This window comes from Pantoea sp. A4 (genome assembly GCF_000295955.2).
Taxonomy (GTDB): domain Bacteria; phylum Pseudomonadota; class Gammaproteobacteria; order Enterobacterales; family Enterobacteriaceae; genus Pantoea; species Pantoea multigeneris.
The window spans coordinates 56,958-114,628 of sequence record NZ_ALXE01000027.1 but is presented as its reverse complement, the minus strand read 5'-3'; the positions used below and the strand labels follow the sequence as shown (position 1 = coordinate 114,628).

Annotated in this window: 50 protein-coding genes (2 of these 50 cut by a window edge); 26 read left to right on the top strand and 24 right to left on the bottom strand. The window is 54.6% G+C overall.

Translation table 11 applies throughout. From position 1 onward, the window contains the following. A protein-coding gene (eat, locus tag B880_RS0113365; protein ID WP_017347931.1) for an ethanolamine permease crosses the window boundary here: on the bottom strand, nt 1-78 show its beginning. The gene continues 1,287 nt to the left of window position 1, outside the view; 78 of the gene's 1,365 nt are visible here — the first part of the coding sequence; it begins with the start codon at nt 76-78; the stop codon falls past the left edge of the window. A 250-nt stretch (nt 79-328) separates the two neighbouring features. On the opposite strand from eat, the gene B880_RS0113355 reads away from it, so the two are divergent. Together B880_RS0113355 and qhpR are read left to right on the top strand one after the other, a co-directional pair. Beyond that, entirely contained in the window at nt 329-1,330 is a 1,002-nt protein-coding gene (locus B880_RS0113355) for a phosphotransferase enzyme family protein (RefSeq protein ID WP_036645976.1), read from the top strand. Between the two features lie 140 nt (nt 1,331-1,470). Beyond that, a complete protein-coding gene (qhpR, locus tag B880_RS0113350) occupies nt 1,471-2,532 on the top strand; it encodes an AraC-like transcriptional regulator QhpR (protein ID WP_017347928.1) in 1,062 nt (353 codons plus the stop codon). On the opposite strand, the gene B880_RS25035 is transcribed toward qhpR, so the two are convergent. The 3 genes from B880_RS25035 to sbcD all read right to left on the bottom strand — a co-directional run bounded on the left by B880_RS25035 (nt 2,492) and on the right by sbcD (nt 7,908). Further along, nucleotides 2,492-2,851 carry a cell envelope integrity TolA C-terminal domain-containing protein gene (locus B880_RS25035; protein ID WP_017347927.1) on the bottom strand — a complete coding sequence of 120 codons (360 nt, stop codon included), beginning with the start codon at nt 2,849-2,851 and terminating at the stop codon, nt 2,492-2,494. The two genes, qhpR and B880_RS25035, sit on opposite strands and share 41 nt — an antisense overlap. Before the next feature lie 183 nt (nt 2,852-3,034). Then, on the bottom strand, nt 3,035-6,706 hold the full coding sequence (locus tag B880_RS0113340; RefSeq protein ID WP_017347926.1) for an AAA family ATPase: 3,672 nt from the start codon (nt 6,704-6,706) through the stop codon (nt 3,035-3,037). Then, the gene (gene sbcD / locus B880_RS0113335; protein ID WP_017347925.1) at nt 6,703-7,908 is read right to left on the bottom strand and encodes an exonuclease subunit SbcD; all 1,206 of its coding nucleotides are present in this window, start codon (nt 7,906-7,908) and stop codon (nt 6,703-6,705) included. Before sbcD ends, B880_RS0113340 begins: the two co-directional genes overlap by 4 nt. A 193-nt stretch (nt 7,909-8,101) precedes the next feature. Between sbcD and phoB the strand changes: the two genes are divergently transcribed. The 7 genes from phoB (at nt 8,102) to B880_RS0113300 (ending at nt 16,336) form a co-directional block, all read left to right on the top strand. Further along, nucleotides 8,102-8,791, top strand: a complete 690-nt coding sequence (gene phoB, locus B880_RS0113330; RefSeq protein WP_017347924.1) for a phosphate response regulator transcription factor PhoB — start codon at nt 8,102-8,104, stop codon at nt 8,789-8,791. A gap of 14 nt (nt 8,792-8,805) precedes the next feature. Next, a complete protein-coding gene (gene phoR, locus B880_RS0113325) occupies nt 8,806-10,119 on the top strand; it encodes a phosphate regulon sensor histidine kinase PhoR (RefSeq protein WP_026042631.1) in 1,314 nt (437 codons plus the stop codon). Between the two features lie 19 nt (nt 10,120-10,138). Further along, complete coding sequence (locus B880_RS0113320; protein WP_017347922.1) at nt 10,139-11,065, top strand: PstS family phosphate ABC transporter substrate-binding protein; 927 nt, start codon at nt 10,139-10,141, stop codon at nt 11,063-11,065. Nucleotides 11,066-11,231: 166 nt separating this feature from the next. Beyond that, nucleotides 11,232-12,338, top strand: a complete 1,107-nt coding sequence (locus B880_RS0113315) for a cobalamin-independent methionine synthase II family protein (protein WP_017347921.1) — start codon at nt 11,232-11,234, stop codon at nt 12,336-12,338. Nucleotides 12,339-12,736: 398 nt separating this feature from the next. Next, nucleotides 12,737-14,056 carry a branched-chain amino acid transporter carrier protein BrnQ gene (brnQ, locus tag B880_RS0113310; protein ID WP_017347920.1) on the top strand — a complete coding sequence of 440 codons (1,320 nt, stop codon included), beginning with the start codon at nt 12,737-12,739 and terminating at the stop codon, nt 14,054-14,056. A 70-nt stretch (nt 14,057-14,126) separates the two neighbouring features. Continuing rightward, a complete protein-coding gene (gene proY / locus B880_RS0113305) occupies nt 14,127-15,479 on the top strand; it encodes a proline-specific permease ProY (protein ID WP_017347919.1) in 1,353 nt (450 codons plus the stop codon). Between the two features lie 392 nt (nt 15,480-15,871). Beyond that, nucleotides 15,872-16,336 (top strand): GNAT family N-acetyltransferase, encoded by a 465-nt coding sequence (locus B880_RS0113300; protein ID WP_017347918.1) that lies wholly within the window; start codon nt 15,872-15,874, stop codon nt 16,334-16,336. A gap of 100 nt (nt 16,337-16,436) precedes the next feature. Here the strand turns inward: B880_RS0113300 and B880_RS0113295 are convergent, their stop codons facing one another. Together B880_RS0113295 and B880_RS0113290 are read right to left on the bottom strand one after the other, a co-directional pair. Further along, complete coding sequence (locus B880_RS0113295; RefSeq protein ID WP_017347917.1) at nt 16,437-17,249, bottom strand: inositol monophosphatase family protein; 813 nt, start codon at nt 17,247-17,249, stop codon at nt 16,437-16,439. A 128-nt stretch (nt 17,250-17,377) separates the two neighbouring features. Beyond that, nucleotides 17,378-17,959, bottom strand: coding sequence for an ACP phosphodiesterase (locus tag B880_RS0113290; protein WP_017347916.1), 582 nt, complete (start codon nt 17,957-17,959; stop codon nt 17,378-17,380). A gap of 164 nt (nt 17,960-18,123) precedes the next feature. On the opposite strand from B880_RS0113290, the gene queA reads away from it, so the two are divergent. The 8 genes from queA (at nt 18,124) to secF (ending at nt 30,044) form a co-directional block, all read left to right on the top strand. Further along, a complete protein-coding gene (gene queA, locus B880_RS0113285) occupies nt 18,124-19,194 on the top strand; it encodes a tRNA preQ1(34) S-adenosylmethionine ribosyltransferase-isomerase QueA (protein WP_017347915.1) in 1,071 nt (356 codons plus the stop codon). A gap of 442 nt (nt 19,195-19,636) precedes the next feature. Beyond that, nucleotides 19,637-24,142 (top strand): RHS repeat-associated core domain-containing protein, encoded by a 4,506-nt coding sequence (locus B880_RS25030; RefSeq protein WP_017347914.1) that lies wholly within the window; start codon nt 19,637-19,639, stop codon nt 24,140-24,142. A 14-nt stretch (nt 24,143-24,156) separates the two neighbouring features. Next, nucleotides 24,157-24,369, top strand: coding sequence for a hypothetical protein (locus tag B880_RS0113275; protein WP_026042629.1), 213 nt, complete (start codon nt 24,157-24,159; stop codon nt 24,367-24,369). Nucleotides 24,370-25,058: 689 nt separating this feature from the next. Further along, the gene (locus tag B880_RS0113265) at nt 25,059-25,397 is read left to right on the top strand and encodes a hypothetical protein (RefSeq protein WP_017347911.1); all 339 of its coding nucleotides are present in this window, start codon (nt 25,059-25,061) and stop codon (nt 25,395-25,397) included. A 313-nt stretch (nt 25,398-25,710) separates the two neighbouring features. Continuing rightward, nucleotides 25,711-26,835: a tRNA guanosine(34) transglycosylase Tgt gene (tgt, locus tag B880_RS0113260; RefSeq protein WP_017347910.1), complete on the top strand. Its 1,125-nt coding sequence runs from the start codon at nt 25,711-25,713 to the stop codon at nt 26,833-26,835. 24 nt (nt 26,836-26,859) lie between these two features. Next, entirely contained in the window at nt 26,860-27,192 is a 333-nt protein-coding gene (gene yajC, locus B880_RS0113255) for a preprotein translocase subunit YajC (RefSeq protein WP_017347909.1), read from the top strand. 25 nt (nt 27,193-27,217) lie between these two features. Beyond that, complete coding sequence (gene secD, locus B880_RS0113250; RefSeq protein WP_026042628.1) at nt 27,218-29,065, top strand: protein translocase subunit SecD; 1,848 nt, start codon at nt 27,218-27,220, stop codon at nt 29,063-29,065. Between the two features lie 10 nt (nt 29,066-29,075). Then, nucleotides 29,076-30,044, top strand: coding sequence for a protein translocase subunit SecF (secF, locus tag B880_RS0113245; protein ID WP_017347907.1), 969 nt, complete (start codon nt 29,076-29,078; stop codon nt 30,042-30,044). A gap of 87 nt (nt 30,045-30,131) precedes the next feature. Here secF and B880_RS0113240 read toward each other — a convergent pair whose 3' ends face one another. The 4 genes from B880_RS0113240 to B880_RS0113225 form a co-directional block, all read right to left on the bottom strand. Continuing rightward, complete coding sequence (locus B880_RS0113240) at nt 30,132-30,830, bottom strand: glycosyltransferase family 2 protein (RefSeq protein WP_017347906.1); 699 nt, start codon at nt 30,828-30,830, stop codon at nt 30,132-30,134. A gap of 94 nt (nt 30,831-30,924) precedes the next feature. Then, the gene (locus tag B880_RS0113235) at nt 30,925-32,058 is read right to left on the bottom strand and encodes a ceramide glucosyltransferase (protein ID WP_017347905.1); all 1,134 of its coding nucleotides are present in this window, start codon (nt 32,056-32,058) and stop codon (nt 30,925-30,927) included. After that, nucleotides 32,055-32,873 carry a UDP-2,3-diacylglucosamine diphosphatase gene (locus B880_RS25025; protein ID WP_017347904.1) on the bottom strand — a complete coding sequence of 273 codons (819 nt, stop codon included), beginning with the start codon at nt 32,871-32,873 and terminating at the stop codon, nt 32,055-32,057. The genes B880_RS0113235 and B880_RS25025 overlap by 4 nt, the downstream gene beginning before the upstream one ends. 167 nt (nt 32,874-33,040) lie before the next feature. Next, nucleotides 33,041-33,601: a DUF3251 domain-containing protein gene (locus tag B880_RS0113225; RefSeq protein WP_017347903.1), complete on the bottom strand. Its 561-nt coding sequence runs from the start codon at nt 33,599-33,601 to the stop codon at nt 33,041-33,043. Nucleotides 33,602-33,770: 169 nt separating this feature from the next. On the opposite strand from B880_RS0113225, the gene nrdR reads away from it, so the two are divergent. The 5 genes from nrdR (at nt 33,771) to thiL (ending at nt 37,347) form a co-directional block, all read left to right on the top strand. Then, nucleotides 33,771-34,220, top strand: a complete 450-nt coding sequence (gene nrdR, locus B880_RS0113220) for a transcriptional regulator NrdR (RefSeq protein ID WP_017347902.1) — start codon at nt 33,771-33,773, stop codon at nt 34,218-34,220. Nucleotides 34,221-34,223: 3 nt separating this feature from the next. Continuing rightward, the gene (gene ribD / locus B880_RS0113215; protein ID WP_017347901.1) at nt 34,224-35,324 is read left to right on the top strand and encodes a bifunctional diaminohydroxyphosphoribosylaminopyrimidine deaminase/5-amino-6-(5-phosphoribosylamino)uracil reductase RibD; all 1,101 of its coding nucleotides are present in this window, start codon (nt 34,224-34,226) and stop codon (nt 35,322-35,324) included. A 90-nt stretch (nt 35,325-35,414) separates the two neighbouring features. Then, nucleotides 35,415-35,885, top strand: a complete 471-nt coding sequence (gene ribH, locus B880_RS0113210) for a 6,7-dimethyl-8-ribityllumazine synthase (protein ID WP_017347900.1) — start codon at nt 35,415-35,417, stop codon at nt 35,883-35,885. Between the two features lie 19 nt (nt 35,886-35,904). Further along, a complete protein-coding gene (gene nusB / locus B880_RS0113205) occupies nt 35,905-36,324 on the top strand; it encodes a transcription antitermination factor NusB (protein ID WP_017347899.1) in 420 nt (139 codons plus the stop codon). Nucleotides 36,325-36,369: 45 nt separating this feature from the next. Further along, nucleotides 36,370-37,347, top strand: coding sequence for a thiamine-phosphate kinase (thiL, locus tag B880_RS0113200; RefSeq protein WP_017347898.1), 978 nt, complete (start codon nt 36,370-36,372; stop codon nt 37,345-37,347). A 142-nt stretch (nt 37,348-37,489) separates the two neighbouring features. Here thiL and B880_RS0113195 read toward each other — a convergent pair whose 3' ends face one another. From B880_RS0113195 to xseB, 4 genes are all read right to left on the bottom strand, one after another. Beyond that, a complete protein-coding gene (locus B880_RS0113195) occupies nt 37,490-38,464 on the bottom strand; it encodes an aldo/keto reductase (protein ID WP_017347897.1) in 975 nt (324 codons plus the stop codon). Nucleotides 38,465-38,549: 85 nt separating this feature from the next. Further along, a complete protein-coding gene (dxs, locus tag B880_RS0113190; protein ID WP_017347896.1) occupies nt 38,550-40,415 on the bottom strand; it encodes a 1-deoxy-D-xylulose-5-phosphate synthase in 1,866 nt (621 codons plus the stop codon). Nucleotides 40,416-40,434: 19 nt separating this feature from the next. Then, a complete protein-coding gene (gene ispA / locus B880_RS0113185; protein WP_017347895.1) occupies nt 40,435-41,334 on the bottom strand; it encodes a (2E,6E)-farnesyl diphosphate synthase in 900 nt (299 codons plus the stop codon). Further along, complete coding sequence (gene xseB, locus B880_RS0113180; protein ID WP_017347894.1) at nt 41,334-41,576, bottom strand: exodeoxyribonuclease VII small subunit; 243 nt, start codon at nt 41,574-41,576, stop codon at nt 41,334-41,336. Before xseB ends, ispA begins: the two co-directional genes overlap by 1 nt. Before the next feature lie 233 nt (nt 41,577-41,809). Between xseB and thiI the strand changes: the two genes are divergently transcribed. Then, nucleotides 41,810-43,258 (top strand): tRNA uracil 4-sulfurtransferase ThiI, encoded by a 1,449-nt coding sequence (gene thiI / locus B880_RS0113175; protein ID WP_017347893.1) that lies wholly within the window; start codon nt 41,810-41,812, stop codon nt 43,256-43,258. A gap of 40 nt (nt 43,259-43,298) precedes the next feature. Here the strand turns inward: thiI and yajL are convergent, their stop codons facing one another. Next, nucleotides 43,299-43,904: a protein deglycase YajL gene (gene yajL / locus B880_RS0113170; protein WP_017347892.1), complete on the bottom strand. Its 606-nt coding sequence runs from the start codon at nt 43,902-43,904 to the stop codon at nt 43,299-43,301. Continuing rightward, on the bottom strand, nt 43,858-44,778 hold the full coding sequence (gene panE, locus B880_RS0113165) for a 2-dehydropantoate 2-reductase (protein ID WP_017347891.1): 921 nt from the start codon (nt 44,776-44,778) through the stop codon (nt 43,858-43,860). Before panE ends, yajL begins: the two co-directional genes overlap by 47 nt. A gap of 130 nt (nt 44,779-44,908) precedes the next feature. Here panE and B880_RS0113160 point away from each other — a divergent pair, with 130 nt between their 5' ends. Next, nucleotides 44,909-45,400: a YajQ family cyclic di-GMP-binding protein gene (locus B880_RS0113160; protein WP_017347890.1), complete on the top strand. Its 492-nt coding sequence runs from the start codon at nt 44,909-44,911 to the stop codon at nt 45,398-45,400. On the opposite strand, the gene B880_RS0113155 is transcribed toward B880_RS0113160, so the two are convergent. Then, complete coding sequence (locus B880_RS0113155) at nt 45,397-47,169, bottom strand: sigma-54-dependent Fis family transcriptional regulator (protein WP_017347889.1); 1,773 nt, start codon at nt 47,167-47,169, stop codon at nt 45,397-45,399. The two genes, B880_RS0113160 and B880_RS0113155, sit on opposite strands and share 4 nt — an antisense overlap. A gap of 266 nt (nt 47,170-47,435) precedes the next feature. Between B880_RS0113155 and exaC the strand changes: the two genes are divergently transcribed. After that, complete coding sequence (gene exaC, locus B880_RS0113150) at nt 47,436-48,956, top strand: acetaldehyde dehydrogenase ExaC (RefSeq protein WP_017347888.1); 1,521 nt, start codon at nt 47,436-47,438, stop codon at nt 48,954-48,956. A gap of 30 nt (nt 48,957-48,986) precedes the next feature. Beyond that, entirely contained in the window at nt 48,987-50,012 is a 1,026-nt protein-coding gene (gene adhP / locus B880_RS0113145) for an alcohol dehydrogenase AdhP (protein ID WP_017347887.1), read from the top strand. 46 nt (nt 50,013-50,058) lie between these two features. Here the strand turns inward: adhP and B880_RS0113140 are convergent, their stop codons facing one another. The 7 genes from B880_RS0113140 to ampG form a co-directional block, all read right to left on the bottom strand. After that, entirely contained in the window at nt 50,059-51,423 is a 1,365-nt protein-coding gene (locus B880_RS0113140) for an MFS transporter (protein WP_017347886.1), read from the bottom strand. 130 nt (nt 51,424-51,553) lie between these two features. Continuing rightward, on the bottom strand, nt 51,554-52,441 hold the full coding sequence (cyoE, locus tag B880_RS0113135) for a heme o synthase (protein ID WP_017347885.1): 888 nt from the start codon (nt 52,439-52,441) through the stop codon (nt 51,554-51,556). A 13-nt stretch (nt 52,442-52,454) separates the two neighbouring features. Further along, a complete protein-coding gene (locus B880_RS0113130) occupies nt 52,455-52,784 on the bottom strand; it encodes a cytochrome o ubiquinol oxidase subunit IV (RefSeq protein ID WP_017347884.1) in 330 nt (109 codons plus the stop codon). After that, nucleotides 52,784-53,398, bottom strand: a complete 615-nt coding sequence (locus tag B880_RS0113125; RefSeq protein ID WP_017347883.1) for a cytochrome o ubiquinol oxidase subunit III — start codon at nt 53,396-53,398, stop codon at nt 52,784-52,786. Before B880_RS0113125 ends, B880_RS0113130 begins: the two co-directional genes overlap by 1 nt. Next, entirely contained in the window at nt 53,398-55,380 is a 1,983-nt protein-coding gene (gene cyoB, locus B880_RS0113120) for a cytochrome o ubiquinol oxidase subunit I (RefSeq protein ID WP_017347882.1), read from the bottom strand. The genes B880_RS0113125 and cyoB overlap by 1 nt, the downstream gene beginning before the upstream one ends. Before the next feature lie 4 nt (nt 55,381-55,384). Continuing rightward, the gene (gene cyoA / locus B880_RS0113115) at nt 55,385-56,305 is read right to left on the bottom strand and encodes a cytochrome o ubiquinol oxidase subunit II (RefSeq protein WP_026042627.1); all 921 of its coding nucleotides are present in this window, start codon (nt 56,303-56,305) and stop codon (nt 55,385-55,387) included. Nucleotides 56,306-56,769: 464 nt separating this feature from the next. After that, a protein-coding gene (gene ampG / locus B880_RS0113110) for a muropeptide MFS transporter AmpG (protein ID WP_017347880.1) crosses the window boundary here: on the bottom strand, nt 56,770-57,671 show its 3' portion. It continues 568 nt past the right edge of the window; only the last 902 of its 1,470 coding nucleotides appear in the window; its start codon lies beyond the right edge, outside the window — the gene reads right to left on this strand; it ends in the stop codon at nt 56,770-56,772.

Sequence of the window (57,671 nt, the reverse complement as noted above, 5' to 3'; positions counted from 1 at the left end):
CTCACCAGAGATCACTAGCCCAACTGCGATCCCCCACAAATGCAGGGTGCCCAACGTAGGTTTTAGTGTGCTTGTCATCGTATCTTCCCCGTCGTTATGTCATGGCGGCAAAATCACCGCGAAAGAAAAACTGGCTGTGGAGGAATAATGCCGCCGCCCAGGTGGGGAAACTTGACGCTGGCGTACAGAGTGTTGTCTTCCACAGTCAAATAACAGGCAAGAACAGTGCCAGTACTACGCTGATGTCAACTTTTACTGCTTTACGGTCAAGCGGGAGCGCTTCTTGCATCTCATGCTGATAACACGCAACGAGCTGGAGCCAGACAATATGAGCGAACAATACGATACCCTGAGCAACCAACAACTCACTATGCTGGCGCAACAGGCGCTGCAGTGTTATCCCACCGCCTTGCAGGGTGAACTTCGCCTGCTATGCCGTTCAGAAAATGCCACCTTCCTGCTGCTGGCAGGGGGAAAACGTTATGCGCTGCGCCTGCATCGCGGTAACTATCATGCGAAGGCCGATATCATCAGTGAACTGCAATGGCTGGATGCGCTGCGTGAAACCGGCATTATGGTGCCCGAAGCCGTTCCCGACCTGCAGGGCGAGCCTGTGCTGACGCTGGCTCTGCCGGATGGCGGCGTGCGCTACGCGGTGTTGTTCCACTGGATTGACGGGGAAATGCCCACCACGGATGTGGACCCCAAAGCTTTCCGTCAGCTGGGTAACATCACCGCACGGCTCCATCAGCACAGTAAAACCTGGCACAAACCGGCGGGCTTCCAGCGCATCATCTGGGATCACCACACCATGGTCAGCGCCCAGAGCCACTGGGGCCGCTGGCAGGATGCACCTAACCTGAAGATCGCCGATCATGCCGTGGTAGAAGAAGCGATCGCCCGTATTGGTCATGAACTGGCGGACTTCGGTAAAAACAGCGATCGTTATGGGCTGATCCACGCCGATCTGCGCCTGACAAACCTGCTGCTGCACAAAGGCGAAACCCGCGTTATTGATTTTGATGACTGCGGTTTCAGCTGGTATATGCACGATCTGGCCGCAGCCATCAGCTTTGTTGAGCACCACCCGCGTGCAGAAGAGTGGGTTGAAAACTGGATCCACGGCTACGAACAGGTCGCACATATCAGCGATCAAGAGATGGCGATCGTACCGACGCTGCTGATCCAGCGTCGCATTCAGCTCACCGCGTGGGTGGGATCCCATGCAGAAACTGAAATGGCCCTCAGCCTCGGGCCGCAGTGGGCGGATCACTCTGTGCGTCTGGCACGTCGCTACCTGGAAAACAGCATGCTCCCGGTCGGTGCCTGATGCACCACTAAGAGGCAGAGGTGCGCACTCGCAGTGCTGCACCCCGGCTGAAACGGATCAGCCGCCTGAGATGGCGGCGATCAACCCTGGTACGAAAATTGCTTTATTCCCCACAGGCCCTTTATTGCTGTGAGGCAACCATGAATACGCTCATCACCACACCCGATGCTTTTAGTGCACTCTCCGCTGGCGCGGCTAACCGCGGTGTGCTCGCCGCAGCGGCAACCGGGCTAGGGGACTTTATTCACAGCAAAGGGGGCGATGCCGATCGTATTTTCGGCCTCAGTGGCATCAATCCTGAACAGCTCAGCAGTCCAACGTTGAGTTTAGGCCTGGTCAACTACTGTCGGGTGATGGAAGAGGCGGCGCGCGTCTCAGGTTTTGATAACTTCGGTTTACACTACGGCAAGCAGTTTAAACCGCAGTCATTAGGGCTGATTGGCTACATCGGCCTTTGCTCCTCGACGCTGGAGCAAGCATTGCAGAACGTTGTTACGGCATTTCCCTGGCATCAGCACGACACGCTGACACGCTTAGTCGATAAGGGTGACAGCTGGCGGCTCGATTATCAGGTACGCCACGGTGCGATTCTTGCTCGTCGTCAGGATGCGGAACTCACGCTGGGTATGTTCCTGAATATCATTCGCCACGTGGCGGGCAAAAACTGGGCTCCCCGCGAAGTGCATTTCGAACATCCGCGTCCGGAACAGTGGCATGAACACTGCAAAATCTTTGATGCGCCAGTCTGGTTCGATCAGCCGTTTAACTCCCTGGTGATTGCCAAACGGGATCTGCAACGCAGCATGCCGGAGAGCGACCCCATGTTGCTGATGGTGATGCAGGATGCCATTCGTCGCCTCAACAGTTCTGCCTCACAGCAGAGCCTGGTTGAACAGGTTCGCGCACAAATTAGCTTGTCACTGCTGCAGGGTGAACCGGTACTGGAAGAGGTGGCAGATAAGATGGGACTCTCGAGCTGGTCACTGCAACGTCGCTTGCGTGAAGAAGGGGGGAGTTTCACCACGCTGGTGGATAAGGTGCGTTGCGAAATGGCGACCCACTATCTGCAACAGAAACAGCTGCCGATCTCGGAGATGGCGCTGCTGCTGGGGTATTCAGAAGTCAGCGCTTTCTCACGTGCGTTTCGCCGCTGGTTTGGCGTTAGCCCGCGCCAGTGGCGGCAGCATGAGGCGCTGGTTTAAGCGGGGCAAACAGGAAAATGGCGGTTTTAGCTGCCTGCTGTGGCGGCAACGGCAAACGTTGGGCACTGCTGACGCTGTGCCATGCGGCCAGGCATAGTGGCTCATCACCTTCGGTTCTCATTACGTTATAGCCGCCATCGGCACGGCGCTCCGCGGTGACCGTGCAGTGCTGGCCTGCATACTTCTCTCCAGATCCAAACTGCTTCATCACGGCCTGTTGTACCGCCTGGTTATACTGTGCGACAGCGTGTTTTTCCGGTGATGTCCCGGAACAGGCAGTCAAAACCAGCGCGACTACTACGGTGAAAACGCTTTTCATTATTCCTGCCTCATTCATTTCGCCATTCAAGCCTGGTCGGGTGACGTTGCATAAAGTCTACGCATTAACCGGATTTGGTTATACCCCTATCTTCACGGGAAACAGGTGATAACTTCCCAACGCGGATGGGCATAACGGCAGAAGGCGCGGTAAAAATAACGGGTGCCTGCGCACCCGTTAGTCTCAGGCTTCGGGCAGCAGAAGTTTGCTGTAACCGAGGCCGTTCTGTTTTTGTACCTTGATCTGCACCGGAATGCGTTCTTTCATCGCTTCAATATGGCTGATCACCCCAATGGTTTTCCCGCTGGCATTGAGCGTATCCAGCGCATCAAGCGCGATATCCAGTGTTTCCGCGTCAAGTGTGCCAAACCCTTCATCCAGGAACAGCGATTCAATGCGCGTTTTATGGCTCACCAGATCAGACAGGGCGAGGGCAAGGGCGAGACTGACGAGGAAGCTTTCACCTCCGGAAAGGGTTCGCGTATCTCGTCTTGCATCGGCTTGCCAGGTATCCACCACGTCTAAATCCAGCGCGTCTTCACTGCGCCGCTGCAGCTGATAGCGGCCATGCAGGCGATCGAGCTGACGGTTGGCGAGCATCACCAGATGATCCAGCGTCAGCCCTTGAGCAAACAGGCGGAATTTGTCGCCACTGGCGGAGCCAATTAACTCTTTTAAAACACTCAGATGGCTCAACGCGCGATCGTCCTCGCGGATTTGTGCCAGCAGGCTCTGCTGCTCAGCACGTAACTGCGCATCACGCTGAAGTTGTTGCTGAATTTCCCCCTGCTGGCTGGCATTGTCATGTAACGCCTGCCGCAGCCGATCCAGCGCCTGTAGTGGCGTTTCGTCGCTGTCATTCCACGCTGGCTGTTGCTGCTGATGCTGTTCCTGCTGCTGTTGCAGATGGGCCAGCCTGGTGAGCTGGGTACTGCGTAGCTGCTCCGTTTGCTGAATCTGCTCACGCAGGCGTAACGCTTCGGTCTCATCCAGTAATGCTGCCCGTAATGCGTCTTCACTGCTAAATCCTGCCGCTTGCCAGCCTTGCAGTAACTGCTCGCTGGCGCTGATGGCACGCGTTGTCATCTCCTGTTGCTGCTGTTGAGCAGCGGCTAACTGGCCCTCCAGCGCACTCAAACCTGACTGCGCCTGCTGCCACTGTTGCAGCTGTTGGCTCAAGCGCTGTTCCAGCAGGTGCTGCTGTGCCTGCAACTGCTGGCGGGTGGTACTGACATTGCCATCGCCGAACAGCGCAAAGCGTTGCGCCCGTTTTTCCTGCAACTCCTGGTTGAGGTTTGTGACGACCTGCTGCTGTTGCTCGACACGCCGTGCGAATTCAGTGACCTGCTGTTGCAGATTATTGACCTGCATCTCAGCGCGTACTAACTGCGGTTGCAGCGTGGCAAGTAACTGCTCACTCTTTTGCCACTGTTGCCAGCTATCCTGACGAGCTGCGAGCCAACTGTGGCGTTCCGTGGCGGTTGGGAGGGACAAGTCACAGGCGGCGACTTTACCGGCTAAATCCTGTTCAACTTGCAGGCATTGCTGCTGCAGTGTCACAACCTGTTGCTGCTGCTTTTGCAACTGGCTGTGCAGCGAGCTCAGCGTCTGATCGGCCAACTGCTGCGCTTGCTGATGTTGCTGCCAGGCGTTTTGATGCTGCTGATGTTGGGTTTTCAGCTGTTGTAGCTGACGCTGCGCCTCGTCTTGCTGCTGCCACTGCTGTTGCAGGTTGGCCTCAAGGGTATGCTGCTCCTGTTGCCAGGCGGTTAATTCATCGACCTGATCAGGCGTAAAAGTAAGTGCCAGCTCACCACCAACGGCCTGCCACTGCTGCATCAGAGCTTGTTGTCGCTGCTCCAGCGTGACCAGTTCTTCCTGCAGTGTCTGCACCTGTTGCTGTAACAGTAAGAACTGCTCGCGTTTTTCCGTGCCGTCACTTTTGGCTTTTTCCACCACCTGCTGAAGTTGCAGACGGCGCTGCTGGTTCTGGCTCACCTCCAGCTGGCTGTAGGCTTCGATAGCGGGATGCTGACATGAGCCACACAGCGGGCAGGGCTGATCGGGCTGAAGCTGAGCACGCTGCTGCGCCAGGTCGGCAATTTGCCGTTCCAGCTCGCAGATGCGCTCCACATCCTGTAGCTGCTGGAGCTGCTGTTTGTACTGCTCGCGCAGTTGCAGCAGCTCATGCTCCGCCTGCTGCTGCTGTTTTTCCAGTGCCGTAAGACGCAACTGCTGTGCCGTGCGCTGCTGTTGCAGAGGTTGCCACTGCGAACTGATAACCGCTAAGCGTTGGCGGGCATCCCGGCTGTTTTGAAACTGCCCGAGCATCGCGCGCAGGTTTTCCGGTGGTGTCGCTTGCCACAGGCGAGTGAGCGCCTGCTCCGCTTCTACCACTTGCTGTGACGACTGTTGTTCTGCTTGCGCCAGCGGTATTGCCTGCTGTTGTAAGCGGGCTACATCGGCTTGCTGTTGGTTGAGGACTTGTTCGGCCTGCGTCGCCTGTTGGTGGGCTGCCTGTAACCCGACTTCGCTCTCGGTCAACTGGCTGAAATGTACCTGCCACACGGGCAACTCTGGACCCCATGTAGAGACACCAGGCTGCTCTGCCTGCCATTCCTGCTGCTGTTTCAGCGTTTGCTGCAACTGTTGCTGCTCGTGCTGTGCCTGCTGTAATTGCTTAACCAACATCGCATGCTGCTGTTGTAGCTGCTGGGCTGACTGTTGGTCTGTCTGCTGCTGTTTCTCCAGCGTGGCAATGTGCTGGTCGCGGGGGATCACCTCATCGGTTAACAGGGTTTCCTGCTGTCGTTGATGGTGCTGATGAGCGTCACGTTGTGCCAGCGCGGTTTGATACTCTCGCTCGGCCTGTTGCTGGTGCGTCTGAGAGGCCTGTCGCTGCTGCTGGAGCTGTGCATACAGCGTGGCTGACTGGGTGGCAGCGGCTTGGTGCTCATCCCGTTGTTGCAGCTTGTGGCGTAGCTTTTCTGCTGGTTCACTCTGTGCCAGGCGTTGGCGTCCGGTTTCCGTTTGCGCCCAGGCCTGCTCTGCTTCATGTAGCGCGGCCTGGACTTGCTGTTGTTGCTGTTGCAACTGCGCGGCCTGGGTTTGCCAGTGTTGGCTTTTTAAGGCGATATCTTGCTGTTGGGTCAGTACCTGGCTGCCGCTTTGTAACCCTTCAAGCTGTTGCTGAAGTCCGCTTCTCGTTTCATCTTCCAGCAAGGCGAGGCCGGTGGCACGGCTGCGCAGCAGATCGAGTGCGGTTTTGGCATTTTTATGCTGTTCGTAGACCGCAATCGACAGGGTGCCGTAGATTTCGGTGCCGGTCAGTTCTTCCAGCAGCTCGGCCCGGTCGCCTGCTTTTGCATTGAGGAAAGCGGCAAACTGTCCCTGAGACAGCATCATGGAACGGGTAAAGCGATCAAAATCGAGGCCGGAGAGCGTTTCGATCAGCTTTAGCTTGTCATTCACTTTGTCAGCGACAATCTGGTTATCTGCACAGCGAGCCAGTTCAACGCGTGGAGCCTGTAATTTACCGTCTGCGCTGCCGCGTGCCCGGTTTTGGCCCCAGAAAGCGCGCCAGGCTTCACCTTTAATCTCAAACTCGACTTCCGCCAGGCACTCTGCGGTATCGCGCGTCATCAGGGCATTTTGGCTTTGCGAGATCCCCCCTAAACGCGGGGTTTGATGATAGAGCGCGAGGCAAATCGCATCCAGCAGGGTGGTTTTACCCGCCCCGGTTGCGCCGGTAATGGCAAACAGGCCGTTGCTGGCAAAAGGCTCGCGACGAAAATCAATAAACCACTCGCCGCGCAGCGCATTGAGGTTTTTAAACCGCAGCGTCAGAATTTTCATGGCTGCTCCTCAATGCGGGCCAGGGTGCGACGAAACAGATCGCGTAACGGTGCTTTTTGCTCCGGCTCTAGCTCGGTTTCCAGCGCCAGGCGGCGTTCAAACACCTCTTCCACGTTGAGTTCACTCAGCGTTTCATTCTCCATCCGACTCAAACTACGCTGGCGCTGTTCACGACTGCGCCGCAGCAATAAGATCTCTACCGGCAGCCCTTCGGCTAACTGCTCAATGCGCTGCTGTAGATCGCTCAGGTACTCCTGGGTTGTCACTTCGATATCCAGCCAAACCGGCAGTTCGTGGGTGTGATCGGCAAACTGGCCGAGCTGGGTTTCAATCTGTGCCAGAGAACCCTTCAGCGTCTGCATCGGCTGGAAGAGCGGGATTTCCAGCGTGGTCACCTGGGTTAACCCGCTGGCAGCGAAATCGAGTAAAAACACACTTTTATTGCGCCCCAGCTCATCAAAACTCAGTGGCAACGGTGAGCCGCTGTAGCGAATGTGATCGCTATCGGCTACGCGCTGAGCACGGTGAATATGGCCGAGGGCGATGTAATCTGCCGGGGGAAAGGCATAGGCCGGGAAAGCATCCAGCGTGCCGATATAGATGTCGCGTACCGCATCGCTTTTGCTCACGCCCACCGTGGTGAGGTGGCCGGTTGCAATGATCGGCAGCGCCTTATCGCCCCGTAGCGTCAGCGCGGCGTCATAACAGCGCTGATAGTGGTTGGCGATGGCCTCCTGCAGGCTCAGGAGTTTATCGCGGCCCGACTGACCGGCCTGAGATCGCATGATATCCCGTGGACGTAAAAACGGCACCGGACAGAGCAGGGCAGCCACTTCACCCGCGTGATTTTTCAATGGCAGTACATCGGGCACATCCTGCGGTGCAGCCACCACCAGGGTATTCAGGCAAGCGAGTAATTCGCGAGATTCGTTAAGCGTGGCTACTGAATCATGGTTACCCGCCAACACAATCAACTGGCAACCTGTGGGCTGTAACGCGACCACAAAACGGTTAAACATCTCACGGGCGTAACTCGGGGGAGCACCGGTATCAAACAGGTCCCCTGCGATGAGCAGCACTTCCACTGCGTGAGTGCGAATTTCAGCCAGCAGCCAGTCGAGAAAGGCCTGGTGCTCCGCAGCGCGGCTTTTGCTGTAGAAGAACTGACCCAAATGCCAGTCGGCGGTGTGAATGATGCGCATAACTCTCCCTGCTGTCATTTTTGCCGGGGTGATTATAACGATTCTGCTGCAAAAGCCGAAACGTCGCGGCACTGTCATAAAAGCCGGGCTAAACTGTCACGCAGGGGGTGCGTTTTTCATAAAAATGTCATAAAACTGACGCATAATGACGCCGAAAATCCCAGTGACATCAGTCACATCTGCAGGAGTAATAATGGCAAAGCGCATTTTGGTTGTGGAAGATGAAGCTCCCATCCGTGAGATGTTATGTTTCGTGCTGGAACAAAATGATTACCAGCCGATTGAAGCGGAAGATTATGACAGTGCAATCGGGAAGCTGATCGAACCCTGGCCTGACCTGATCCTGCTGGACTGGATGTTACCCGGCGGTAGCGGCATTCAGTTTATTAAGCATTTAAAACGTGAAGCGATGACGCGTGATATTCCGGTCATGATGTTGACTGCGCGCGGCGAAGAGGAAGACCGCGTACGGGGTCTCGAAGTGGGCGCGGATGATTACATCACCAAGCCATTCTCGCCGAAAGAGCTGATGGCGCGTATTAAAGCCGTGATGCGTCGCATCTCACCGATGGCAGTAGAAGAAGTGATTGAAATGCAGGGCCTCAGCCTTGATCCTTCATCTCACCGCGTGATGGCAGAAACCACCCCGCTGGAAATGGGGCCCACCGAATACAAGCTGCTGCATTTCTTTATGACTCACCCGGAACGTGTTTACAGCCGTGAACAGCTGCTAAACAACGTCTGGGGCACCAACGTCTACGTTGAAGATCGTACCGTAGATGTGCATATCCGCCGCTTGCGTAAAGCACTTGAGGTTTCCGGCCACGATCGCATGGTGCAGACCGTGCGTGGCACTGGCTACCGTTTCTCGGGTCGCTACTAAACGGAGCCTTCACCGTGCTGGAACGACTCTCCTGGAAGAGATTAGTGTCGGAACTGGCGCTGGCTTGTTTGCCCGCGCTGTTGTTAGGGCTGCTATTTGGATATTTGCCCTGGTTCCTGTTTGCAAGTGTGCTGATCATGCTGGTCTGGCACTTCCGCAATCTGATGCGCTTGTCGCACTGGTTGTGGATTGATCGCACCATGACGCCCCCCACCGGCCGTGCCAGTTGGGAGCCGTTGTTTTATGGCCTTTATCAGATGCAGATGCGCAACCGACGTCGTCGGCGTGAGCTGGGCAATCTGATCAAGCGCTTTCGCAGTGGTGCTGAATCTCTGCCGGATGCGGTGATCCTCACCACGGAAGAGGGCACGATTTTCTGGTGCAACGGCCTGGCGCAGCAGCATTTAGGGCTGCGCTGGCCGGAAGATAATGGCCAAAATATCCTCAACCTGCTGCGTTATCCTGAATTTTCGCGCTATATCCGCCAGCGAGATTTCAATAAACCGTTGACGCTGGTGTTGAATAATCAACGCCATATGGAGTTTCGCGTCATGCCCTACAGTGAAGGGCAGTGGCTGATGGTGGCGCGTGATGTCACCCAGATGCACCAACTGGAAGGCGCACGGCGTAACTTCTTTGCCAACGTCAGTCATGAGCTGCGCACCCCGTTGACCGTGTTGCAGGGCTACCTTGAAATGATGAATGACGAGGTGCTGAACGAGAAATCACGCGTTAAAGCGTTGCAGACCATGCAAGAGCAAACGCGGCGCATGGATAGTTTGGTCAAGCAACTGCTCACCTTGTCCCGCATTGAGGCCGCACCGGTTATTGACCTGAAAGAGAAAGTCGATGTTCCCATGATGCTACGCATGTTGCAGCCGGAAGCGGAGACGCTGAGCGGGGGACGGCATGAGATCCACTTCCATACCGATCCGCACCTCAAAGTGTTTGGCGATGATGAACAGCTTCGTAGCGCCATCTCTAACCTGGTGTACAACGCGGTGAATCATACGCCCGAGGGAACGCGCATTAATATCAGTTGGTTACATACCCGGCACGGCGCAGAATTTAAAGTGTGTGACAACGGTCCTGGCATTTCCCCGGAGCATTTACCGCGTCTGACCGAACGTTTTTATCGGGTAGATAAAGCCCGTTCCCGTGCAACAGGCGGCAGTGGCCTTGGGTTGGCGATTGTTAAACACGCGCTCAGCCACCACAATGCGCGGTTAGATATCACCAGCGAGCCAGACGTGGAGACCTGTTTTACCTTTACGTTACCGGCACGGTTGATTGTCAACAGCGAGATACGGGAGAATGTGACGCATTGACTCTTTGTAATGTGAACTTATGCGCCCACTCCTGCTGATTGTTGCTCTTCTTCTTCCCGCACTGACGCAGGCCCAGATGCCGCTGCTGATTGGTAATCTCAGCAGCGTAGGATCGGACACGCTGGGGTATTTGATGACGCTGTGGGGCGAGGATTTTAGCCGGCAATCACCGGGCGTGAACGTTCAGGTTCAGGCTTCCGGTTCCTCCACGGCCCCTACCGCACTGGCGGCGGGGGCCGCTCAACTCGGCCCCATGAGCCGCCCGATGCAGGCGGAAGAGCGGCAGCGCTTTATCGATCGCTATGGCTATCCACCGCTGGCAGTACCGGTGGCGATGGATGCTCTGGTGGTGGTGGTTAATCAGCGCAATCCCATGCAGGAAATTTCACCGACGCAACTCGATGCACTCTATTCCATCACCCGTTTGTGTGGCGGTGAAAGCGTGCCGAAACACTGGGGAGAGCTGGGGATTACACAAACGGGATGGGCACAACGCAGCATCCAGCGCTTTGGGCGAAATTCTGCCTCCGGTACCTGGGGTTTCTTTAAGCAGCAGGCGTTGTGTCGCGGTGATTTCCGCGCGGATGTGGCTGAATTCCCGGGATCGGCCGCCGTGGTGCAGGCTGTGGCGGCATCTCCTTACAGCATTGGTTATGCCAGCTTTGGTTTTCACCTCAGCGGGGTGAAAATGCTGGCAATTAAACGCCCCGGCCATGAGGCCGTGTTGCCAGACAGCGCCTCCATCCGCAGTGGGCGCTATCCGTGGTCGCGGCCGCTCTATATCTATCTGAACAAAGCCCCGGACAAACCGTTACCCCCGCTGGTTGCGGCGTTTATGCGCCAGGTCTTGTCCCCTGCAGGTCAGGCCCGTGTGGAAGAAGCCGGATATTTACCGCTCTCCGATGCACAAATGGCACAGGCACGCGCGGCGATTGGCGCGCCGTAGCAGGCATGATGAATTTTATTCATGTGGCCTGAATTTTCTTCCGTTGCACCCGGCGCTGCGTCATGTCACTCTTGTTTTAGACATATAGCCATCCAGATGGCTATAAATAACCTGAGGTAATTATTTCCTGCCGTGACTAGCGCGCGGGAAGACGCGAGGAGTTCCAATGCCAAACAATAGCGCCCCTTTCCGTGCCGATACCGTCGGCAGTTTCCTGCGTCCGGCAGCCATCAAAACCGCACGTGAGCAGTATGCCGCAGGCGCGTTGAGCGCTGAAAAACTGCGTCAGGTGGAAGATGAGCAGATTCGCCACGTGGTTGAACAGCAGCGTGCGAATGGTCTTGAGGTGGTGACTGATGGCGAATTCCGTCGCGCGTGGTGGCATTTTGACTTCTTTGGCGACTTACACGGCGTAGAGCTGTACGAAGCCGATCAGGGCATTCAGTTTAACGGCGTGCAGACCAAATCTCACGGCGTAAAAGTCACCGGCAAGGTGGCCTTTAACCCACAGCATCCGATGCTGGATCACTTCCGCTTCCTGCAAAGCGTCGCAGGGGACGCGGTGGCTAAAATGACCATTCCTAGCCCCAGCGTGCTGCACTTCCGTGGTGGGCGTAAAGTGATTGATGCCACCGTTTATCCTGAGCTGGATGCTTATTTTGACGATTTAGCGCAGACCTACAAAGAGGCCATTGCGGCGTTTTATGCTATCGGCTGTCGTTATTTGCAACTGGATGACACCGTCTGGGCTTATTTGTGCTCGGAAGATCAAAAAAGTCAGATTCGGGCGCGCGGCGAAGATCCAGAGCAGCTAGCGCGGACCTACGCACGCGTGCTGAATAAAGCGCTGGAAGGTAAGCCTGACGACTTAACGGTAGGGCTGCATGTTTGTCGCGGCAATTTCCGCTCCACCTGGATCTCCGAAGGCGGCTACGAGCCGGTTGCAGAAGTGCTGTTCGGTGGGGTCAATATCGATGCTTTCTTCCTTGAATATGACAACGAGCGTTCAGGCGGCTTTGAACCACTGCGTTTCATCAAGCCGGGTCGACAGAAAGCGGTGTTAGGTTTGATTACCACCAAGAACGGCGAGCTGGAAGACCCTGAGCAGGTGAAGGCGCGTTTGCAGGAAGCGGCGCAGTACATCAGCCTCGACCAGCTTTGCCTGAGCCCGCAGTGTGGCTTTGCGTCCACCGAAGAGGGCAACAGCCTGACGGAAGCGCAACAGTGGCAGAAGATTCGTCTGGTGGTCGATATCGCTAAACAAGTCTGGTAAAGCTGTAAACTTGTGCACACAGGCGCGTAAATCGCGCCTTTTGTGCATGTATTTCCCCATTGCTGCTGATATTTCTTGCCTGTTGGAGAAATAATAAGCACATCATCTGATGCTCATTCGCGCTAAACTAAACACTTAAGCTGGTCGGTTGGGTATTTCCAGTAGATCATACTGCTTTTTCGATCCCGTCTTGCCTTTCTTCGCTATAAACGTTTTACTTAGCGCCGTTGTCGATTAATCCCTCTGTGAACAGAATAAAATCAGCTCATATCACCTGTGTTACTCCACAACCGTAAGCATAATGCTCTGGCATCACATGCTAACCCGTTGTCGTGACGCAGAAAGGGACGGCAGAAACCAACTTCCACCGCAACACCAATGACAGGCAGTACAGTTTAATGACACATCGTTTAACCTCGAAGGATATCCTCGCGCTGGGCTTTATGACTTTTGCCCTGTTTGTTGGCGCAGGTAATATCATCTTCCCACCGATGGTGGGTATTCAATCTGGCGAACACGTTTGGGTAGCGGCTATTGGCTTCCTGATCACTGCTGTAGGCCTTCCGGTGATGACCGTTATCGCGCTAGCCCGCGTGGGTGGGGGCGTTGATGCGCTGAGTTCACCGATTGGTAAAGCTGCTGGCCTGCTGCTGGCAACGGCATGTTATCTGGCCGTTGGTCCGTTGTTTGCAACGCCACGTACCGCGACCGTTTCGTTTGAAGTGGGCATCGCCCCGCTGACCGGCGATGGCGCATTACCGCTGTTTATCTATAGCCTGATCTACTTCGCACTGGTCATCGGCATCTCGCTGTATCCTGGCAAACTGCTGGATACCGTGGGTCATTTCCTTGCGCCACTGAAAATTGTCGCGCTGACCGTACTGGGCATCGCGGCACTGGTGTGGCCAGCGGGTGGCGAAATCGCGGCAACGACCGAGTATCAACACGCGGCCTTCTCCAGCGGTTTCGTTAACGGCTATCTCACCATGGACACCCTGGGTGCGATGGTGTTCGGTATTGTTATCGTTAACGCCGCCCGTTCACGCGGTGTGGAAAACGCCGGTTTACTGACGCGCTACACCATTCTTGCTGGCCTGATTGCCGGTGTAGGCCTGACGCTGGTCTACCTCAGCCTGTTCAAGCTGGGCTCGGACAGCGGCAGCCTGGTTGACCAGAATGCCAACGGTGCAGCCATCTTGCATGCGTACGTTGCGCACACCTTCGGTGGCATGGGCAGCTTCTTCCTGGCTGCACTGATCTTCGTCGCTTGTATGGTAACCGCAGTTGGCTTGACCTGTGCTTGTGCAGAATTCTTTGCGCAGTACCTGCCTTTGTCGTATAAAGCCCTGGTCTTTATTCTTGGTCTGTTCTCAATGGTGGTATCAAACCTCGGTCTGAGCCATCTGATCCAGATCTCTATCCCGGTGTTAACGGCGATTTATCCGCCATGCATCGTGTTGGTGGTATTGAGTTTCACCCTGAACTGGTGGAACAAAGGCAGCCGTGTTGTGGCTCCAACCATGCTGGTTAGCCTGCTGTTTGGTATCGTTGATGCCATCAAAACCACCGCGTTTAAAGACGCTCTGCCGGCCTTCAGCCAGCATCTGCCGCTCGCGGATCAGGGACTTTCCTGGCTGCCACCGGCTGTTGCGATGCTGGTGATCGCAGCAGTGGTTGATCGCGTGAAGGGGCGCGAACAGGTGGTTGCTCACTCCTAAGTGACATCGCCGTTCTTCGACAACCACGGGCTTGCCCGTGGTTTTTTCATTTTCACAGGTACAGGTTGTTATGCAAGAAACCAACAAGCTCAAACGCGGACTGAGCACTCGTCACATCCGTTTTATGGCGCTGGGATCGGCCATCGGCACCGGTCTGTTCTACGGCTCGGCGGACGCTATTCAGATGGCTGGCCCGAGCGTACTGCTGGCTTACATCATCGGTGGCCTTATCGCCTATATCATCATGCGTGCGCTGGGCGAGATGTCAGTCAACAATCCGCAGGCCAGTTCGTTTTCTCGCTATGCGCAGGATTATCTCGGCCCAATGGCGGGGTATATCACCGGCTGGACTTACTGCTTTGAAATTCTGATTGTGGCGATTGCCGATGTGACGGCGTTCGGTATTTACATGGGCGTCTGGTTCCCGGAAGTCCCGCACTGGGTGTGGGTGTTGAGCGTGGTGCTGATTATCGGCGCTATCAACCTGATGAGTGTCAAAGTGTTTGGTGAAGTGGAATTTTGGTTCTCCTTCTTCAAGGTCGCGACCATTGTCATTATGATCATTGCGGGTTTAGGCATGATTATTTGGGGCATCGGTAACGGCGGTCAGCCAACCGGCATTCATAATCTGTGGAGCAACGGCGGTTTCTTTGCGCATGGCATTGTGGGCATGCTGCTGTCGTTGCAGATGGTGATGTTTGCCTACGGCGGCATTGAGATTATCGGTATCACCGCGGGTGAAGCGAAAGACCCGGCTAAATCGATTCCACGTGCCATCAACTCAGTGCCGTGGCGCATCCTGGTGTTCTATGTGGGTACGCTGTTTGTCATCATGTCTATCTACCCGTGGAATCAGGTAGGGACGCACGGTAGCCCGTTTGTGATGACCTTCCAGCACCTGGGGATTGCAGCAGCCGCTTCCATCCTGAATTTCGTGGTGATTACTGCCTCGCTGTCGGCCATTAACAGTGATGTGTTTGGTGTTGGCCGTATGCTGCACGGTATGGCACAGCAGGGCCATGCGCCAAAAATCTTCACCAATACCAGTGACCGTGGTGCACCGTGGGTGACGGTTGTGGTGATGATGACGGCGCTGCTGATTGCGGTGTATCTCAACTACCTGATGCCTGAAAAAGTGTTCCTGGTGATTGCCTCACTGGCTACGTTCGCCACCGTTTGGGTGTGGATCATGATTCTGCTGTCGCAGATCGCTTTCCGCCGCAAAATAGGTAAAGAAGCTGCCGCGAAGCTTAACTTCGCGCTGCCAGGCGGGAGCTGGACGGCAGGCGTAGGTGTGGTGTTCCTGTGCTTTATCATCGCCCTGATTGGCTATTTCCCGGATACCCGCGTATCACTGTACGCCGGTTTCGCCTGGGTGATTGCCCTGGTGATCGGCTATCGCTTCGTGCGTAAGCCAGACTAATCTTGTCTTAACAACCGGTCAGCGTGCTGGCCGGTTGTCTTCAGCAATTTCTATCCCTTCAGCAAAAAAACGCCTGTAAACAATCCCTGCAACAGAATTGCGTGAAGCTCATATTACGTAATCATTCATTGTTTCAAATAAACATTCCTTTTTTATCTGTATTCCAGCTATATCAAAAATGAATAGCAGTGGTAAATTTAAGTATTGTACTGATAAATAAATTGATCCTACTATCATTGCACCGTTCACCATGGATAAATAATCAAGCGGGAAGGTTTTTTTATTTTATTGGAAGGTTTTTTTTGGTGCGATGAAATAACCATTGTTGCAAGAGTATTCAATTATTTTTTATCAAAATCACCCCCACGTTAAAATTTAAGAGGAAGTGAGCTATGTCCAGGGATGAATGCGAGTTCATCGTAGAGGTTCTCGATGCGCGCGATTTGGATGATGTTGCATTGCTCTTCAATGACTACCGCATTTTTTATCAGCAGGAAACGGATGTCAGTGCCGCATCCCACTTTATCCGCGAACGTTTTTTCAATAACGAGTCGATCATTTTTGTCGCAAAAGCCGCAGAGAAAGTGATTGGCTTCATTCAAATGTACCCTTCTTTTTCTTCTGTACAGGCTAAGAAAATTTTTATCCTGAATGACTTATTCGTCAGCGCTGGATATCGTCAGTTGAAAGCGGGAGAGAGATTAATGCGTTTCGCCGCAGCGTACGCGAGAAAGCAAAATGCCAGCACGCTGGTACTTGAAACGATGACGGATAATTTTGCAGCGAAAAGCCTATATAAGAAAGTAGGGTATGAACAGGAGTCTGGAGTGGAAATATATGCTTTGAATCTTGAGTAGTATTTCCTGCTGGTCTCTCGTACGCTCAGGGTCATTTGCATCTCGCAAGCGACCCTGGTTTTATTTAATACTGATGCGGTGAGTCAGGCCCAATCCTGACTTATTCAACAAATAATTCCGCAGGCAATAAGGCTTTAAGCTGGTCATAAATAGCGCGGTTTGCCAACAGCACCGGATTGCCATTTTTCAGGCCATCATTGGCGAGATAATCATTGGTAATGCCACCGGCTTCACGCATCAGCACGATGCCGGGTAAACCATCCCACGGCGACATATGTGCTTCGAAATAGCCAATGAGCCGCCCAGCTGCGGCCCAGGCGCTGGTGAGCGCGCCAGAGCCGGTACGTACGAACATTCCCCCTTCGGCCAGTAGCGCGTGAAGCAGCGGCATAATGCTCTCCGGCGGCATGCGGCTGGAGTGGCTGATGCCCAAAACACCTTCGCTCAGCTGTTGGGCAGGGCTTGCCTGAATGCGGGTTTCGTTAACCCAGGCACCTTTACCTTTGCAGGCGTGGAACAGCTCATGATGGTTAGGATCGCATACGATACCGATGAGCGGTTCATTGTGGCTTAACACCGCCAGCGAAACACACCAGTTGTGCAGGCCATTTAAAAAGCAGCTGGTGCCATCAATCGGGTCGATAACCCAGATAAAGCTGGCTCCCTCGATGTCACCGCCACTCTCCTCACCCAAAATACCATCTTGTGGGAAGCGCTCGGCAATCAGGCTTTTTACCAGCTCCTCTACATTACGGTCGGCTTCACTGACCACATCCTGTAGATCCCGCTTGTGTTCCACCACCAACTGATGGCGTTGCTGATACCAGGATAATGCGCGACTGGCCGCCGCGCGTGCCACTTCGCAGGCATATTGATAACGGACATCGATTTCGTTCTGTGCAGCAGAGGCCATCTTCCCTCGTCCTTTCTTCCGGTGTTAAAACGCGACAAAAAGCGATAAATACTTAAGATTTATTTTATTAAGCCGGACTTGAGGGGCGGTGGCAAGGGCTATAGTGGTTTGAGCCCTTACGCGTGGGTTTACAGCTGTTTTTGTCGGGCTAACTGCATCAAACGTGGGTAAAAGCGGAAGAAAAACTGCTCCAGCGCAGCATAGTTTGTAATGAAATCGTCATAGGAGTCACGCAAGGCGGAGAGGCGAGGGCGTCGATGAGCCATGCCGTTGAGTACCGGTGCCAGATAATCCGCCGTGGCGTAGTGCTCCAGCCAGCGTTGACGCCACATGATCGCATTTAGCTCGATAAATCCTTCGGGCGTGCCCGCCTGATGGGGGACGATGGCCTGTTCAGCCAGATCGACAAACGCGGTCAGCGACTGCTGGGGATGCAGCTCTTGCCAGTGACGAGCCAGAAAGTGATCCCATACCACATCCAGCGTGATCGGCGCGACGCGCCGGGTTTGCCCCCGGAACAGCTGCTTTGCCTCGTCGACTTCAGGCAGCGCATCGGTCATGGCGTCCAGCCGACGGTGCATCAGAATGCCATCAGCAACCGCTTCAGGCCACGCGTCATGGGGATTGCCACGAATAAAGTCGCCCAATAAATTGCCTAACAGCGAGCTGTCAGCAAGGTGGGCCAGATGGAGGTGAGCAAGAAAGTTCATGGCGCATTATAGGCTGATGTTCCCTTTGCCAGCCAGCACGTTGAGTGCGGAATCGTTGAGCGGCTAATCCCTCTTTTTGCGTTAGTTCCATGCCAATGGTTCTGCATTGCCCGGTTTTCCGCTACACTATGCCGCCTATTTTTTGAACCTGGTTCGTTGTTGCCATGCGTGTTGCCGATTTTGCTTTTGAATTACCTGAGTCGTTAATTGCCCACTACCCACAGGCGCAGCGCAGTGGCTGCCGCTTGCTGTCGCTGGATGGCCCAAGCGGTGAACTGACGCACGGCGTCTTCACTGATGTGCTGGAAAAACTGCATCCTGGCGATCTGCTGGTGTTCAACAACACGCGGGTTATTCCTGCGCGTGTTTATGGTCGTAAGGCCAGCGGCGGCAAAATCGAAATGCTGGTCGAACGCATGCTGGATGAAAAACGCGTGTTGGCCCATGTACGTGCGTCTAAAGCACCGAAGCCGGGTGCCGGGCTGCTGCTGGGTGACGATGAAAGCGTGAAAGCGACCATGGTCGCCCGTCACGATACGCTGTTTGAAATCGCTTTTGACGATGAACGTGCGGTGCTGGATATCCTCAACAGCGTCGGCCATATGCCGTTGCCACCGTACATCGATCGCCCGGATGAAGAAGCCGACCGCGAGTTGTATCAGACCGTTTACAGTGAAAAACCAGGCGCGGTGGCTGCACCGACAGCGGGCCTGCATTTTGACGAACCGCTGTTACAGGCGCTGCGCGAAAAAGGCGTTGAGATGGCGTTTGTGACCTTGCACGTTGGCGCGGGAACCTTCCAGCCGGTACGCGTTGACAGCATTGAAGATCACACCATGCACTCTGAATATGCAGAAGTGCCGCAAGAGGTGGTCGATGCGGTGCTGGCGTGTAAAGCACGGGGTAATAAAGTGGTTGCCGTGGGAACCACGTCAGTGCGTTCTCTGGAGAGTGCAGCCCAGGCAGCCGATCAGGCGCTGATTGCCCCCTTCTTTGATGACACGCAGATCTTTATCTACCCTGGCTACCGCTATCAGGTGATTGACGCGCTGATCACTAACTTCCACCTTCCAGAATCGACCCTGATTATGCTGGTTTCGGCGTTTGCCGGTTATAAAAATACCATGGCGGCCTATCAGGAAGCCGTGGCTAAAGAGTATCGCTTCTTCAGCTATGGTGACGCGATGTTCATCAGCAAGAATATGCTGGCTATCGACGAAAAAGTCGGTGAATAACTCGCTCACTGATTGCGAGTCGTTTAAATAGAGCAAGAGCCTGGAGAGAAATCTCTGGGCTTTTTTATGCGTGTTCTCGCAATAAAAATTTCCCGCCACGGTGAACTTTGTTATTTCGCGTTAGCGATACGTGTAATTATATTTTCAATCCTTGTCCTGGTGTGAATAAGTAAACACCTGCTTACCTGCCCGCCAGCTTGTTATCTGCCCTGAGTTTATTAGCGTAACGGCTATATCTTTTTTTCATGGAAACGCCACTGGTGGCGGTTATTTAATTCTGCCAGTATCTGCGCCGGTTATTCAAAACGTCAATCATTATCACGCGAATTATTCCTGCGTGATGGCTTCTCTTTGTCCGTCATTCAGGCGGCCCGTTTTGCATTATTTCTCCACTGGGGAAAGGGGCGCTGACGGCCGGTACTTTTAGATCATGGAGTGAACAATGTCCGATAACGGCCAGCTTGCCGCACGTAGCGGTGATGTACTGCACCATCCCTCACTGCTGGCTGATGCGATTGGCGGGATTGCCGAAGGCGCACTCTACGCGGCGGTCTATGTGGGCGGCACGGCCCTGGTCGCAAGCGGGATTGGCGTTGCCATCGGCGTGGCGCTGGTGGTGGGGGCCACGGTGGAGGGCTTTCCGGGTCGCTGGGGGAATGCGGCCGGTGAAGCGGTGGACAGCCTGCTGAATATGCTGGGGTGGCAGGGGCCGCCTGATGGGGTCATCACCACCGGCTCACCCAATGTGATGATTGGCGGCAAACCGGCGGCGCGCGCGGCAGGTAAGGCCGATCCGGCGTATCTCAGTCTGCCTGCTTCTGAAGCGCAGGAAAGTGGCTTACAGCGCGCGCTGGCACTGGCTGCCACCCTCAGCGCGGTGGTCATGCACCCTCAGCCGCTGCTGGAGGCGATGCGCAATGGCCTGCGCAGCGCGGCTGACGCCGATATTGGCAACGCCTTCACCCGCCTGTTTATGGACATGGTGCAACCGGTGGAGGCCAGCGCTGCGCCGCACACCTCTCCGGCTCCGCAGGACCAGATTGCGTGCAGTAAATGGCACCTCGCACCCGGTCCCCTGTTTCTGGCAGAAGGCTCCACCAAAGTCTTTATCAACGGCCAGCCCGCCGCCCGCCACGGCGATCGCAGTACCTGTGAGGCGAAAATCAGTGTGACGGAAGATCACCGGGTGCGCATCGGCGGCGGCACGGTGGTGGTGCGCGATATCCGCAGCGGAAAAAATGCGCTGGCGTGGTTTATCGGCTCGCTGGCCGGGGGTAAGGCGCTTCAGCGGGCGTCTGAACTGGCGCAAAAACTCTATCTGCGCGTGCGCTTAGGCAGAATGCTTAAACGGATCCCCTGTCCCCTCAATACCGCGGCGGGCAGTGCGCGGGCTGCGGCGGGCATGGCGCAACTTCCCGCCAGAGCGGTGCAGACGGCGCATCCGGTCAATATCGCCACCGGGGCCAAGCTGCTGGCGGGCACAGAAGAGTGTGACTTTACCCTTGAGGACCGCGTGCCGCTGGTGTGGCAGCGTGTTTATCACAGCCTCAATCAGGCGGAGGGCGTGCTGGGGCGCGGCTGGATGCTGCCGTGGGAAACCCGCCTGCTGGGGGCGTTTGACGCGCAGGGCAAGCTGGTGCTTACCTGGCGCGATCCGGTCGGGCGGGAGTGTGTGCTGGGCGCGGTGCAGCCGGGTGATGTGGTGCAGTTTCCCACCGACGGCGTGACGCTGTGCTGCGGGCTGAACGGTGTACTGGTGTTGCAGTTCGCCAGCGGGGAGAACCAGCGCTACGAGCCTGACCCCGTCAGACCCGGCGAATGGCGCATGGTGGATATCCACGACCGGCGCGGCAACGTGCAGTACCTCGACTGGGGTGAGGACGGGCGCTTGTCCGCCATCTGCGGCGATAACGAAGCGCTTAACGTCCGGCTCTACTATCACGCGCAGCACGGGCGGCTGAGCCGCGTCTGTCAGGTGACGGTAGAAGATAACACAGAGCATCTGCTGGTGGCGTATGACTACACCGCCAGCGGGGAACTGGTCAGCGTGACCGATGCCGATGGTGTGGTCACCCGCCGTTTCAGCTGGCACGCGAACGGCCTGCTGGCCACGCATCGCTATGCCGGTGGGCTGCGCATCGGCTACGACTGGACGGAGACTGCGGACGGCACGGCACGCGTCTGCGGCTATCAGGTCTTCGACGACAGCCAGCCGGAGGCCCGGCTACTGGAGCAGTGGCACATCGTGGTGGACGAGGCGGGGCGCAGTGCCACCGTCAGTCAGCGTGAGGGCGCGGTCACCCGGCATGACTGGGATGCGCAGCAGCGCATTACCCGCTACGTGGATCCCTGGCAGCAGGAGTGGCACTACCGCTGGGCAGAGCATGAAGAACAACTGCTGGCCACGCAGTTACCTGACGGTGGTCGCTGGCAGTACGGCTATGACGCCCGCGGGCGGCTGGAGGATGTCACCAGCCCGGAAGGCCGCACGCGCACCACCCGCTGGCATGATTACTGGGCGCTGCCGATGCAGCAGGTGGATGAGCAGGGCGGCGTCTGGCGCTGCGAGCGTAACGGGGTAGGGGATATCACCAGCATGACCGAGGCCAGCGGTGCCGTGACCCGTTACCAGGTGAATGCGCTGGGTGACGTGATCAGGGAGACGGATACCGCAGGTAACAGCCGTGACTATCGCTACGACAGCTGCGGCAGGCTGATACGCAGCACCAACTGTTCCGGCAACAGCGCCTGGTGGCGCTATGACGCGCGCGGCAGGCTGACCGACGTCAGCGACTTCGGCGACAATCTCAGTCGGGCGGAATGGAGCCCGGCGGGGCGACTCAACGCCTCTTTTACCCCCGCGCACGTGGAAACGCGTTACCGCTATGACCGATCGGGACGCTACTGTGGCGAGGAAACCTGGCTGGCGGTGAGCGCGCTGGCGTACAACGCGCGCGACCAGGTGGTTGCCCATACCAGCCCTTCCGGTCGCATCACCCGTTGGCAGTATGACGACCGCGGCAATCTGACCACCGTGATCAACCCGGCGGGGGAGCGCTGGCAGCTTGACTACGATCCAGCCGGGCGGCTCAGCGGGCAGCAGGATTATGCCGGCGTCCGCCAGCAGCGGGTCTACGACGCGCGCGGCCGGGTGACAGAAATCACCGATCTGCCTTCTGCCGACGCCGCCCAGGCCGGTATGGAGGCGAGCCCGGCCCCCTGGGCGTGGGTGGACGGGGTGAAATCAGGCAAGCCGGTGCCACCCGCTTCACCCAAATGGCCACAGGAGCCGGACATGGCCCCCCGGACGGTGCGCTACGGGTATGATGCGGACGATCGCCTGGTGACGCGCGACACCGCTGAGCACCATACCCGCTATCGCTGGCAGCAGGGGGATGTGTGCATTCAGCGCTGTGCCCAGGCTGATCTTCAGGCGGACGCAGAGGCGGTCGCGTGGCAGGAGACGCTGTGGCTGCGCTATGACGCCGCAGGCCAACTGATCGAAGAGTCCGGCCCACAGGGGGCGTGGCACATGGAGCGCGATGTGCTGGGCAACCTCACGCACCTGCATCATCCCGACGGCGGTCGTGAAAACTTTATGCGCTATGGCCGTGGTGCGCTGCTCCACCACCACGTGCAGTTCGGGGGTAGAATCACCGAACTGGCGGCGTTCCAGCGCGACAAGCTGGAACGGGAGGTGGAGCGTAGCATGGGGCCGCTGACCCTGCGCACCGGCTATGACGTAGAAGGCCACATTATTCGTCGCGACAGCGAGATCGAGGAACGCGGCTGTGACTGGCAGCCCGACGATCGCCTGAGCGGTGAATCGGTGATTACGTTCGGCCAGCATCATCAGCGCCGCTATAGTTACAGTGCGGACGGGGATTTGCTGCACCACCGCTCGCTGACGGACGATTATTTCCGCTACGATGTCGCGGGTAATCGCGTGGATCGCGCGGACCAGCGCGTCTGGCGAAATCTGCTGACGCGGCTGGGGCAAACCACCCAGCGCTTCGACGGCTTTGGCCGGGTCTGCGAGCGCAGGCTGGCCAGCGGGGTAACGCAGCGGCTCTTTTATAATTCGGAACAGCAGCTGAGCCGGGTGGAGTTCAGCGGCGATGCGCGCTTCAGCCACGTCGAATATGGCTATGATGCGCTGGGCCGCCGCAGCCGCAAGGTGCTGTATCGTCACAGGCCGGTGGGGAAAGATCCGATTGCACCGGAAGTCGTGACCTTTCTGTGGCGGGGCATGCGGCTGGCGGAAGAGCGCAGCAGCCGGCATCCCGGCCAGGCGCTGAAATACCTCTACCACGAAGGGAGTCACGAGCCGCTGGCGCGGGTGCTGTGTGAGGGCAGCGGCAGCAAAATCGAGTGGTATCACTGTGCCCTGAACGGCCAGCCCGAAATGCTGACGGATGAGCAGGGCAAGCTTATCTGGCGCGGTATCCCGCTCGGCTGGGGCAGCTACGGCACCCAGATCGGCAGTTATGATCGCGATGATACGCTGTGGTCGCATCAGAGCCTCGCGCTGCAGGGCCAGTATGTTGACCAGGAAACCGGGCTGCACTATAACCTGTACCGCTACTACTGCCCGCTGACCGCCCGCTTTACCCAGCCAGATCCGATAGGACTGGCGGGCGGGATCAATCCGTACCAGTACGCGCCGAATGCGCTGAGCTGGATTGATCCGTTGGGGTTGAATCGGGATAAATGTAAACCTTCATCGCCGGGCTCAATGCAAAAAGAAGTTGAGCGTGGGCAAGCTCCGCGAGAAATAGAACGAGTCGACAGAGGCCATATCCCTGGTCAGGAGGCACATGTCCATTACTCTGACGGAACTTCTTCTAATGTAAGTGGCGGTGTGCATGATGCCCACCGAGGGGTACCAAATCCCACAAAGAAAGCGCGTAAGTGGCTGATTAGCCATGGATGGACACCACCAGAATAAAGATAAGGGGCATTATGAAAATTTATGGATATGAGAATGAAGATGGTGATTTAGTTTCTCTTCAGGAAATGTCATTACAAGTAACTATTGAGGAGCTAAGGGAATTATCCAATTTCATCATCAACACGATTAATATTATGGAAGAAAATGGAGAAAGTTTTGGGCATGAACACTTTTCTGATTTTATAAAATCAAGAAAGTCTCCAGATATTATTATTACTAAATAAAAAAAGCCGGAAGCGATCTTAACGATCCTTCCGGCTTTTTACTGTAAGCCGCTAATCCAGGCCAGCAACATCTCGATCTGTTGCCGGTTCTGTCTGGTGTCCCGCTTCTGCTGCACATAACGGGTTACTTCCTCGTGCAGACAGGGACAGTCACGGCGAGTCGGTAGCGCGCGGGCCAAAAGTGCGCGTCGGGGCATCGGAAAAAAACCGGGGCGAAACTGGCAGGTCTGGCGTCAGAAAGTAACTTTACATCAGCAGGTTAGGTAGCCTGAAAAGTATGGTCGCACCGGAATCGTCCCGATGACCTGATAGGGTTGGCGGGCGGGATCAATCCGTACTAGTACGCGCCCAATGCGCTGAGCTGGATTGATCCGTTGGGGCTGTCAGCAGCGCATCGAGGACGAATCCAGGCACAAGGCGCATCCCTTGAAGAATCTGTTTCATGGAGCCAGGAACACCCCCTTACGGCAGAGGATGCTAAGAAAATGATGACGGAGCTAAAGGGAAAGTTAAATAAACGTGATTTAGTGCTCAGAAAAGAAGCATTCCAAAAGGCATCGAAGTTCATAACTAATGCTGGTAAATGCGGGGTGTTGATGCACCTGTCAGTAAAACATTTATGCTGAAAGACACGAAGCATGAACGCGTAGATATTGAAATAATTTCTGGAAAAGCATTTTGGAGTGAATATGTTTAATAATTATCTTGTTGATATAGATAAGTATTTGGCGCTAGAGACTTCATTACAAGATTTCTTTTTAAGTATCGTAAACTATAAAAACCCAGTGGACTGTCCATATTACAACACTACCTTTTCAAATGGAGTACCGTTTATGGATGGTGATCCTATATTTTCAGCGAGAAAGAAAAATAATGGACAGGTCATTAAGGTCGTTTTAGATGAAGATACTGATTCAATTAGTGAGTTTGATAACGAAGTGGAAGGTTATTCCATCCATATTATAGTTGCTAATGTCTCTGCCTTGGAGTCAATTAAAGAAAAGGTTATGCATTGGTACGCGAGGTGAGGAATATTCAACGGGGAATGATACATGGATGTATACATCGAGCGTAATAATGATGAGCTATGGAGATGTTCAATGTTTAACACTGGAACTGTCAGAGACTAAAGCAGTTAAGCCAGGGGGTGCTCTTATCCGATGGCATGATTTCCTTAGATGTGGTCCAGATAATGTGAGCGTTGAATGATGTAAGCATTGAGTGTGCGCGTAGCCACTCAACCGCCCCCAGGTGCCCATGCCGGTTGGCAGCAGCGGGCTGGGTTGGTAGAATGCGCCTCTTTTTTCTTAGTCACCAGACTGTTTCTCTGGTGGAGGTCCTGTGAAGTTTGAATTAGATACCACAGACGGGCGCGCACGCCGTGGCCGTCTTATTTTTGATCGCGGCGTGGTGGAAACCCCAGCATTCATGCCTGTGGGCACCTACGGTACGGTAAAAGGCATGACGCCGGAAGAAGTACAGGATACCGGCGCGCAGATCATCCTCGGCAACACCTTCCACCTGTGGCTGCGCCCAGGCCAGGAAGTGATGAAGCTGCACGGCGACCTGCATGATTTCATGCAGTGGCACGGTCCAATCCTCACTGACTCCGGCGGCTTCCAGGTCTTCAGCCTCGGTGACATCCGTAAAATCACCGAAGCGGGCGTACACTTCCGTAACCCAATCAACGGCGATCCGATCTTCCTTGATCCTGAGAAATCGATGGAGATTCAACACGACCTCGGTTCTGACATCGTGATGATCTTCGACGAATGTACCCCGTACCCGGCGGACTGGGACTACGCTAAGCGCTCTATGGAGATGTCTCTGCGTTGGGCACAGCGTAGCCGTGACCGTTTTGATAGTCTCGGTAACAAAAATGCGCTATTTGGCATCATTCAGGGCGGTGTTTACGAAGATTTACGTGATGTGTCAGTAAAAGGTCTGGTAGATATTGGCTTTGATGGGTACGCTGTGGGCGGCCTGGCAGTCGGGGAGCCAAAGGAAGACATGCACCGCATTCTGGAGCACGTTTGCCCACAGATCCCTCACGATAAACCGCGCTATTTAATGGGCGTCGGCAAGCCAGAAGACCTGGTTGAAGGGGTACGTCGCGGCGTCGATATGTTCGACTGCGTGATGCCAACCCGCAACGCCCGTAACGGTCACCTGTTCGTTACCGATGGTGTGGTAAAAATCCGTAACGCGAAGCATAAAGATGACGTTTCGCCGCTGGATGCCGAGTGTGATTGCTACACCTGTCGCAATTACAGCCGTGCCTACTTGCATCATCTCGATCGCTGTAACGAAATACTGGGTGCACGCCTGAATACTATCCACAATCTGCGCTATTACCAGCGTCTGATGGCGGGTTTACGCAAGGCCATCGAAGAAGGTAAATTAGAGCACTTTGTTAGCGAGTTCTACCAACGGACGGGCAAAGCGGTACCGCCTTTAAACGTCTGATTATTCATCAATGAGGGAAAATTAATGAGCTTTTTCATTTCTGACGCTGTGGCTGCCGCAGGTGCACCGTCGCAGAGCAGTCCGTACTCTCTGGTCATCATGCTGGTGGTTTTCGGTCTGATCTTCTATTTCATGATCCTGCGCCCGCAACAGAAGCGTACCAAAGATCATAAAAAATTGATGGATTCGATCGGCAAAGGTGATGAAGTCCTGACCAATGGCGGCCTGGTAGGTCGTGTAACTAAAGTCGCTGAGACGGGTTACATTGCTATCGCGCTGAACGACACTACTGAAGTAGTGATCAAACGTGATTTCGTAGCTGCCGTCCTGCCGAAAGGCACCATGAAGGCGCTGTAATTTCTACTTCCCTAAGGGAACTGCCGTGTTAAATCGTTATCCTTTGTGGAAGTACATCATGCTGATTGTCGTGTTCGTCGTCGGCTTAGTGTATGCACTTCCCAACCTGTATGGTGAGGATCCGGCTGTTCAGATCACTGGCGCGCGCGGTGGCGCCGCCAGTGAGCAAACGTTGGATCAGGTTCAGAACGTATTAAAACAAGATAATATCCAGAGCAAATCTATCGCACTGGAAAACGGGGCGATTACCGCCCGCTTTGCTAACACGGATGTGCAGTTAAGCGCCCGTGAAGCGATTATGAAGGTTCTTGGCGAGAACTATGTAGTTGCCCTCAACCTGGCACCTGCTCAGCCTGAATGGCTGCGGATGCTGTCAGCGGAGCCGATGAAACTCGGTCTCGATCTGCGTGGTGGTGTGCACTTCCTGATGGAAGTCGATATGGATACCGCGCTGGGTAAGCTGCAAGAGCAAAATGCAGACAGTCTGCGTGGCGATCTGCGCGACAAAAACATCCCTTATACCAACGTCAATAAAATCGACAACTACGGTGTGGAAATCCGCTTTGCGGATGCCAACAGCCGTGATGCTGCGATCTCATACCTGACCTCACGTCATCGTGACCTCGTTATCACCAGCAGTGGCAGCAACGCGCTGCGTGCCGTCATGTCTGACGATCGCCTGCGTGAAGCGCGTGAATACGCAGTACAACAGAACATCACGATTCTGCGTAACCGTGTAAACCAGTTGGGTGTTGCTGAGCCAGTGGTTCAACGTCAGGGTGCTGACCGCATCGTGGTGGAACTGCCAGGTATTCAGGATACCGCGCGTGCGAAAGAGATCCTGGGTGCAACCGCAACGCTGGAGTTCCGTCCGGTTAACACCAGCGTTGATGCGCTTTCTGCGTCTCAGGGCCGCGTGCCGGGTGACTCCGAAGTGAAGATGTCGCGTGATGGCCAGCCGGTTGTGCTGTACAAACGCGTTATCCTGACCGGTGACCACATCACGGATTCCACCTCCAGTATGGATGAGTACAACCAGCCACAGGTGAACATCTCGCTGGATAGCGCTGGCGGATCGCTGATGTCGAACTACACCAAGGACAACATCGGTAAACCGATGGCGACCCTGTTTGTTGAGTACAAAGACAGCGGTAAGAAAGATGCCAACGGTCGTGCGATTCTGGTGAAACAGGAAGAAGTGATTAACGTTGCAAACATCCAGTCTCGTCTGGGTAACAGCTTCCGTATCACCGGCATCAATAACCCGAACGAAGCGCGTCAGCTCTCGCTGCTGCTCCGTGCCGGTGCGTTGATTGCGCCAATCCAGATTGTTGAAGAGCGTACCATCGGTCCAACCATGGGCCAGCAGAACATTACTCAGGGACTTGAAGCTTGCCTGTGGGGCCTGATTGCCTCGATTCTGTTTATGGTGTTCTTCTATAAGAAGTTTGGTTTGATTGCGACCAGTGCGCTGCTGGCTAACCTGGTATTGATTGTCGGCATTATGTCGTTGATCCCAGGTGCTACGCTGACCATGCCAGGCATTGCCGGTATTGTGTTGACGCTGGCGGTGGCCGTGGATGCAAACGTACTGATTAACGAACGTATCAAAGAAGAGCTGCGTAATGGGCGAAGCGTACAGCAGGCGATTCACGAGGGGTACAAAGGTGCCTTCTCCAGTATCGTGGATGCAAACGTCACCACCCTGATCAAAGTTATCATTCTGTATGCGGTAGGTACGGGTTCAATCAAAGGGTTCGCGATTACCACTGCAATTGGTATCGGTACGTCGATGTTTACCGCGATTATCGGTACTCGTGCCATCGTTAACCTGGTGTACGGCGGCAAACGCATCAACAAGCTGTCTATCTAAGGAGTGCGTTGTGGCACAGGAATATACTATTGAGCAGCTAAACCACGGGCGTAAAGTCGTCGACTTTATGCGCTGGGATAAGCTGGCGTTTCTCATCTCCGGCCTGCTGATTATTGCCGCAGTGGCGATCATGGGTGTGCGCGGTTTTAACTGGGGTCTGGATTTCACCGGTGGTACGGTGATCGAGATTAACCTGGAAAAACCAACCGACCTGGATACGCTGCGATCAGCACTGCAACAGGCGGGCTTTGATGAGCCGCAGGTGCAGAACTTCGGCAGCAGCCGTGACGTAGTGGTGCGTATGCCACCGACCAGCGGCGCGGCAGGGCAGGAACTGGGTACCAAAGTACTGGCGGTGATCAACCAGACTGCACAGCAGAACGCGACCGTGAAACGCATTGAGTTTGTTGGCCCAAGCGTTGGTAGCGATCTGGCTCAGGCTGGTGCGATGGCGCTGATGTCAGCGTTAATTGCGATTCTGATCTACATCGGTTTTCGCTTCGAATGGCGTCTGGCGCTCGGTACCGTACTGGCGCTGGCGCACGACGTGATCATCACGGCGGGTCTGCTGTCACTGTTCCATATCGAAATCGATTTAACCATCGTTGCATCACTGATGTCGGTGATTGGTTACTCGCTTAACGATAAGATCGTGGTATCTGACCGTATTCGTGAGAACTTCCGCAAAATTCGCCGTGGTTCCTCTTACGACATTACTAACGTCTCACTGACGCAAACGCTGAGCCGTACCATTATCACTTCAGCGACAACGCTGGCGATGATTCTGATTCTGTTCATCTTTGGTGGCGCACTGCTGAAAGGCTTCTCGCTCACTATGCTGATCGGTGTCACCATTGGTACTGTCTCCTCGATTTATGTCTCTTCAGCGCTGGCGCTGAAACTCGGCATGAAGCGCGAGCATTTGCTGGTGCAAAAAGTCGAGAAGGAAGGGGCGGATCAGCCATCGATCATGCCGTAAGCCTGTTTTAGCGCCTCAGCGTTAAAGCAGAGTGAGAGAGGGCGCATAGCAATATGCGCCCTTTTTTATCGCCTGAATTTCACCCGGCTAGTTGCCGCGAAAGCGACTGCGCTGTAAGGCATAAATTTGCTGGAGGGCATCACGTGGGGAAATGGTGCGGAAAATATCACACATCATGCGGGCATCTGCGCGAATACCGCGCCACCAGCCCATTTTTCGGCCCTTCAGTGGGCTGATGACATGTGACCAGCCTACCACCTGTACGTGCAGTTGTAGCTCAATCCACAGGCTGTTCAGCCACACTTCCAGACCGAAACGGGGCAACTGGCGCATCTCTTTGAGCCGATTGGCCACCAGTGAGCGCGGAAATACCCGCTCACCAGAAATATAATCCAGTCCGATGGCGCGCCACAGTAACGGGCTATTGCTGCGCAGGCTAATGGTGGCATCGACACTGTGGTGCAGCACCGGATAGATCAGGGCGGTGATGTCATCGGTACTCAGGCCGACTAAATCCGCATCCAACAGCAGTATGTGGCTACCATGACTGGCGGCGACACCCTGGGCAACGGCGGCGCTTTTCCCCTGATTACGTTTCAGCTGGATCACCCGCACGCGGCGGCGGCGCGCCACATTGACGGTGGCATCGCGAGATCGGTCGTCCACCACAATCACTTCATGAATCAGTGGATGTCCTACCACTGCACTTAACACAGCATCAATGCGGGCGGCTTCATTGAAGGCCGGGATAATGCAGCTCACCGTGATGCAGTCACTTTCAGTCATCGTTCACCCCTGACGCGACAGGGCGGGATGTAGATACTGCATTTTGCCCGTGGTGCTTCCCGCGAGGGTCGTTTTGCAATATTGGCGATGATCTTTACTCCTCATTCATTTGCGGTGCATTCAGTGCGCTGGAAAGGACATTGCCTCGCCAGGTAAAGCTGCGTCCAGCCCAGCACCATAGCCACAGTGCCGGCAGCAGCAAATCGCGGATCATCATCGCCAGCACATCCCTTGCCCGGTGTGGCCAGCCAGCGCTGTACGCCAGTGCCCACTCAGCGCCGTACCACAGCGCCATCAGCATCACGGGCACCAGTGCCGGGATAACCTCTTGCTGTACCAGCCACAGACTGCCGAGCAGTGCGGGCAGAGCACCGAGTAAGATCTCGGGTATGAATAGCCAGAAGAAGCCGAAGCGACGAATACGCGCCCAGCGCAGTTGACGCTGCCAGACGGCAGTAAAGCTGCGGCGACCAATGGGTTGACAGAAGGGGCGTGGTGGCAGAGTGACTTGCAGTCCGGCGTTGCGTGCCATTTTCGTGGAGGCGACATCTTCTGCCAGCTCGGCCCCAAGGGCGATTAAGCCACCGTGCTGCTCCAGCACCTCTCGACGCCAGCACAGGGTTTTCCCTTGAGCAAACCCCTTGCCGATGACATCAGAATTAAACTGCCAGCGTGCCTGGTGGGTATTCAGCATCGCCGCCTCGACGGCACCCCACAAATTTTCTGCCATGATGCCAATCGCTGGAGAACTTACCAGCGCAGTCTTGTCTGTGGCCGAAGCGAGTAACACGCGCAGGTAGTCCGGTGGGAGCAGCAAATTGCTGTCTGCCATGACCAGCCATTCAGCCTGACTGTGCTGAGTGGCTTTCATCAGATTATTGATTTTGGGGTTAGTGGTGGCATGCATGTCGCCGATCAGTAGCTGGGCCTGCTGCTGCGGAAATTCGACCATCAAGCGCTTTATCACAGGAATGATGGGATCGCGCGGAGAGGCAACACAAAACAGAATTTCATAGTGCGGATAGTTCTGCACAAAGCTGGAGCGCAACGTGGCTTCATCAAAGCAGTCCAGTCCGCACACTGGGCGTGCAAGTGTAATAAACGGCAGCGCGGTCGTCGATTGTCGCAGTGGCTGATGTAACCGCCAGCGGACCAGTAACAGTGAGCCGAGCTGAATGAGCGTCAGAAGGATGCAGGCGCTCAGTACCACAATCGTCATCAGATTCATGCCATTCTCTCTTCAGGCTGTTCAAGCTCTGCCAATACGGAAACGGGGGGCTCAGCCGCCTGCAACAGCGGTGCGCCACACCAGTCAATCAGGCTTAATGTTCCGTGATGATCTTCTACCAGCGCGCTCATGCTGCTGATCCAGTCGCCACAGTTAGCGTAAAGTGTGCCCTGATAGTGGTTCAACGCGGCGCGGTGTAAGTGCCCGCAAACCACACCATCGACCCCATGCTGGCGTGCCAGGGCGACCAGCCGCTTCTCGATTAATCCTCCCCACGTCAGCAGGCTGTTAAACGCATCAACAAAGCCGGAGACAAACCCGCTCTGGCGCGGCTGATGATGTCTGGCGGCACAGCGCCGCATCCGCCCTTCAAGATAGCTACCCACCCGTGACATCAGATGGGAGCGACCGAGCCAGAAATCACAGCAGTGACCGTGGGTAATCAGGTAGCGACGCTTGTCGGCCGCCTGGTGGATCACATAGTCATGGTGTGCGGGAATTAACGAAGAGTGAGGATGGGTATCTTGGGGGGCGAGACAGGGATCGTGATTGCCGGGGAGCCGTATCAGCGTCATTCCTGCCGCCTGACGGGCTTTCAGCAGCGAGAGGATCTCATCGTGCCGCGGGCTCCAGAATTGTGGCCGCCTTCGGCCAAGATCGAAAATATCGCCCACCAGATAGATGTTTTCGGCTTCGTGGGTCTGGAGAAAGTGCAGAATCTTCTCCACATGACACCCCTGAGCACCCAGATGTAAATCAGACAGGAACAGCGTGCGATATCGCGCCGCAGCGGGAAGACCAGCATAGCCTGGCATAACGTCCTCCTGATGAGGTGACGGAAAATCAATCAGTTTCCAGATCAGGCGCATTATAGGGGGCGGTATATGGACGTCCGATGACCGTAAGGTTGCAGAATTGTGTTGCAGTCAGGAGAGGGGAGCTTGATGTCAGCAGCACCCGGGCGGTGCTGCTGAACCAGGGATCAGTGCGTCAACGGCTCGCCGTTGCTCATGACGTCATGTACGCGAATGAAACCAAGCTGTTCCGGGGCTAAGCCACCAAGATGTAAGGGCACGGTTACCGAAGATTGTGGCGTCAGGCTAGCGGGAATAACCAGCGTCTGTTGCTGGCTACTGGCATTCAGTGGTTTCCCACTGGTGGGATCAAGTTCACCCCAAACCACGCTGGCGCTCAGCGCCGGTAGTGGCTGATGGTTGCTGCTGCTCAGTGTCAGATCAACCCGGCTACCCTCAACATCCCCTTTGACCTGGCCGAGTGAGAGACGGATTTCGCCCAGTTGGGTTTGTAGCAACACGGGCGTTTTTGCCAGCGGCAGTAACCATGCCCCCTGTGCTGCCTGGCTATTGAGCTGCCCCTGGGTTTCCAGCGCTTCAGCCTGCCCAGTAAGCTGTTGCATCTGCTGGCTCAGTTGACTGACTTCCTGATGCAGTTGCTTGACCTGTGGTGAGGGCGCGGTGCTGCTACAGCCGCTTAAAATGAGCAGTGACAGGGCAAAGGGTGCGCAAAGCGTCCTGTTGAACATGTTTTTTCCTGAATAGCCAATGAAGTGAGTCGCAAGCATGACGACAGATGTTAGCAGCATGAGGCCGTTTTCGCTTCTCTCATAGTCTGGAAAGGTACGCTAATGCATTTTGTTGCTTGCCAGTTCGCGCTACACTGTGAAGATCATTTATCTGGTTTCAGGAAACACCATGCACTGCCCATTCTGCTCCACTGTGGATACTAAAGTGATCGATTCCCGCCTGGTCAGCGAGGGCTCTTCGGTGCGCCGCCGCCGCCAGTGTCTGGTCTGCCATGAGCGCTTTACCACCTTCGAAGTGGCTGAGTTGGTGATGCCACGCGTGGTGAAAAGCAACGATGTGCGTGAGCCGTTTAACGAAGACAAACTCAGTAGCGGTTTAATGAAAGCCCTGGAGAAACGTCCGGTCAGCGCCGATGCTATCGAAGGGGCGGTTAACCACATCAAAACCCAATTGCGCTCGACCGGCGAGCGTGAAGTGCCGAGCAAGTTGATTGGTAATCTGGTCATGGATGAACTGAAAAAGCTTGATAAGGTCGCCTACATTCGTTTCGCTTCCGTATACCGTAGTTTCGAAGATATTCGCGAATTCGGGGAAGAGATCGCCCGCTTACAGGACTAAAGCATGGATCAACATTACATGGCGCGCGCGCTGGAACTGGCGCGGCGCGGTCGCTTTACGACGACACCTAACCCTAATGTCGGCTGCGTGATTGTCCGCGAGGGAGAAGTGGTGGGTGAAGGCTGGCACCACCGTGCGGGGGAACCCCACGCGGAAGTGCATGCGTTGCGTATGGCCGGGGAAAAAGCGCGTGGCGCGACAGCTTATGTCACGCTGGAACCTTGTAGCCATCATGGTCGAACGCCGCCATGTTGTGACGCACTGATTGCCGCTGGCGTCACCCGTGTGGTTGCAGCGATGCAGGACCCCAATCCGCAGGTCGCGGGGCGTGGTTTGTATCGTTTGCAGCAGGCGGGTATTGAAGTCAGCCACAGCCTGATGGCCGCCGAAGCAGAAGCCCTGAATCGTGGCTTCCTTAAACGTATGCGCACCGGTTTTCCCTGGGTTCAGCTCAAACTGGGCGCTTCCCTGGATGGCCGTACCGCGTTAGCCAATGGCGAAAGTCAGTGGATCACCTCACCGCAGGCACGGCAGGATGTGCAACGTTTGCGCGCGGCAAGTTCCGCTATTCTTTCTACCAGTGCCACGGTGCTGGCGGACGATCCTTCACTGACCGTCCGTTGGGAAGAGTTAGATCAACCGACGCGCGAATTGCTGAGTCAGGACGCCTTGCGTCAGCCCGTCCGTGTGATTGTGGATAGCCAGAACCGTGTGACGCCGCAGCATCGCTTAATTACACAGCCAGGGGAAACCTGGCTGATGCGACCACAGCCCGATAACCAGCTCTGGCCGGACAGCGTCAGCCAGATAGCGGTCCCATTGCGTGAGTCCCAGCTGGATTTAGTGGCAATGTTGATGCTGCTGGGCAAGCAGCAAATTAACAGCGTCTGGGTTGAAGCGGGCGCAACGTTCGCCGGTGCGCTGTTACAGGCCGGGGTGGTTGACGAGTTGATTGTTTATTTGGCACCTAAATTATTAGGTGATGAGGCGCGCGGACTGTGTGCGTTGCCTGGGTTGAGCCAACTGATTGATGCACCTCAGTTTACCTTCAGTGATATTCGGCAGGTTGGGCCAGATCTCCGCCTGACGTTGACCCCACGCTGAGTCAGGTCGGAAAAGCGAGAGCAAGCCGCCTTAGACTATGATAGAATCCGCCCCCCTGCGGGGGCTATAAACTACACCCAAAGGATATGTATGAACGTTATCGAAGCTGCTGTTGCCACGCCTGAGGCAAAAATTGCCATTGTTATCGCGCGTTTTAACAACTTCATTAATGACAGCCTGCTGTCTGGTGCCGTTGACGCCCTGAAGCGTATTGGCCAGGTGAAAGATGAAAATATCACTGTGGTCTGGGTGCCAGGCGCTTATGAACTGCCACTGGCCGCGCGCGCGCTGGCTAAAGCCGGTAACCATGACGCTATCGTGGCGCTGGGTACTGTGATTCGTGGCGGCACTGCACACTTTGAATATGTGGCAGGTGAAGCCAGCTCTGGGATTGCCAATGTTGCCATGACCAGTGAAATCCCAGTGACCTTTGGTGTTCTGACCACTGAAAACATCGAGCAGGCAATTGAACGCGCTGGTACTAAAGCGGGTAACAAAGGTGCCGAAGCGGCTCTGACCGCTCTCGAAATGATTAACGTATTGAAAGCTATCAAAGCCTGATTTTAGTAAGGGGAATTTTGTGAAACCTGCTGCTCGTCGTCGCGCCCGTGAGTGCGCTGTCCAGGCACTCTACTCCTGGCAGTTGTCGAAAAACGACATTGCTGATGTGGAATACCAGTTTCTGGCGGAACAAGACGTCAAAGACGTTGATATTAGCTATTTCCGCGAACTGCTGGCCGGTGTGGCGACCAATAGTGCATACCTGGATGGGCTGATGAAGCCATATCTGTCGCGCCAGTTGGAAGAACTGGGTCAGGTTGAAAAAGCCATCCTGCGTATTTCGCTCTATGAGTTGAGCAAGCGCGATGATGTGCCTTATAAAGTGGCCATCAATGAAGGTATTGAGCTGGCGAAAGTCTTCGGTGCTGAAGACAGCCACAAATTTGTCAACGGTGTGCTGGATAAAGCCGCTCCGCAAATCAGACCCCACAAAAAATAATGTAAGAGGCCGGTAATCCCGGCCTTTTTTTATCTGGATTTTATTATGGCCTGTGGCGAATTCGAACTCATTGCACGTTACTTCAACCGCGTCACCAGTTCCCGCCGCGATGTGGAGAAGGGCATTGGTGATGACTGCGCACTGCTGAACCTGCCTGAAAAACAGACGTTGGCAATCAGCACTGATACGTTGGTCGAAGGGGTGCATTTCTTACGGGATATCCATCCCGCTGATTTAGGCTATAAAGCACTGGCAGTGAACCTCAGCGATCTGGCCGCGATGGGGGCCGATCCTGCGTGGTTAACGCTGGCGCTGACGTTACCCGAAGTCGACGAGAGCTGGTTGCAGGCATTCAGTGACAGTTTGTTTGAGCTACTGAATTACTACAATATGCAGCTGATTGGCGGTGATACCACGCGTGGTCCGTTGAGCATGACGCTCGGCATTCACGGGATGGTGCCAGTCGGTAAAGCGTTACGACGCAGCGGTGCACGCCCTGGCGACTGGATCTATGTCACCGGGACATTAGGCGATAGCGCTGCCGGTCTGGCACTGTTACAACATCATCAGCGCATTGCCGACCCAGCCGTGCATGAAGCGCTGATTAAACGCCATCTGCGGCCGATGCCGCGCATTCTGCAAGGTCAGGCTTTACGCGCTCTGGCAAGTTCCGCGATTGATATCTCCGATGGCCTGATTTCCGATCTGGGGCATGTGCTTCAGGCAAGCCGCTGTGGCGCGAAGGTCAATCTGGAGGCGCTGCCGCTTTCTGCTGTATTGCGCGATCATTTTGAGCATGAGCAAGTGATGCGCTGGGCGCTGAGCGGCGGCGAAGACTATGAGCTGTGCTTCACCGTGCCGGAAGTGAATCGTGGCGCGCTGGACGTTGCATTAGGACATCTCGGTGTCCCTTACACCTGCGTAGGGCAAATTCTGCCCGAGGCTGACGGGTTTACCCTGCTGGAAAATGGCAAACCAGCCAGTGCCAGTTTCCAGGGATACGATCACTTTGTGAAGAAGTAGGTTTTAGCAAAAGCACTTCTGTCAGAAGGCCGTGTTCTGGGATTCAGTACACGGCCTTTTCCCCTTACAGGCCGAAGTTTCTCAGTTTGTCAGTCGCATGTTTTGACCGTAGCCTCAATCACCACCTCAACCGAGACCGTAACTAATCAAACCCCACCACGGGATGCGGCTGATAGGCCGACTCCAGCTCAGCGATCTCAATGGAACTGAGTTGCACATCAACAGCCTGTACCAGATCGTTCAACTGCTCCGCGCGTGAAGCACCAATAATCGGTGCGGTGATAGCCGGTTTATGCAGCATCCACGCCAGGGCAACTTGTGCACGGGAAACGCCTTTATCTTCCGCGATACGGGCCACGCGTTGGGCGATTTCAGCATCATTCTCTTCAGTGGCGCTATACAGCGTTTTGCCGTATTCGTCTGAAGCCGTGCGTGCAGTGGCTTCTCCCCAGGGGCGCGTCAGGCGGCCACGGGCCAGTGGGCTCCATGGCAGCACCGCAATCCCTTCAGCCTGACACAGTGGATGCATCTCACGCTCTTCTTCACGCTGAATTAGATTGTACTGGTCCTGCATGCTGACAAACGCGTGCCAGCCTTGATGCTGCTGAGTGTAGAGTGCCTTAGCAAATTGCCAGGCATGCATGGAAGAAGCGCCGAGATAGCGGACTTTACCGGCCTGTACTACGTCATGCAGTGCTTCCAGCGTCTCCTCTAGCGGCGTTTCGTAATCCCAGCGGTGGATCTGTAACAGATCGATATAGTCGGTGCCGAGGCGGCGCAGGCTATCATCGACGGATTGCAGAATATTCTTGCGCGATAACCCCTGAGAGAGATTACTCAGTGAAAAGAACACTTTGGTGGCAATAACTACCTCTTCGCGTCGGGCAAAATCCTTCAGCGCCCGGCCCACGATCTCTTCACTGCTGCCATCGGAGTAGCTGTTGGCGGTATCAAAAAAGTTGATGCCAGCATCCAGCGCCTGCTGAATCAACGGGCGGCTGCTCTCTTCGGGCAGCGTCCAGGCGTGACGTCCACGTTCTGGCTCGCCGAAAGTCATACAGCCAAGACTCAGGCGTGACACCTGGAGATCGGTTTTGCCTAATTGAATGGTTTTCATCGTTGCTTCCTGCGTTATCCTGAAAAAGGTGCAGTAAGCATAGCAGGCGGATACCCCCGCGAAGGGAGTATCCGTGCGGAAGGGATTACTGGCTCAGCCAGTGGGCGATCTGCTGTTCGATACCCACGGCATCTAACTGATAATCATGACGCACTTCTTCCTGCGTACCCTGCGGAATAAACACATCCGGCAGGCCGAGGTTCAGCACTGGCACAGCCAAACGCTTGGCCATCACAAACTCATTTACACCGCTGCCTGCGCCACCTTTGATCGCCCCTTCTTCAAGGGTAATCAGCGCTTCATGGCTGCCAGCCAGCTCGGTAATCAATGCTTCATCCAGTGGCTTAACAAAGCGCATATCCACCAGCGTGGCATTAAGTTTCTCTGCTACGGCTGCGGCTTCTGGCAGCAGGGTGCCAAAGTTAAGGATCGCCAGCTTCTCGCCTTTACGGCGCACAATCCCTTTACCCAGCGGCAGGCTTGCCAGCGGCTCAAGCGTGGCGCCCGTTCCCGTGCCACGCGGATAACGCACGGAACTTGGACCTTCCTGATAGTGGTAGCCGGTATACAACATCTGACGGCACTCATTCTCATCACTCGGGGTCATGATCACCATGTCCGGGATACAGCGCAGGAAGGCGATATCAAATGCGCCCTGATGCGTCTGCCCGTCGGCCCCGACAATGCCACCACGGTCAATGGCGAACAGCACGGGTAGCTTCTGGATCGCCACATCGTGAATCAGCTGATCGTAGGCACGTTGCAGGAAAGTCGAGTAGATCGCCACAACAGGTTTATAGCCGCCAATGGCCATACCGGCGGCAAAGGTCACCGCATGCTGCTCGGCAATCGCCACATCAAAGTACTGTTTTGGGTACTGACGGGAAAACGCCACCATACCGGAACCTTCACGCATTGCCGGGGTGATCGCCATTAAACGGCTGTCATCTTTGGCAATCTCACACAGCCAGTTACCGAAAATTTTGGAGTAGCTTGGTAAACCTTCTGCGCTTTTTGGCAGAGAGCCACTGGCCGGATCGAACTTCGGCACGGCGTGCCAGGTGATGGGGTCTTGCTCGGCAGGGGCGTAGCCTTTGCCCTTTTTGGTCATAATATGCAGGAACTGCGGCCCTTTCAGGCTACGCATATTGCCCAACGTCTGCACCAGCGCCAGCACATCATGGCCGTCTACCGGGCCAATGTAGTTAAAGCCCAGTTCTTCAAACAGCGTACCGGGAACCACCATGCCTTTAAGATGTTCTTCCGTGCGCCGTACCAGCTCTTTAATGGGTGGCAGGCCGGTCAAGACGCGCTTGCCGCCTTCACGCAGGCGTGCATAGGTCTTACCGGAAAGAATTTGGGCCAGGCGGTTGTTCAGCGCACCTACGTTCTCTGAGATCGACATTTCGTTGTCGTTCAGGATAACCAGCATATCGGGCTTGATATCCCCGGCGTGGTTCATCGCTTCAAAGGCCATACCGGCAGTGATCGCGCCATCGCCAATAATACAGGCCGTGCGGCGGCCTTTACCTTCGCGCTCGGCGGCGGCGGCCATGCCCAGACCGGCACTGATGGAGGTAGAGGAGTGACCCACGCTTAATACGTCGAACTCGCTCTCTTCACGCCATGGGAAAGGGTGCACGCCATTCTTCTGTCGAATGGTGCCGATGCGATCGCGACGGCCGGTCAAAATCTTGTGGGGATAGGCCTGATGGCCAACGTCCCACACCAGATGATCAAAAGGTGTGTTGTACACATAATGCAGTGCGACTGTCAGTTCGACGACGCCCAGACCCGAGGCAAAATGGCCGCTGGAACGACTTACGCTATCCAGCAGGTACTGGCGCAGTTCATCACACAGCGCGGGAAGCTTCTCTTTTGGCAGCAAACGTAATTCTTGTACCGTGCCTGCCAGCGCCAGTGTCGGGTATTTAGCAATATCAAAACTCATCAGAGACTCATTATGGAAGTTATTTGTCGCGTTCAATTATGAAACTGGCTAGCGCCCGTAGCGCTGAGGTATCCAGTGACTGCTCAGCCAGTGCATCCAGGGCACTCAGCGCTTCCTGACAGAGATCCCAGGCTTTCTGCCGGGCATTATCTAACCCGAGCAGTGCAGGGTAAGTGCTCTTACCTAAGGCCTGATCGGCACCCTGCGTTTTCCCGAGGGTGGCGGTATCACCGACCACGTCAAGGATGTCATCTTGTACCTGGAATGCCAGGCCAATAGCGGCGGCATAAGTATCGAGCAGAGGCAGCGCCTGTTGGCCGCGCTCTCCGGCGGCCAGTGCACCAAGACGCACGGCAGAACGAATCAATGCACCTGTTTTATGGCGATGGATCTGCTCCAGCTGCGCCAGGTCAACGTTTTTACCTTCCGCAGCCAGATCCAACGCCTGGCCACCACACATACCGGCCACGCCGCTGGCGCGGGCTAACTCAGAAACCATTGCCAGCCGTGCCTGAAGGCTCACGCGCGGCATCTCGCTATCTGCCAGTATAGAAAATGCCAGCGTTTGCAGGGCGTCACCTGCGAGAATCGCGGTATCTTCACCATATTTTATATGGCAAGTCGGCTGACCACGACGCAGAGCATCGTTGTCCATGGCGGGCAGATCATCGTGGATCAGGGAGTAGGCGTGGATACACTCCACAGCCGCTGCAGGTGCATCCAGCGCGGTGGCATCGGCTTGCAGCATCTCTCCGGTGGCGTACACCAGAAACGGACGTAAGCGTTTACCCCCTAATAATGCCCCATATTCCATGGCATTCACCAGAGGAGAACTCTGAAATGGCAGTGGCGCTAAAAACTGGGTCAGGGCGTGATTAACGCGATCGTGACAGGCGCTAAGCCGTTGAGCAAAATCCATTAGTCATTTTCCGGCATGAAAGGGGCAAGTTCGGCGTCTTTGTCATCACTCAGCAGGATGCGGACGCGCTGTTCTGCCTGTTGTAGCGTTTGTTGGCCGCTGCGCGCCAGTTGTACTCCGCGCTCGAATTCATTCAACGCCTCTTCCAGCGGGAGCTCTCCGCTCTCCAGTCGGCTGACAATCTGTTCCAGCTGCTGCAAAGAGGTCTCGAAACTGGCGGGCTGTTCGGCTTTTTTAGGCATATTTTGTGTCAACTCACAGAGTTAGTCATCGTCTGATCAACGGTCATGGTAGCCGAGTCAGATTGATTAGCAAAATGTTCAATGTGAATCAGCTTGCAGAAGCAGTCAGGAGACAAAGGTGGTATACTTCGCGCCCTGGTCGCGGAGGTGCAGTTGATCCCGCGAATTCTCTGATTTTACTCGCTAACAGCGAAAGCTTTTAGCACTATTTTGCTCAATGAACCTGTGCCGCCATGAAGTTTATCATTAAATTATTTCCTGAAATCACCATCAAAAGTCAGTCGGTGCGTCTGCGCTTTATCAAAATGCTTAGCGGAAACATTCGCAATGTACTCAAGACGATCACGGAAGAGATGGCCGTGGTGCGCCACTGGGATCACATTGAAGTCCGTGCAAAAGATGAAAGCCTGCGTGAAGTTATCACCGGTGAACTGACCCGTATTCCGGGTATCCATCACGTCCTGGCGGTGGAAGACCGTCCGTATAATGATATCCATGACATCTTTGAACAGACGCTGGCGCTCTACCGCGACGGGCTGGAGAACAAAAGTTTCTGCGTCCGCGTTAAGCGTCGTGGTCAGCACAGCTTTAGCTCACAGGATGTTGAGCGCTACGTGGGTGGTGGTCTGAATCAACACATTGCCAGCGCGCGCGTACAGCTCACCAAACCGGATGTGACCGTCAATCTCGAAATTGAGAATGACCGGGTGCTGTTAATCACTGGCCGTTACGAAGGTCTGGGTGGTTTCCCGATCGGTAGCCAGGAAGATGTGCTGTCGCTGATTTCCGGTGGCTTTGACTCTGGCGTCTCCAGTTATATGTTACTGCGCCGTGGCTGCCGCGTTCACTACTGCTTCTTTAACCTTGGTGGTGCCGCGCATGAAATTGGCGTTCGTCAGGTGGCTCACTATCTGTGGCAGCGTTTTGGTCGTTCACACCGCGTGCGTTTCGTTGCGATCAACTTCGAGCCGGTCGTAGGCGAGATCCTCGAAAAAGTGGATGATGGCCAGATGGGCGTGGTGCTGAAGCGCATGATGGTACGCGCGGCGTCAACGATTGCAGAACGCTATGGCGTACAGGCGCTGGTGACGGGTGAAGCACTCGGCCAGGTATCAAGCCAGACCCTGACCAACCTGCGCCTGATCGATAACGCCTCAGATACGCTGATTCTGCGTCCGCTTATCTCCCATGATAAAGAGCACATCATCAATCTGGCGCGCCACATCGGCACCGAAGATTTTGCCAAAACCATGCCGGAATACTGTGGCGTTATCTCCAAAAGCCCAACGGTAAAAGCGGTGAAGGCGAAGATCGAAGCGGAAGAGGCGAACTTTGATTTCAGTATTCTGGAGCGCGTGATCGCCGAAGCCAGCAATATGGATATCCGCGAGATTGCACAGCAGGCGCGCGAAGAAGTTCCCGAAGTCGAAACCGTGGCATCGTTCAGCGAAAATGACGTGGTGCTGGATATTCGCTCTATCGATGAGCAGGAAGCCAAACCGCTGGTGCTGGAAGGCGCTGAGGTGAAAAGTTTGCCGTTCTACAAACTCAGCACCCAGTTTGCTGACCTCGATCAGAGCAAAACCTGGCTGCTGTATTGCGACCGTGGTGTGATGAGCCGCTTGCAGGCGCTCTACCTGCACGAGCAGGGCCATGCCAACGTGAAAATCTATCGCCCATAAGCATCAGGCCCCGTGAAAACGGGGCCTTTTTCATTCCAGGTTATGCCGGCTCGTCATCGTAGTTGTAGATACCAGCAGCAACCACCAGTTGGGCTGCAACGGCTCGGGCAGTTTCTTTATTCACCAGCAGATCAATCAACTTCAGCGCAAAATCGATGGACGTCCCGACGCCCTGGCTGGTCAACAGATTGACCCGTGGGTCCCAGGCGACACGGCGATCGACCCAGTGTTTATCAGGAATGGTGTCACGGCGGCTGGGATGGCCGGTCATGTTGCCTACCGGGAACAGATCGTGCGGGATCAGCACTGTGCCGGGTGCCGCGCAAATCGCCGCGACAATACGGCCAGAGACATGAAACTGGCGTACGGTTTCGATCAATAGCGGGCTATCACGGAAGGTTTCTGCGCCGGGCAAGCCGCCGGGCAACACAATCGCCGCAAAATCGTTATCTGCCACTTCAACCAGTGGCGCATCTGCCAGCAGTTTCACGCCGCGTGAGCCGCGAATTTCACGGCTGCCATCGCCTTCTACGCTAGCGGTGACAACGTGCAAACCCGCACGCACCAGCAGATCGATAGTGGTGACCGCTTCTGTCTCCTCACTGCCATGAGCCAGGCAAACCAGTACCGAAGCTTTCGCGATCATAATCAGACTCCTTGCGTTTAATCAGTTCGTACAGTCGGTTATTTTCCGCCACGCTGAAACCGTGTTTACGAGCTTTGCGCACCAGAAAACCATTAATGTAATCAATTTCAGTCAAGCGCTGGGCGCGCACGTCCTGCAGCATAGACGAGACGTTGGCCGCTGTGCTGGCGATCACGTCATAGACGATGTCCTGTAACGCGCCACTGCTGGTATGCAGCCCTTCACGCTCCATAACCAGCGCCACTTCATCACACAGCAACGTGATTTGCGCGCGTTTATCATGCAGTTCACCGTTGCTACAGTTGTACTCCACGCTCAGCGGGTTGATGACGCAGTTAACCGCCAGCTTACGCCAGCAGGCGGCTGCGATGTTATCGTGCCATGCCACATCAGGCAGGGCCTGGTGGAGCACATCCGCGAGGTCACTGTGCGCCATACTGGCGCGGTTGCCTGGGCCAATATGGGTAATGCCATTGGCGATGTGGCGCACATAGCCCTCTTCACGCAGCGCTGCATGGGTGGTGATCCCCCGCACTAACGGCTGTGGCAGCCCTTTTAGCTCTTCCATGGTCCCCATACCGTTATGCAGCAGCAGCACCGGACATTCGGCAGGCAACAGGGCCTGCAGGTTTTTTACCGCCTGGGAAACCTGAGGGGCTTTCAGCGTGACTAAGAGCAGTTGGCTTTGTGAAAGAAACAGCGGGTCATTAGCAATAAAAGTGCTCTCGCTGCGGTTACCTTCAGTATCAATCACCTTTACTGAACAGTAAGGCTGAGGTACGCGTAACCAGCCCTGTACTTCATGGCCCTGGCGGGCCAGCGCGGCGAGCCAAACCTGGCCAATGGCACCGCAGCCTAATACGGTAATCTTCATTTTGCCTCCCGCTGGCGGTTTCTGGTGTTAACGCCCTATCTACACAGTATAGCTTTCAGCGTTATGCGATTTTATTTACTGGCACAAGACGCGTATTATGCCTGTCACTTTAGCGTCAGGAGAAGAAAAGATGCCATCTTTCGATATCGTTTCAGAAGTCGAGTTGCCAGAAGTACGGAATGCAGTCGAGAATGCCAACCGTGAACTCTCTACTCGTTTCGACTTCCGTAACGTGAGCGCCAGCATTGAGCTCAACGAAAAGAATGAAACTATCAAAATCACCAGCGAGTCTGATTTCCAGGTGAAACAGATCGTGGATATTTTGCGAGAAAAGCTGCTGAAACGCGGCATTGAAGGGGCGGCGATTGAAGTCCCGGAACAGATTGAACACAGCGGTAAAAGCTGGTCTTTGGAAGCCAAGCTGAAAAAAGGCATTGAAAGCGACGTTGCCAAAAAGCTGGTTAAGCTGATCAAAGACAGCAAGCTGAAGGTGCAGACCCAGATTCAGGGTGAAGAACTGCGCGTTACCGGCAAATCACGTGATGATCTGCAAGGCGCCATGGCGCTGGTACGCGGTGGTAACCTGGGGCAGCCGTTCCAGTTCAAAAACTTCCGCGATTAATCCTGCTTTTCCCGCGCAGCCCGCCGATAGAGCGTGCTGCGTGCTACTCCCAACGCCTGCGCCGCTTTACTGATATTTCCGTCAAAGCGGTGCAGCGTTTCTGCAATCAGCTTCTCATCATGTTGTTGCAACATCACCGACGCTTCCGCTTCTGGAGGACGGTAGTCGTGCGGCAGATTATCTTGTCCGAGCACTTCGCCATCATCCGCTAAGGCCAGCAGCACTTTTAACAGACTGCGCAGCTGGCGGACGTTCCCCGGCCAGGGCAATTGCGCCAAAGACTGCAGCAGCTCTGGCCGCAGTTGGACATTGCGCGCATCACCATCCAGCTCTTGCCACAACCGGCGAATAAAGTCCGGTAATGCAGGCCAGTCACGCAGGGGAGGAATCGCGAAAGAGAACTCCTGTAAACGGTAGAGTAAATCTTCACGGAATGCGCCTTCAGCCACTCGCTGTGCCAGGTTGCGGTGTGTTGCGCTAATCACGGCAAAATTCACCGGCCAGCTCCGGCTAGAGCCGAGCGGAGCAACCTCTTTTTCCTGCAACACGCGCAGCAGGCGCGTCTGGAGTGCCAGTGGCATATCGCCAATTTCATCCAGGAACAGCACACCGCCGTCCGCCTCACGAATTTTACCGATATAGCCATTTTTACTGGCCCCGGTAAACGCCCCCGCCTGATAGCCAAACAGCTCTGATTCAATCAGGGATTCGGGAATCGCGGCGCAGTTGATGGCGACAAACTTACCCGTGTTCCAGCGGCTTTGCTGATGCAATGCCCGGCTGAGGTACTCTTTGCCGCAGCCTGTTTCGCCCTGAATACAGAGAGAAACTCCGGCGTTAAGCAGGCGCACCATTTTTTCGCCATCACGCTGGAGGGAAAAGGGCAGGCTGTGGTCGCCGCCGCTGCTAACGGCATGGTGTACTCTGGCAGGGGCACGCAAGCGGAAATAGTACGCTTGTTGCTGGTGGGTGATCACCGGCAGCGGAAGTGAAGTCGCAAGCTGTTCCTGTAACGGGAACAGCTGATCAAAACGCAGCAGGCCAAATTGCTCCGCGCCCAATGCCAGTTCGCGCGTCGCTACCCGATTTGCCGCCATGAGAATATTGTCTGAGAACACCAGCAGGAGCTCTTCACCGGTATCAATCCCCTGTGGCTGAACATGCAGGCTCATCAACCACTGTTGTGGGTGCAGGCTCTGTTTCACCCAGAGGTATTCGATCTGCCGGGCCGCCTGTTGAATCCATTCCAACGTGTGCGGATGGGAAAAGTGTGCCGGGCCGGAAATATCCAGCACGCCGGCTATTTGGCCGTTGGGGGTTTGCAGCGGGATCGCGGCGCAGTAGAGGTTCTGATTACTGGTGAGGAAATGTTGGTCGCCGGTGATTTCACAGCTGTCATCAATGGCTAAAGCCGTGCCAATAGCATTGGTGCCACGGCCACATTCACTCCACAGGTTGCCCGGAGCCAGCGCGAAACGCTGTGCTTTCTGCATGGCGTGCATGTCACCAAAAGTATTCAGCACCAGGCCGGTGGCATCAGAAAGAATCACGACGGATTGTTTATCAGCAATTTTTTGTGCGAGGGCATTAACGATGGGCTGGGAAAACTGCTGCAAACCGGCATGGGTGGCGATCAAATCAGCCAGTTCACCCTGGCGCACACGGGGAAAATCATCAGCATTGCGCTCTAATCCATACTGTTGACTGCGAAACCAGGAATCTGTCAAAACGGCATCAGCATCAATGTGTGTGGATGGGGTTCCCTGCATTTTGACCTCATACGCCTGTCCTGAATGTTGCGACATTGTAGCGCTGTGGTTTTTACAGTGTTGCGATTTGCAACACAGAAGCAGAAATTTCTTGCGGTTAATCCGATTGTCGCTCAATCAAATGTCATTAATGCAATGATATTAAAAGCTATTTTTTTCAGATGTAAAAGTGGCACGCCATCTGCTTTAGGGAAACGGGGAGGATAATTTTAATCGCATTCCAATCTCCTCCTCTGCTCATCAGACCCTACACGAAGGAGTTAGCGATGCGTTATGCACATCCTGGAACGCCAGGTGCGCTGGTTTCATTTAAAGCGACCTACGGCAACTATATTGATGGCGAATTTAAAGAACCGCTCAGCGGTCAGTATTTTACTAACACCTCTCCGGTGAACGGCAGCGATATTGCCCAGTTCCCTCGTTCAGATGCACGAGATATTGAGCTGGCGCTGGATGCCGCCCACCGAGCCGCTGATGCCTGGGGAAGGACCAGCGTACAGCATCGTTCAACGTTGCTGCTACAAATTGCCGATCGTATTGAAGCCAATCTTGAGTACCTGGCGGTGGCGGAAAGTTGGGATAACGGCAAACCCATTCGTGAAACCCTGAATGCCGATCTCCCTCTGGCAGCCGACCACTTCCGCTACTTTGCTGGTTGTCTGCGTGCGCAAGAGGGAAGTGCCGCTGAGATCGATCAGCACACCGTTGCCTATCACTTCCACGAGCCTTTGGGCGTCGTCGGGCAAATTATCCCCTGGAATTTCCCGTTACTGATGGCCGCCTGGAAACTGGCTCCGGCACTGGCGGCGGGCAACTGCGTAGTCTTAAAGCCTGCTGAGCAGACGCCGCTGGGGATCACCTTACTGCTGGAGCTGATTGGCGATCTGCTGCCGCCAGGGGTGCTGAACGTGGTGCAAGGGTTTGGTCGCGAAGCCGGTGAAGCACTGGCAACCAGCAAGCGCATCGCGAAAATTGCCTTCACCGGATCGACACCGGTTGGCCGTCATATTATGGCCTGTGCCGCCGAGAATATTATTCCGTGCACCGTCGAGCTGGGCGGCAAATCGCCCAACATCTATTTTGCCGATGTACTCCAGGGCGAAGAGTCCTTTATTGAGAAGGCGGTTGAGGGACTGGTGCTGGGCTTCTTTAATCAGGGGGAAGTCTGTACCTGTCCGTCACGCGCGCTGATTCATGAATCGATCTATGCGCCTTTTATGGAGCGAGTGCTGGCGAAAGTCGCCACGATTCGCCGTGGCGATCCGCTGGATACGGAAACCATGGTGGGTGCCCAGGCCTCACGCCAGCAATTCGATAAAATCTTGTCCTACATCAATATTGCCCGGCTGGAAGGGGGGCAAATTCTTACCGGGGGGGACAGAGCAACGCTCTCAGCCGAGCTGGATAGTGGTTTCTACATTCAGCCCACCCTGATCAAAGGTGACAACGCGATGCGCTGTTTCCAGGAGGAGATTTTTGGGCCAGTGATTGGAATTACCACCTTTAAAGATGAGGCAGAAGCACTGCGGATCGCTAATGAAACGCAGTTTGGTCTGGGGGCGGGGGTGTGGACGCGCGACACTAACCTCGCTTATCGCATGGGCCGTGGCATTAAAGCGGGCCGCGTCTGGACCAACTGTTATCACATCTACCCGGCGCATGCCGCATTCGGGGGGTATAAACAATCTGGCGTAGGGCGTGAAACGCACAAAATGGCGCTGAGCGCCTATCAACAAACCAAGAATCTGCTGGTCAGTTACGACACGACTCCCCTGGGCCTGTTTTGAGCCTGCTGAATCCATTTATGAGGTGACAAGATGACAACGATGAAAGCCGCAGTGGTTAAAGCATTTGGTGAACCTTTAGTGATTGAACAAGTCCCGGTACCGGAAGTAAAACCGGGCACTATTCTGGTCAAAATCGCCGCGACCGGCATCTGCCACACGGATTTACATGCCGCTGAAGGTGACTGGCCGGTGAAACCCACGCCACCGTTTATCCCTGGGCATGAAGGGGTGGGTGAGATTGTTAAAGTGGGCGAGGGAGTTAAACATCTTAAAGTGGGCGATCGCGTCGGGGTACCGTGGCTCTATTCGGCCTGTGGCCACTGTGAACACTGTCTGGATAGCTGGGAGACACTGTGCCATGACCAGCAAAATGCGGGCTATTCGGTAAACGGTAGCTTTGCCGAGTACTGTCTGGCCGATGCGAACTATGTTGGCATCCTGCCAGATAACATCAGCTATAACGAAATTGCTCCGATTCTCTGCGCGGGCGTCACCGTCTATAAAGGCCTGAAAATGACCGAGACCAAGCCCGGTGACTGGGTGGTGATTTCGGGTATTGGTGGCCTGGGACACATGGCCGTCCAGTATGCAAAAGCCATGGGGCTGAACGTAGCTGCGGTAGATATTGATGACGAGAAGCTGGCCTTTGCTAAACGTCTGGGTGCTACCGTCACCGTCAATGCTAAAAATGAAGACCCGGAGAAGGTGTTCCAGGAAGCCTTTGGTGGCGCGCATGGTGTGTTGGTAACGGCGGTGTCGCCGAAAGCGTTCCAGCAGGCGATTGGTACGTTGCGCCGTGGTGGCACCATGGTATTGAACGGATTGCCGCCAGGCACGTTTGATCTGTCGATTTTCAATATGGTGCTGGATGGCATCACGGTGCGTGGCTCTATTGTCGGCACGCGGAAAGATTTACAAGAGGCGCTGGATTTTGCCGGTCAGCACAAGGTGAAAGCCAATATTGCGGTAGAACCGTTGGTGAATATCAACGATATCTTCGCCCGCATGCATGCCGGTAAAATTGAAGGGCGAATTGTGGTGGATATGGCACTGTAATCGCAGCAGATTGCGCCTCAGCGAGGCGCAATCTTTTACCTGAACATCAGCAGGTTGCAATCATCGCTTCCAGATCGCCACGGTTGGTGACTTTACTGTCGATTTTGATATAGGCGCTTTTCTCTTCCGGCACGATAAACACCGAAGCAACGCCGGGCTGCGCTTTCAGACGCTGCTCAAGGTTCGGTACGGCCAACACGGCATCGCTCAGGACGATACGCAAGCTGCTAACGTAGGGCGGTTCTGCCATGGTGAAACTGACCACCAGCCATACGGCGGCAACCAGTGCGCCAACCAAAAACACTTCCGGTGCACCAAAGTGACCAAATAACCAGCCACCGAGGCTGCCACCAATCGCCACGCCAATAAACTGGCTGGTGGAATAGACGCCCATTGCGGTGCCTTTGTAGCCCGGAGGGGACTCTTTGCTGATCAGAGAAGGCAAAATCGCTTCCATCAGGTTAAACGCAAAGAAGAAGACCTGAACACCAACCACTAACGTCCAGAAGTGAGCGCCCGCCATCCACAGGATCACTTCAGCCAGAAGGATTAAAGCCACACAGGCAACAAACACGCGCTTCATTTTACGCTTCGCTTCGGCGTAAATTATAAACGGCACCACCGCGACAAAGGCGATCAGCATGGTGGCTAAATAGATTTTCCAGTGCTCGGCAGCGGGTAAACCTGCGGTTTCAAACTGACCCGGCAGTGCGACAAAGCTCGACATCAATAAAATATGCAGGCACAAAATACCGAAGTTGAGTTTCAGCAGTTTAGGATTGGCCAGCACTTTACGAATACTGCCCTTCACCATGCCGGATTCACGGTTCAACACATGATTCGGTGCATTCGGCACCACCAGTAAGGTGATGACAATCCCCAAAGTGGCAAGAATCGCAATCATCCAGAACAGGGCATGTAAGCCTAATGCATGGGTAACAATCGGGCCGATAACCATCGCGATAGCGAAGGTGACACCAAAACTGATACCGATAAACGCCATGGCTTTGGTGCGGTTCTGCTCACGAGTCAGGTCTGATAGCAGCGCCATCACCGCGGCTGCAATAGCACCGGAACCTTGCAGGGCACGGCCAAGAATAATGCCCCAGATCGAGTCTGTGCAGGCGGCAATCACACTGCCCAGAACGAACATTAATAACCCGCCAACGATCAGCGGTTTTCGGCCAACCCGATCAGAGATCAAACCAAAGGGGATTTGGAAAACCGCCTGCGCCAGACCATAGATACCAATAGCCAGACCAATTAATGTCTCATTTGCGCCCTGGAGTGCCATACCGTAGGTTGTAAGCACAGGTAACACCATAAACATTCCCAGCATACGCAGGGAAAAAACCGTACCCAGACCCCATGTCGCACGACGTTCCGTGGGGGTCATTTTATTATCGTTCATTCCAACCTCTTATTATCGACTGCCACCATTTTAAGCAGTGGGGGAGGGCGGGTAAATTATTAGTTTTTAAGCAGTAGTAACAAAAAGAAAGGGCGCTATAAGCGCCCTTCAGAGTCATGTTGCTGCGGTATTACCAGACGTAGGTCAGGAGGTCTTTCGAGGCCGGTGCCATGAAATCAACTGACATCATCACACTCAGCGCGGTGACTACGACAATGGAGAACACAAACAGTTTACGCGCCCAAACTTTGTCGTCTGCGGTTTTGTAACCTGAAAGTGCCATGCCCAGCCACCAGACACTGACTGCTGCTGCTACGGCAAGGTATTTGTAACCCGCGTAACCGCCAAGAGAGAGCATGACGGTGGCGATCATAAACGCCAGAATATAGAGCGTAATATGGTTTTTCGCGACCGAGATACCTTTTACCACCGGCAGTACCGGAATGTTGGCAGCCTGGTAATCTTTAAAGCGGAAGATCGCAATCGCATAGGAGTGCGGCATCTGCCACAGGCTAAAGATCGCCAGCAAAATCAGTGCGCCAGCATCAAATTCGTTGGTGACAGCACAGTAGCCGATAACCGGCGGCGCAGCGCCAGAGAGGCTGCCAATCAGCGTACCGTAAACGGAATTACGCTTCATATACAGGCTGTAAACACCAACGTATACCACGAAGCCCATCACCGCTAGCCACATGGCCAGCGGGTTTGCGCCAACGTACAGCAATGCGAAGCCAGCAATACCTAACACAGTGGCATAAGCCAGGCTTACTTTCGCGGAGATGAGTCCTTTAACCAGCACTCGATTCCTGGTCCTCTCCATTTTCTTGTCGATATCACGGTCGATCACGTTGTTAAACACACAACCTGATGCTACGACCAGCGAAACGCCAACCAAAGCGGTGAGAAACAGGGCGTAATTAATGCTGCCTTTGGAGGCCAGCAAAAATCCGCCGATGACAGAAATTAAATTCCCGAAAATAATTCCTGGTTTAGTTACTTGCAGGTATTGCTTAATCATCACTTATGACTCTTTAGTGGGGCATCATGTTGTAGTTCAGGTTCCACATAATCCACAGTGAGCCGACCACGACAATCAGGATGATCAGTGCTGAGAACACAATGGCGACCATGTTCCAGCCACCCTCAGACTTGCTATCCAGATGCAGGAAGTACACCAGGTGAACCAGGACCTGAATGATGGCACAGGCAATAACTACGCCCAGGGTAGCACCGTGAGATGCGCCGCCATCCATTACCATCCAGAACGGAATACCGGTCAGGATGATAGAGAGGATGAAGCCGATCATGTAGGACTTCACGCTACCGTGTGATGCACCATGTTCGTTTGCAGTATGACTCATTACATAGTCCCCATCAGATAAACAACGGTGAATACGCAAATCCATACCACGTCCAGGAAGTGCCAGAACAAGCTCAGGCACATGATACGGGTACGGTTAGTCGGGGTCAGGCCACGTTTGGCAACCTGGAACATCAGTACTGCCATCCAGATCAGACCAGAAGTTACGTGCACACCGTGCGTACCAACCAGGGTAAAGAAGCCTGACAGGAAGCCACTACGGTTCGGGCCAAAGCCTTCTTCAATCAGGTGATGGAATTCATAGATTTCCATCCCGATGAAGCCGAGACCGAACAGGAAGGTCAACGCCAGCCAGCCGAGAACGGCGCCTTTGTTTTCCTTGTTCATGTTAATAACTGCAAAGCCATAGGTGATGGAGCTCAACAACAGCAGTGCTGTTTCGCCCAGTACGAACGGCAGTTCGAAGATATCTTTACCTGCCGGACCACCGGCAGTGCTGTTTACCATTACTGCATAGGTGGCAAACAGGGTGGCAAAGATAATGCAGTCACTCATCAGGTAGATCCAGAAGCCAAAGACTTTATTGGCTCCTGCATCGTGATGCCCATGCTCCGCATGGGCGTCGTGGTGTTTATTCACAGTTTGCGTCGACATTATTTCAGACCTGCTTTGCGGATTTCGTCAAAGTGCGCGTTTTCGATTTTCTCGACTTCGCTAACCTGTACGTAGTAGTCCACGTCTTCGTCAAAGCTCTTAACAACCCAGCTGACAATCACGCCCAGGAAGCAGACGATAGCCATCCACCAGATATGCCAGATCATCGCGAAACCGAATACCGTAGCGAATGCAGCAATAACAATGCCCGCGCCGCTGTTTTTCGGCATGTGGATCTCTTCGTAGTGCTCCGGCTGCTTATACGCTTCGCCTTTTTCCTTCATTTCCCAGAACGCATCGCGCTCGTGGATGTGAGGGATCTTAGCGAAGTTATAGAACGGAGGCGGAGAAGAGGTTGCCCACTCCAGTGTACGGCCACCCCATGGGTCACCGGTCACATCACGGTTCTGATCGCGATCGCGTACTGAAACATAGAACTGAATAACCTGACAGATGATACCGCAAGCCACCAGGCCCGCACCGCACGCTGCAACAACCAGCAGAGGGTGGAACTGAGGATCGATATCCTGGCTAATACGACGGGTCATACCCATGAAGCCCAGTGCGTACAGCGGCATAAAGGCAACGAAGAAGCCGATAAGCCAGAACCAGAATGCTGCTTTACCCCAGAATTCGTTCAGCTTGAAGCCGAATGCTTTCGGGAACCAGTAGGTAACACCAGCCATACAACCGAACACCACACCACCGATAATAACGTTATGGAAGTGGGCAATCAGGAACAGACTGTTGTGCAGAATGAAGTCTGCACCTGGCACTGCCAGCAGAACACCGGTCATACCACCGATAGAGAAGGTGACCAGGAAGCCAACGGTCCACAGCATCGCAGAGTGCATTTCAACGCGACCCTGGTACATGGTGAACAGCCAGTTAAAGATTTTAACCCCGGTAGGAATGGCGATGATCATCGTCATGATACCGAAGAAGGCGTTCACGTTAGCGCCTGCACCCATGGTGAAGAAGTGGTGCAGCCAAACAACGAACGACAGTACGGTAATGGCGATGGTTGCCCATACCAGAGAGGTGTAACCGAACAGACGCTTTTTGGAGAAGGTTGCAGTAACTTCTGCAAACACACCAAATACTGGCAGAACCAGGATGTACACTTCCGGGTGACCCCATACCCAGATCAGGTTGACGTACATCATCATGTTGCCGCCAAGCTCTGAGGTAAAGAAGTGGAAATCAAGGTAACGGTCCAGCGTCAGCAGGGCCAGAGTTACGGTCAGTACCGGGAACGCTGCAATGATCAGTACGTTAGTACACAGTGCTGCCCAGGTGAATACCGGCATTTTGAACAGGTCCATGCCTGGTGCGCGCATCTTCAGAATGGTCACGAAGAAGTTCACACCGGTCAGGGTTGTCCCGATACCTGCTAACTGTAGACTCCATATCCAGTAGTCGACCCCGACCCCCGGGCTATATTCGGCACCTGATAGCGGCGGGTAAGCCAACCAACCAGTCTGTGCGAATTCACCAACACCCAGAGACAGGTTAACCAGTACCACACCGATAGCGGTAAACCAGAAGCTCAGGTTGTTCAGGAACGGGAAGGCAACGTCACGCGCACCGATTTGCAGCGGCACAGCGATGTTCATTAAGCCTACGACGAATGGCATCGCCACGAAGAAGATCATGATTACGCCGTGGGCGGTAAAGATCTGATCGTAGTGGTGCGGCGGGAGTATGCCGGCTTCACCGGCCGAAGCCATAACCTGTTGGGTACGCATCATTACTGCATCGGCAAAACCACGCAGCAGCATGACGAAAGCCATGATGCAGTACATGATACCCAGTTTTTTATGGTCGATGGAGGTTAGCCATTCAGACCACAGATATTGCCACTTACCAAAGTAGGTGATGGCTGCAACGAGCGCCAAACCACCTAAGATGATTCCTGCCACCGTAACCATGATAATCGGTTCGTGGTACGGAACTGCATCCAGTGTTAATTTTCCTAGCATCGTATTATTCCTCTGCTCCAGCGGAAGCGGTGTGACTCATGTCCATACCTTTAGGCATGTCCATTTTCTCGTGGCCGCTCATGAACTGGTCTACAACCTGCTTAAACAGTTCAGGATTAGCTTGGGAGAAATATTCCACCGGGTTGTTTTCACTAGGCGCTGCGACCTTTTTGAAATCATCCATGGTGGTCAGCGTGTTAGGTGCCGCTTTAACGGTAGCAACCCACTGCTGGAATTCCGCATCATCTTTGGTCGCAATGGCTTTGAACTTCATGCCAGAGAAACCACGACCGCTGAAGTTCGCCGAGATACCATCGAATGTTCCTGGCTCATTGGCGATGAGATGCAGTTTAGTCTGCATACCGGCCATGGCGTAGATCTGGCTGCCGAGCGTAGGAATAAAGAAGGAGTTCATGACGGTGTTCGAGGTGATCTTGAAGTTCACTGGGGTGTTTGCCGGGAAGGCAATCTGATTGACGGTCGCAATACCCTGTTCTGGGTAGATAAACAGCCATTTCCAGTCCAGCGCAACGACATCGATCTCAACCGGTTTAACATCCGAGACTAGCGGTTTGCTAGGTTCCAGTGCGTGGGTTGATTTCCAGGTCAGTACACCAAGGAAAATGATGATCAGGATCGGGATGGTCCAGACCACAGCTTCCACTTTATTGGAGTGCGACCAGTTAGGGCTATACTTCGCTTGAGTGTTCGATGCCCGATATTTCCAGGCAAAAAACACCGCCATAAAGACTGCCGGGATTACGACGATCATCATCAAGCCGAAAGCTGTCAGAATCAACGAACGTTGCTCCAGTGCAATCTGTCCTTTGGGATTTAACAACGCACTATCACAGCCACTGAGTAATACAGCGCCTGCGATTAATGACAAAATCCCCAAACTTTTATTGTATTTCCTGAGTCTCATTTAACGACCTCAATGACATAGGGCTCTATTGTCGTTTAAGTGTGCGCGCATTTTACGGGAAGGTTTCAGCAGTGTAAACCAGCTTCAGGTTGCGTCAACAGCGTGTTCACACCTTTTGCTAAGGGTGTCACAGATGTTGCCTGACGTGACAAATTGTGAGTGCTGACAAGGATTTGGCGTTGTTATAACAAAAAGCGATGGCAGTAACCGCAGAAAAAACAGGGAAAGTATAAACCTCACTAATTGTGCTCAATTATTTAACATTTTTGTATCATTTTTGGCGATGAAATGACACAACCAGTCGCTTATTAGCCTTTAAATAATTAGAGGGGCATGTTAAACCGCTGTGTAATTATTTAAGAAAAATAACACCCGATGATAAAAATAATCTGCACAATTAATTTTATGCCGTTTTTATCTAACGACCTGCCAGTAAACACTTACTGGAATTTCTGTTGAAAAAATCAGCGATCCCGGCGAGTGGCAAATATATCCAGTATTACCCCTGCCGCCACCATTAGCAGCGTCACACTCAGGCCTGCGCTAAACAGGTAGTCCGCCAGATGTGGAGGTTGCCAAGATGTTGTGGCACTCATTGCCAGAGATAACAACCAGATGGCTAACAACAGACAGCCAAAGCCAAAGCCCTGGGTGACCAGCCGGTAGTGCGCTTTCCAGCGTGTCCGTGGCAGAAACTCACCGGTTTTCTGCACGCTTTCCAGCGCAGGACGACAAGCCGCTAATAAGAGTAGACCAGGAATGGCCGCGATGACGCTAAAGGCATAAAAACCTGGCCAGTTCCACAGTTCAACCAGCCAGCCTGCTGCCGGGCCGACATAAACGCGACCCACGGCTGAAAGGGCGGAGAGCAGGGCAAACTGCGTGGCGGAGAAGGATTTGTTACACAGGGTCATTAACAAAGCAACAAAGGCTGCGGTGCCCATGCCACCACATAAGTTCTCAATAAATACTGCGCTGGCCATGCTCCACAGATGTGGCGGCGTAATCGCCAACAGCCAATAGGCAAAGTTAGAGATGCCTTGCAAAATGCCGAACAGCATCAGGGCGCGGAACAGGGAAAGGCGTTGCATCAGCACGCCGCCGTAGAGTGCGCCAATAATGGTGGCAAGCAGGCCGAGGGATTTGTTCACCAGCCCTACATCACCGGGCGGGAAGCCGAGCCCACGAATAAGAAACGTTGTGGTGAGCGAAGCGGCAAATGCATCACCCAGCTTATAAAGGATGATTAGCGTCAGCAGTAGCCAGGCGTTATTGCGGCCAAAAAAGTCTTTGAGAGGTAGCACCACCGCATGGCTCAGCGAACGCGGTGCCGCGACGGCGTTTTCCGGCTCTCGTGCTAATAGTG

Coding starts and splice junctions, on each gene's coding strand:
- B880_RS0113355 (WP_036645976.1), top strand. CDS start 329: ATGAGCGAACAATACGATACCCTGAGCAACCAACAACTCACTATGCTG.
- qhpR (WP_017347928.1), top strand. CDS start 1,471: ATGAATACGCTCATCACCACACCCGATGCTTTTAGTGCACTCTCCGCT.
- B880_RS25035 (WP_017347927.1), bottom strand. CDS start 2,851: ATGAAAAGCGTTTTCACCGTAGTAGTCGCGCTGGTTTTGACTGCCTGT.
- B880_RS0113340 (WP_017347926.1), bottom strand. CDS start 6,706: ATGAAAATTCTGACGCTGCGGTTTAAAAACCTCAATGCGCTGCGCGGC.
- sbcD (WP_017347925.1), bottom strand. CDS start 7,908: ATGCGCATCATTCACACCGCCGACTGGCATTTGGGTCAGTTCTTCTAC.
- phoB (WP_017347924.1), top strand. CDS start 8,102: ATGGCAAAGCGCATTTTGGTTGTGGAAGATGAAGCTCCCATCCGTGAG.
- B880_RS0113320 (WP_017347922.1), top strand. CDS start 10,139: ATGCGCCCACTCCTGCTGATTGTTGCTCTTCTTCTTCCCGCACTGACG.
- B880_RS0113315 (WP_017347921.1), top strand. CDS start 11,232: ATGCCAAACAATAGCGCCCCTTTCCGTGCCGATACCGTCGGCAGTTTC.
- brnQ (WP_017347920.1), top strand. CDS start 12,737: ATGACACATCGTTTAACCTCGAAGGATATCCTCGCGCTGGGCTTTATG.
- proY (WP_017347919.1), top strand. CDS start 14,127: ATGCAAGAAACCAACAAGCTCAAACGCGGACTGAGCACTCGTCACATC.
- B880_RS0113300 (WP_017347918.1), top strand. CDS start 15,872: ATGTCCAGGGATGAATGCGAGTTCATCGTAGAGGTTCTCGATGCGCGC.
- B880_RS0113295 (WP_017347917.1), bottom strand. CDS start 17,249: ATGGCCTCTGCTGCACAGAACGAAATCGATGTCCGTTATCAATATGCC.
- B880_RS0113290 (WP_017347916.1), bottom strand. CDS start 17,959: ATGAACTTTCTTGCTCACCTCCATCTGGCCCACCTTGCTGACAGCTCG.
- queA (WP_017347915.1), top strand. CDS start 18,124: ATGCGTGTTGCCGATTTTGCTTTTGAATTACCTGAGTCGTTAATTGCC.
- B880_RS25030 (WP_017347914.1), top strand. CDS start 19,637: ATGTCCGATAACGGCCAGCTTGCCGCACGTAGCGGTGATGTACTGCAC.
- B880_RS0113275 (WP_026042629.1), top strand. CDS start 24,157: ATGAAAATTTATGGATATGAGAATGAAGATGGTGATTTAGTTTCTCTT.
- B880_RS0113265 (WP_017347911.1), top strand. CDS start 25,059: ATGTTTAATAATTATCTTGTTGATATAGATAAGTATTTGGCGCTAGAG.
- yajC (WP_017347909.1), top strand. CDS start 26,860: ATGAGCTTTTTCATTTCTGACGCTGTGGCTGCCGCAGGTGCACCGTCG.
- B880_RS0113240 (WP_017347906.1), bottom strand. CDS start 30,830: ATGACTGAAAGTGACTGCATCACGGTGAGCTGCATTATCCCGGCCTTC.
- B880_RS0113235 (WP_017347905.1), bottom strand. CDS start 32,058: ATGAATCTGATGACGATTGTGGTACTGAGCGCCTGCATCCTTCTGACG.
- B880_RS25025 (WP_017347904.1), bottom strand. CDS start 32,873: ATGCCAGGCTATGCTGGTCTTCCCGCTGCGGCGCGATATCGCACGCTG.
- B880_RS0113225 (WP_017347903.1), bottom strand. CDS start 33,601: ATGTTCAACAGGACGCTTTGCGCACCCTTTGCCCTGTCACTGCTCATT.
- nrdR (WP_017347902.1), top strand. CDS start 33,771: ATGCACTGCCCATTCTGCTCCACTGTGGATACTAAAGTGATCGATTCC.
- ribD (WP_017347901.1), top strand. CDS start 34,224: ATGGATCAACATTACATGGCGCGCGCGCTGGAACTGGCGCGGCGCGGT.
- ribH (WP_017347900.1), top strand. CDS start 35,415: ATGAACGTTATCGAAGCTGCTGTTGCCACGCCTGAGGCAAAAATTGCC.
- thiL (WP_017347898.1), top strand. CDS start 36,370: ATGGCCTGTGGCGAATTCGAACTCATTGCACGTTACTTCAACCGCGTC.
- B880_RS0113195 (WP_017347897.1), bottom strand. CDS start 38,464: ATGAAAACCATTCAATTAGGCAAAACCGATCTCCAGGTGTCACGCCTG.
- dxs (WP_017347896.1), bottom strand. CDS start 40,415: ATGAGTTTTGATATTGCTAAATACCCGACACTGGCGCTGGCAGGCACG.
- ispA (WP_017347895.1), bottom strand. CDS start 41,334: ATGGATTTTGCTCAACGGCTTAGCGCCTGTCACGATCGCGTTAATCAC.
- xseB (WP_017347894.1), bottom strand. CDS start 41,576: ATGCCTAAAAAAGCCGAACAGCCCGCCAGTTTCGAGACCTCTTTGCAG.
- thiI (WP_017347893.1), top strand. CDS start 41,810: ATGAAGTTTATCATTAAATTATTTCCTGAAATCACCATCAAAAGTCAG.
- yajL (WP_017347892.1), bottom strand. CDS start 43,904: ATGATCGCGAAAGCTTCGGTACTGGTTTGCCTGGCTCATGGCAGTGAG.
- panE (WP_017347891.1), bottom strand. CDS start 44,778: ATGAAGATTACCGTATTAGGCTGCGGTGCCATTGGCCAGGTTTGGCTC.
- B880_RS0113160 (WP_017347890.1), top strand. CDS start 44,909: ATGCCATCTTTCGATATCGTTTCAGAAGTCGAGTTGCCAGAAGTACGG.
- B880_RS0113155 (WP_017347889.1), bottom strand. CDS start 47,169: ATGCAGGGAACCCCATCCACACACATTGATGCTGATGCCGTTTTGACA.
- exaC (WP_017347888.1), top strand. CDS start 47,436: ATGCGTTATGCACATCCTGGAACGCCAGGTGCGCTGGTTTCATTTAAA.
- adhP (WP_017347887.1), top strand. CDS start 48,987: ATGACAACGATGAAAGCCGCAGTGGTTAAAGCATTTGGTGAACCTTTA.
- B880_RS0113140 (WP_017347886.1), bottom strand. CDS start 51,423: ATGAACGATAATAAAATGACCCCCACGGAACGTCGTGCGACATGGGGT.
- cyoE (WP_017347885.1), bottom strand. CDS start 52,441: ATGATTAAGCAATACCTGCAAGTAACTAAACCAGGAATTATTTTCGGG.
- B880_RS0113130 (WP_017347884.1), bottom strand. CDS start 52,784: ATGAGTCATACTGCAAACGAACATGGTGCATCACACGGTAGCGTGAAG.
- B880_RS0113125 (WP_017347883.1), bottom strand. CDS start 53,398: ATGTCGACGCAAACTGTGAATAAACACCACGACGCCCATGCGGAGCAT.
- cyoB (WP_017347882.1), bottom strand. CDS start 55,380: ATGCTAGGAAAATTAACACTGGATGCAGTTCCGTACCACGAACCGATT.
- cyoA (WP_026042627.1), bottom strand. CDS start 56,305: ATGAGACTCAGGAAATACAATAAAAGTTTGGGGATTTTGTCATTAATC.